This window comes from Pseudomonas sp. Yb2C2 (genome assembly GCF_052112325.1).
GTDB lineage: Bacteria > Pseudomonadota > Gammaproteobacteria > Pseudomonadales > Pseudomonadaceae > Aquipseudomonas > Aquipseudomonas marginalis.
The window spans coordinates 171,060-226,963 of sequence record NZ_JAVAJK010000010.1 but is presented as its reverse complement, the minus strand read 5'-3'; the positions used below and the strand labels follow the sequence as shown (position 1 = coordinate 226,963).

Here is a 55,904-nt window from a genome sequence, read left to right as displayed (position 1 = left end):
GCTTCGCCCAGGCTTTGCGAGAACGCCACACCGTCGGCGTGCACGACTACCCCGCCGTCGGCGCCGAACGAAAGCTGCGAGCTATCGCGGCTCTGGCCATATCCGGCGCGCAGGTGGGTGGCATCGGTGCGATAACCCGCATAGGTGTTGAACTGGCTGGAGCGTGTGCCTTCACTGGTCGCACGGTGGGCGGAAACACCGTAGTTGACCTCGGCGTTCTCGCCCAGGAAGCCGTTGATGCCCACCTGCTGCTGGCTGCCCCGTGTATCGCCGGTATCCCGGGACAGCGAAGTATTGATCGTCGGCGACCTCGACTCGCTCCCCAGGGGCATCGACAGTGTGAGCATGTAGCGGTTATCGATGCGCCCAGGTTGGCCGATACGCCCGAAGAACACATCGTCACTGAGCTCGCTTTGGGTCAGTTGCCGCGTGTCCTGGATCCTGGAACGTTGCGCCGAAAGGTTCCAGTTGAGCTTGTTCCAGGTCGAGCCGTAGCTGGCGGTGAATGAAACCTGGCGCCCCTCCTCACCGCCCCAATAGTCGACAGAGCTGCCGTACAGGCTCAAGGTGCCGATGCCCAGTTGCTGGCTGATGGTCAGGTCGAGCCGGCTTTTTTGCCGGGCATAGCCGTTGACATCACCGGAGCGGCTCGCGATCTCACGCACATTCAGGGCATCCGGAAGGTTCAGGTATCCCTCTGTGGAGAATCGATACGCGCCCAGCGCAAAATGCGTACCCGATGCCGGCAGGCTTTTGTTGTAGCCAAGCCCGAGGCTTTGCCCGGTCAGGCGTCCATGGTCAGGCACCGCGGTACGTGAGGTGGCGGTGTCCAGCGAAAACGCGCCGACGGGCGTATTCAACGCAACACCGACCTTTCCCTGCTCATAGCCTTTGGAAAGACTGCCGCCGCCATACACCGTCAGGTCATCGGTCAAGCCGTGTTGCAGAGTGCCTTGAAAGACGCTCGCCCCCTTGGCATCGATGCCCTTTTGCTGCACCTCACCCAGGGTGGCGCTGTATTTTGTCGTGTCGGCCCGCAGCAGTTGCGGGGCCACTGAGTACGGCACGACGAAGGTGTTCCGACGCCCGTCGACTTCGGTCACGCTGACGATCAAATCACCGCCGTAACCGGTGGCATGCAGGTCACTGATGACAAAGGGGCCAGGCGCCACCGTGGTCTCATAAATGGTGTAGCCGTTCTGGCTGACCGTGACCGTTGCATTACTGTCGGCGACACCCCGTACCTGCGGTGCATAGCCTTGCTGCGTCTGCGGGCGCATGCGGTCATCGGTGGCCAGGGTCACGCCCCGCAGGCGGACCCCGTCGACGATCTGTCCGTTGCTGAAGGTGTCTCCCAGGGTCAGTTGTGACTGCCAGGGGATGATACTGCGCTGCACATACGTGGACGTGTTCTGATAAGTCTCGAAGCCTGTGCGATTGCTCCAGGCCTGGGCGCCCTGGTGCCGCAAGCGCCAGGCGCCCAGATTGATCCCCGCATTGAGGCCCAGGTAAGTACGACCGTCACCTTCACCGGCGGTGACTGCGCTGGTGCTGAAGTTGTAATTGAGTAACCCTGCGGCAATCCCCTCATCCAGCGACTCGGGGTCAATGTAGCCACGCATGGAGCGCTTCATATAGGCCTGCGGCACGCTGGCGGCCAACTCGAGCGCACCCGGGTCGAAAGTGCTGGACGCCATCGGAATCCACTGCCCCAGGTCGCCGCAATACTGGCCGGCTGCGGCAGGGTTGCCGACCTCGCGCCCATGGGCCTCGGTATCGACTTTATCCATCGCGATACCGATCTTTTCCAACACTTCGCGACTCAAGCACGGCTGCGCACCGGCCTTTGCCTGGGCTGCGACGAACTCCACCTCCCTGCGGCCCAATGCCTGGCCGTTGACCACGATATCTACGCGGTACAGGCCGGGGCTCATCGGGTTGCCGGTGTTGAACCGTGACGTGTCGACCGACGACGCCAGGCCACTGGAGAATGCGTTCAGATCAAAGCTCAACTCAGACGCAAGCGCGGCATCGCTTGCCATCACGGCCGCACTCATCAAACCACCCAACATCATCGTGCGAGGCTGGAATGGCAAAATCGGGGCGCAACGATGCACCCTTACCTGGATGTGACTAGGCATAGTTATGACTTCAGTGGCCGCTGGGAAATGTACGTTTGCTTGCCATCGTCAACGTTCCGGGGACGCGTTCAGCGGTGCAACACAGCAGGCTGCACCGATGAAAAGCCACCGAAATCGTTGATGTAGGTGAAACTCACCCGCGCATCAGCAGGTATTGCCTTCGCGGCTTTCGGCACCGGTACCTTCAATGTGCCTCCTGGTTCCACCATTCCTTCCGGCAGGATCAGTTTTTTCGCGTCGGGATCAGCGCCCATGAGCAGGGCAATGTCGTTGAAGGTGACGTGATACGCCGATGGGTTATGCACCTGTATCTCGTTGCCCTGGGCGACCCGCGCCAGGGACCAGCGCAACAGCCCGGGCGCCTCCTCGGGTGTTCCGGATAATTGCGCCGGACGAAAAAACACTTTGGTGCGGATACGGAACGCGAACTTGAAGTGGTTCCGCTGGTCGTCTTCAAGCGTGGGATCAAACTCACTGGTCGCACCAGGGACCTCAAGTACATTCAACCAGAACAGCGACTCTCTATCCGCAGGCAGCGGTGCCTTGGTGTAGGACAGGCGCATGGACTGGCTTTTGCCTGAGTCCAGGCGAAATACCGGCGGAGACAGGACGAAAGGCACATCGCTCAGCGACGGCGCTGCCTCTGGGTCACCGGCGTCCAGCCATGCCTGGACCAGGCGGGGTGCATGTTTGTCATCATTGGTCACTCGTAGGGTGACCTCGCGTCGCTGCTCGGGGTAAATCTGTCGCGTACCGTCGATAACCACGCCCGCGTGCGCCATGTGCGAGGCCATCCCCAAGGACAGGCTCATCGCCACGCACATCGCTCGACGACTTAAGATCATCAGTAAATCCTGCATCGGGTAATCCTTGATAACAGTTGTCCTGCGCCCGACCGCCGGGTCGAGCGAGGATCTCAGGCGATGGTCATCTGCGTGGCTGCATCAAGGAAAGGTGACCGAGTACTGCACACTGCTGGTGACATTACCCGCGCCCGCCGCGCCACCGTTGGCGATATAGCGTGCGTAGAACGGCAAGGTCGCCAGGCCATTGGTAACGGTGGCAACGGTCGAGTTGTTGCCGGTGCGCAAGTCCATTGGCGTGGAGGTCGCACCATCGAGGATTTGTACCTCCACCCGCGAGGCCGGCGTTGCCGTGGCCGTGTTACGCAAGTTGCCGGTTGCCGGGTTGATGCCAGGGCTGGTCGGCTCATAACGTACGGCGACCTTGGTACCGTCCGGGCACCCACCCGAGCCGCCAACATAGACAAAGTAGCGCTTGGCGCCGGCCGTATCGCCTGCGGCCTTGAGGGCCGAGGTTTGCACTCGGTCAAGCACTACCGGGAAGTTGGCGCCCGAACCTGGCGAGGCCCCGGTACCGCCACTGATGGTGCAGGTGGTGCCACTGACCGAGCCTGTGATGGTGATGGTACCGTCTGCCGCATAAGCGGAGCTGGCGGCAAAGCCGCAAAAGGCCAGCACTGCAGCCGCCAGAGTTTGTTTTGTCATAGTCAGTCTTTCCTTAAAGTTGGGTTCGCGGAATGCACGGTTGCGACACAGGAGAACATCAGCTCTTGCGCCCCCCATGTGTGGAAATCGCGATCAATCGGGTTCCCAGGCCTGGAAAAGGCGTTTGTTTCAAGCTGGTTCTGAATGGGCAGGCAAAAAAAATGCTCCGTACCTTGGGATACGGAGCATGTTCGTCAAGCACCTGGGCAGCCTGCCAGGCCCCACATGGATCAGTCGGCGGTCAACACGCCTCGGCGAACCTGATCGCGCTCGATCGACTCGAACAGCGCCTTGAAGTTGCCCTCGCCAAACCCGTCATCGCCCTTGCGCTGGATGAACTCGAAGAACACCGGGCCCATCAGGGTTTCCGAGAAGATCTGCAGCAACAGGCGCTTGTCGCCTTCGATGGACGAGCCGTCCAGCAGGATGCCCCGCGCCTGCAGTTGATCCACCGGTTCGCCGTGGTTCGGCAGGCGACCTTCGAGCATTTCGTAGTAGGTGTCCGGCGGTGCGGTCATGAAGCGCATGCCGATCTTCTTGAGTGCGTCCCAGGTCTTGACCAGGTCGTCGGTGAGGAACGCCACGTGCTGGATGCCCTCGCCATTGAACTGCATCAGGAACTCTTCGATCTGCCCGGCGCCCTTGGACGACTCTTCGTTCAGCGGGATGCGGATCATGCCGTCCGGGGCGCTCATGGCCTTGGAGGTCAGGCCGGTGTATTCGCCCTTGATATCGAAGTAGCGCGCTTCACGGAAGTTGAACAGTTTCTCGTAGAAGCCGGCCCAGTAGGCCATGCGCCCGCGATAGACGTTGTGGGTCAGGTGGTCGATGACCTTGAGGCCGGCACCTTGGGGGTTGCGCTCGACGCCGTCGAGGTAGACGAAGTCGATGTCATAGATCGAGCTGCCCTCACCAAAACGGTCGATCAGGTACAGCGGCGCGCCGCCGATGCCCTTGATGGCCGGCAGGTTCAGCTCCATCGGGCCGGTTTCGATATGGATGGGCTGGGCACCCAGCTCCAGGGCGCGGTTGTAGGCTTTTTGCGAGTCCTTGACGCGGAACGCCATGCCGCACACCGACGGGCCATGCTCGGCGGCGAAGTAGGAGGCGATGCTGTTGGGCTCGTTGTTGAGGATCAGGTTGATCTCGCCCTGGCGGAACAGCTGGACGTTCTTGGAGCGGTGATTCGCGACTTTGGTGAAGCCCATGATCTCGAAGATCGGCTCCAGGGTGCCCGGGGTCGGCGATGCGAATTCGATAAATTCAAAGCCCATCAGGCCCATTGGGTTTTCATAGTGGTCGGTCATGGCCGGCGCCTCATCATTCTTGTGGGTAGCAATTGGTTATTTGCGAGCAAGGATGAGGTCGGAGGGCGGCGCGCAGGAAAGGCCTCGCACACTGCGGGCGAGGAAGTCACCAAAGATGAGGGGGGAGCCGAGTAGCTTCATGGTTACATCAGTCTCTGACGGCCGAGGCTTGCGTGAGCGCAAGTCCATATTCTTGTATGCGTAAATCGATTCTACACAGCGTAACTGCGTTTGTCCGTACTCTTATCAAATCCCCATTGCCCTGGCCTGTGCAAGGGGTTTGTTGCACAGGTAGATGCCCAGCAGGATGATGGCCCCGCCCGCCAGCATGGGCGCCGTCAGTTGCTCCCCCAGCAGCAAGGCACCGCAGATCACCGCCGTCAGTGGGTTGAGTGCGATAAACACGCCGGAGCGCGTCGCGCCGATACGCCGGATGCCGTCGTAGTAACCGATATACGCCAGCGCCGAGCCCAACACGCCGAGGTAGGCCAGGCTGAGCCACTGGGTGAGTTGCAAGCGGCCGAGCGCTTCTACGCTGACGCTTGCGGTGACAAACGCGGTGCTGATCAACATCAACGTGCCCAGCAGCACCGACCAGGTGACCGTCTGCAATGGCCCCAGGCTTTGGTTGAGCCCACGGGCACACAACGAATAAACGCCCCACCCTGCCACGCAGCCAAGGATCAGCAGGTCGCCGATCCAGGCATCGGCGGTGGCCTGCAGCAACTGCGGGTTACGGCTGACAATGACCGTCCCGGCACCGACCAGGCACAACAGGATCCCCAGCAGCTTGATCCGACTCAGCCGCTCCTTGAATAACAGCCAGCTCGCCAGGCCGATCACCGCCGGGTTCAACGCCACGATCAACGAAGCCCGCGACGCATTGATGTACTGCAACCCATAGAAGAAGCACAGGTTGTAGAAAAAAATCCCGCAGAAGCCCAGCACCGCCAGCTGCGCAAACTGCCGAAGGTTCGGGCGTAACAGTCGAATACGCGCGCAGGCCATGAACAGCAACAACGCCAGGCTGGCGAGGATAAAACGCAGGCTGGCGGCCAGCAGCGGATTGAGGTGGTCGGCCAGGAAGCGCCCGGCGACAAAGGTACCGCCCCAGATCATGGTGACGGCGGCGAGTTTGCAATAAGTCAGGTAGTCGGAGGCGGGATGCATGGGGATGGCTCTAGGTACGGGGAGAATTGGCGTATTCTTCAGCTAATAACTAATCATCGTAAAATGAGCTTTCACTCATGCCCCTGACCCAATTGGAAATCTTCTCGCTGGTCGCCGAGCTGCAGGGTTTTACCAGTGCGGCCCACCGCCTGGGCATCAGCCAGTCGGCGGTGTCCCATGCCATCAAGGCCCTGGAGCAGGAACTGGGTGTGGAGCTGTTTCGGCGCCACCAGTCACTGGTAGAACCCAGCGACATCGGCCGGCAATTACTCGGACGTGCCCGTGCCATGCTCGGCCTGGCCAACACCCTGCAACAAGAAGCGGCCGATGCCCGGGGCATGCGGCGCGGTACCTTGCGCATCGGCTCGTTCGGGCCGACCGCGTCGATTCGCCTGCTGCCCACCATCCTCAGCGAGTTTCGCAGCGCCCATCCGGGGATTGAGGTGCATGTGGACGAAGGCCCCGACCGCCAGGTGCTGCAGTGGCTGGATGAGCGACGGATCGATGTGGGCTTTGTGGTGCTGGAACAGGAGCGCTACGACACCTTTACCGTGTTCGAGGACGAGCTGGTGGCGCTGCTGCCGGCAGATCATCCATTGGCTGCGCGGGACACGCTGGCCCTGCAGGACCTGTGCGACGATGCCTTTATCCTGACCGAAGCCGGCTCCTCGGAACTGGTCACCCGCCTGTTCGACGCCGGACAACTGCGACCAAGGATTCGTTACCGCTGTGCACAACTGCTGAGCACCCTGGAAGCGGTCAGCCGTGGCGATGGCCTGAGCATCGTCGCCGAAGCGTCGCTGCCCCAGGCACTTGATCCGCGCTATGTGAAGCGACCCCTTTCGCCCCGTGTGCCGCGCCAGATCGGCCTGGCGGTGCTGGATCGTCGGCAGTCGTCACCGGCCACCGTGGCCTTTATCGAGATTGCGCAAAGCCTTGTCAGGGCGAGCAAACTCCAAGCGGGCCATCTATCATCGGAACATTCCCCGCCGGCCTGCCGGTAAAGCCCTCCCCCTGCGCAACAGGCCTGAACCCATGCCCCTCACTGTCAAAGGCCCGCGAAGACTTCTCACCCGCTATGCGATCAGCCTGTTGGCGGGTGTGCTGCCGATCCTGCTCGGTGCGGCCATCCTGTATTGGCAAGCCGAACGCACCCTCGAACAAAGCACCGCGCAAACCGCCCAGGAAGCCGTACGTCAATTCGACCTGATGCTCGACAATACCGCCCTCGCCGCCCAGGCCTTGCTGCCCCTGGCCGGACAGCCGTGTGACAGTGGCGCGCAACTGGCGCTGCGTGAACAGGTCACGCGCCGGCCGTTTGTGCGGGCGACGACCTTGTCCTGGCAGAAAAACATTTATTGCAGCTCCCTGTTCGGCAGCAACTACGAGTCACCGGTAAACCCGGATGACTACGTCGATGGCCGCCTGTGGCTGATGAACGGCAACCCGGTTACGCCGGATACCGCGCTGCTGGTCTACCGCCTGGTCGACGGCGACAAAGCGGCGTTTGCCTCCATCGACGGCTATCACCTGACCAACGCCCTGCGCCTGATCAGCCGCTATGCGCAGCTTGTGCTGCAAGTCGGCCCTCACTGGCTCGGCGCCGATGGCAACGTGCACGACACTGCAGTCCCGGTATTTGCCGTGGCCCATCATCACCTGGCGTCCGAGCGTTATCGCTACAGCGTCGACGCCGGCATGCCGGCCGGTGAAGTGTGGCGCTATATGCAGGCACGTTACCCGGCGCTGTTCAGCCTGGTGGTGTTCTTTGGCGTCCTCGCGGGCCTGCTTGCGCACTGGCTGCAAAAGCGCTCCTCGGCGCCCACCCATGAGCTGCAACGGGCGTTGGGGGCCAATGAGTTCATCCCGTACTTCCAGCCGGTGGTGCGCGGTGACACCCGCGAATGGGCCGGCTGCGAAGTGCTGATGCGCTGGCAGCACCCCAAGGAAGGCCTGGTCCGGCCCGATCTGTTTATCCCGCTGGCCGAACATTCCGGCCTGATAGTGCCAATGACCCGTGCCCTGCTGCGCCAGACCGCCACCCAACTGGCGCCCCATGCGACGCAGTTCAGCCCGGGCTTCCATATCGGCGTGAATATCACCGCGCGCCATTGCCACGACCTTGCACTGGTGGAGGATTGCCGTGAATTTCTCGCCGCCTTTGCGCCGGGCCAGGTGACCTTGGTGCTGGAGCTGACCGAGCGCGAGTTGATCGAGCCCACGGATATTACCCGTCGACTGTTCGACGCCTTGCATCAACTGGGCGTGATGATTGCCATCGATGACTTTGGTACCGGTCACTCCAGCCTGGGTTATTTACGTAACTTCAATGTGGACTACTTGAAGATCGACCAGAGTTTTGTCGCCATGATCGGTGCCGATGCACTATCGCGGCATATTCTGGACAGCATCATCGAATTGTCCGGCAAGCTGGACCTGGGCATCGTTGCCGAGGGTGTAGAGACTGCCGAGCAGTGCGAATACCTGGCCGCTCATGGTGTGGATTTCCTGCAGGGTTACCTGTTTGGAAGGCCTTTACCCTGCGATGATTTCATTAAAAACCTGGCCAGCCATTCAATAGGCACGCACTAGCGGCGTTGAAATAATGTTAATACGACAAAAGACGTGATTTACTCGTGGCGGATTAACTACTACAATTTTTCTTGCCTGTGCAGAACTCGCAGGACGACTTCTTCTGTGAGTCGCCTTAACGCTATTGGCTTATAGCTTTGTCTGTAGTTGACATCAGCCAAATACACTATTGGAGTACAGATTTTGTCCAGACTCGCCGAATTTCGCGCAGCAGAAAAAGCCCTTCAAGAGCAGCTCGCCCAGCTGGAGTCCCTGAAGAACGACGCTGGCCTGAAGAAAGAAATCGAATTCGAAGAAAAGCTTCAAGGACTGATGAAAACCTACGGCAAAGGCCTGCGCGACATTATCCTGATCCTTGATCCAAACCCGGGCAAGACCAGCGCTGCCGCCGCCAGCGCACCCAAACAGCGCCGTGCGCGCGTGGTCAAGGTTTACCACAACCCGCACACTGGCGAACTGATCGAAACCAAGGGCGGTAACCACCGTGGCCTCAAGGCCTGGAAAGAACAGTATGGCGCGGCCACTGTAGACTCCTGGCTTCGCGGCTGATCGCAGCGCACTAACAAAGAGCCCCGCACATGCGGGGCTTTTTTATTCAAGGGTTCGAAACCGAACTTAAATAACATTTCACCTTGTTGAGAATCGACGGGCGAAACCCACTTAAAGTTTGAGGCTGGCGCGCACCGAACTGACTTCATCCTTGCTGGCTTCGTAGGCATCGGCTTGACCCGCGTATGAAAAAACATACGCTTTATCGGTATCTACAGCCCCCACCAATGTTTGCGAAAGGACGTGCCGTCCATTCTCGGTAATCACACAGGTAGTTTCCACGGCCTCAAGGCGACTCAGTGTTGTCGAGTGCATCTTGCTGCATACACTTTGATAACCGCCCTGGGCAAAATCTTTCTGGATGGACTTGCGCATCTCCAGCAATACGCCCTGGAGATTAACGTTATGCCCGGCCTCGATCGGCGTCCCCGTCAACTCCATCACCATCAATGTGTTGCCATTTTCGTCGTTCTTGATCGCACGCTGCCGCGAGACCGGCTGCCGCGTGGCCGGCGCGTCGCCGTCGGGCACCACCTCTTCTACCTGCCAGCCGCTGGGCCAGTGAATTTCCGGGTCGCCCGCCCACACCCAGGGGCTGGCCAACAGCAAACACAGAGCGCTCAACAGCGGTATACGACATTCGATCATTGCAAAAGACACCCAACGTTCAAGCGACAAAGTGTGAGCCCCGCCACCGGCCGGTCGCAAGACCTGCGCGCGCTTTTTCATTTGGCGCAGCAAGCGGGCCTTGCGTATCATGGCCCGGCTGCACGGACGCCAGCCGCAAGCCAAGGGAACGCTCCTCTTACCTGGAGCCGCGTTTGCCCCATTTTTTTCTGGAGGGCCCATGAGCCTGCACGAACTGAACACCTTCCCGGGCGTCACCGCCCAACCTGACACCGCCACCTCGAACTTCGTGTTCAACCACACCATGCTGCGGGTCAAGGACATCACCAAGTCCCTGGATTTCTACACCCGCGTCCTGGGTTTTTCCCTGGTTGAAAAGCGCGACTTCCCGGAAGCCGAATTCAGCCTGTACTTCCTGGCCCTGGTGGACAAATCCCAGATCCCGGCCGACGCCGCCGCGCGTACCCAATGGATGAAGTCGATCCCGGGCATCCTGGAACTGACCCACAACCACGGCACCGAAAACGATGCCGACTTCGCCTACCACAACGGCAACACCGATCCACGGGGCTTCGGCCATATCTGCATCTCGGTGCCCGATATTGTCGCCGCATGCGAACGCTTCGAAGCATTGGGCTGCGATTTCCAGAAACGCCTGACCGATGGCCGCATGAAAAGCCTGGCGTTCATCAAGGACCCGGATGCGTACTGGGTCGAGATCATCCAGCCAGCGCCGCTGTAAGTTTCAACACACAACAAAAAACCCCATGATCACTCATGGGGTTTTTCGTTTCCGGACCTGGACTTACGCCGGAGCGGAGGTACGGATCAGGTGATCGAAAGCACTCAGGGAAGCCTTGGCGCCCTCGCCTACCGCAATCACGATCTGCTTGTACGGTACGGTCGTCACGTCACCGGCGGCGAACACACCTGGCAGTGAAGTTTCGCCACGGGCATCGACAATGATCTCGCCACGGGGGGTCAGTTCCACAGTGCCTTTAAGCCAGTCGGTGTTGGGCAGCAAGCCGATCTGTACAAAGATGCCTTCCAGGTCGAGGGTCTTGAACTCACCGGTATCGCGGTCCTTATACGCCAGGCCTGTCACTTTCTGGCCATCGCCTTTGACTTCACTGGTCAGCGCGCTGGTGATCACGTCAACGTTAGGCAGGCTGTACAGCTTGCGCTGCAATACCGCATCGGCGCGCAACTTGCTGTCGAACTCCAGCAAGGTCACATGGCTGACGATACCGGCCAGGTCGATGGCCGCTTCAACGCCGGAGTTACCGCCGCCGATCACCGCCACACGCTTGCCCTTGAATAGCGGACCATCGCAGTGCGGGCAGAAGCACACGCCCTTGGCCTTGTATTCCTGCTCGCCCGGTACACCCATTTCGCGCCAGCGGGCGCCGGTGGCCAGGATCACGGTCTTGGACTTGAGGGTCGCACCGCTTTCAAAGCGAATTTCGTGCAGATCACCGGCATTCTTCGCCGGCACCAGGCTGCTGGCGCGCTGCAGGTTCATGATGTCCACGTCGTACTGACGCACGTGGGCTTCCAGGGCGCTGGCCAGTTTCGGCCCTTCGGTTTCCTGTACCGAGATAAAGTTCTCGATGGACATGGTGTCCAGCACCTGGCCACCAAAGCGTTCGGCGGCAACACCGGTGCGGATGCCTTTACGTGCGGCGTAGATGGCGGCTGCGGAACCGGCTGGGCCACCGCCGACGACCAGCACATCAAAGGCCTCCTTGGCGCTGATTTTCTCGGCGGCTTTTTCAATGCCGCTGGTGTCGAGCTTGGCGAGGATTTCTTCCAGGCCCATGCGGCCCTGGCCGAAGTTCACGCCATTCAAGTAGACGCTCGGCACCGCCATGATCTGACGCTCGTCGACTTCAGCCTGGAACAGCGCGCCGTCGATGGCGACGTGGCGGATATTCGGGTTGAGCACGGCCATCAGGTTCAATGCCTGGACCACGTCCGGGCAGTTCTGGCAGGACAGCGAGAAGTAAGTCTCGAAGCTGAACTCGCCCTTAAGGGCGCGGATCTGTTCGATGACTTCGACACTGGCCTTCGACGGGTGGCCACCGACTTGCAGCAGGGCCAGCACCAACGAAGTGAATTCATGGCCCATGGGGATGCCGGCGAAACGCAGGCTGATATCGGCACCCGGGCGGTTGATGGAGAACGATGGCTTACGCGCATCATCGCCATCGGTCTTCAGGGTAATCAGCGTGGTGAGGCTGGTTACGTCCTGCAGAAGGGCGAGCATTTCCTGGGATTTCGCGCCGTCGTCGAGGGAGGCGACGATCTCGATCGGCTGGGTGACCCGTTCCAGGTATGACTTCAACTGAGCTTTAAGATTGGCGTCCAACATACGGGCGATTTCCTATTAATTCGGTTTATTGCAGACAAAAAAACGCCCGAGCGACTCTCGCCCGGGCGTTTTGAGGGCGGATGCAGCTTACTTAAGTGCGGAGTTCCGCCCTTGATACGTCTTCACAGACTTAGATCTTGCCGACCAGGTCCAGGGACGGAGCCAGAGTAGCCTCGCCTTCTTTCCACTTGGCTGGGCACACTTCGCCTGGGTGGGCAGCAACGTATTGAGCGGCCTTGATTTTGCGCAGCAGCTCGGAAGCGTCACGGCCAACACCGCCGTCGTTCAGTTCAACGATCTTGATCTGACCTTCCGGGTTGATCACGAAGGTACCGCGGTCAGCCAGGCCAGCTTCTTCGATCAGGACGTCGAAGTTGCGGGAGATGGTCAGGGTCGGGTCGCCGATCATGGTGTACTGGATTTTGCCGATGGCTGGCGAAGTGTTGTGCCAGGCAGCGTGGGCAAAGTGGGTGTCGGTCGAAACGCTGTAGATTTCCACGCCCAATTTCTGGAATTCGGCGTAGTTGTCGGCCAGGTCTTCCAGCTCGGTTGGGCAAACGAAGGTGAAGTCGGCTGGGTAGAAGAACACTACCGACCATTTGCCTTTCAGGTCAGCGTCGGTCACATCTACGAAGTTGCCGTTTTTGTATGCGGTTGCTTTGAACGGTTTTACTTGGCTGTTGATGATAGGCATCGTTGACTCTCCGTCAGGGGTTAAGAAGTTGATGAAGTGAATCCTACCCACTCTCTCGGCAGATGGCTCATTGGCAAACCTGATGCTGACGATTGGTTTTCCCTATCAGGTGACGGTATTAATAGAAGAAATCTCAAAGCAGCGGTTGAGTGGCCAATGTCATGCCGAGAAAGGGCGTCGCTTCAACATAGCGCATGGCGGATTTCATGTCGCTCCAGCCGACGTAACTCATCAACGACTTCAAGTCCCACCCGCTGGAATGGGCCCAGGTGGCAAAGCCCCGACGCAGCGAGTGACTGGTGTACTGCTCGGCGGCGATGCCCGCACGCTCAAGCGCCTGGCGCAGCAGCGGTATCACGCTGTTGGGGTGCAAGCCCTCCTCCCCCAGGTTTCCCCAGCGATCGATACCGCGAAATACCGGACCGCGCACCAGGGCCGAGGCGCTGAGCCATTCGCTGTAGGCCTGCACCGGACAGAGGCGCAGCAGCGCCGGGGTGTGATAGGTCTTGCCGAGGTTGTCGCGGTCACTTTTGCTGCGCGGCAGGTACAGACTGATGCCTGCACCGGGTGTTGCCTGCACGTGTTCGATACTTAATCGGCACAACTCATCGCTACGGAAACCGCGCCAGAAGCCCAGCAGGATGAGCGCAGTGTCACGTTTGGCGCGCAGCAACCGCGGTGGGTCATGCGCCTCACTGGCCTCTCGCGCTTCAGCCTCAAGGGAGGCCGCGACCTGCTCCAGATGCCTGAGTTGCAACGGCTCGGCCTGCTTCTCCTGCGCCGGGTGCACGGCGCGAATCCCCTTGAGCACCTTGCGCACCACCGGCGCTTTCGTCGGATCGGGAAAGCCCTGGCTGGTATGCCATTGCGCCAATGCCGAGAGCCGCAACTTCAAGGTGTTGACTGCCAACACGCCGGCATGCGCCACCAGGTAACGCGCCACGCTGTCGCTGGTGGCCGGCAGAAATCCGCCCCAACTGACTTCGAAGTGTTCGATCGCCGCACGATAGCTGCGGCGCGTGTTATCGCGGGTGGCGGCGTTGAGGTAACGGTCCAGATCGCTCATGGGAGGCCTATTCGTACTGCTGGCAGAGGTATAAGCGCTCCAGTCGCTCATGACACGGGATAATACGCCAATATCCCATCTGTTAAATCATGAATTTTAACGAGTTTTTATTCGTGTTAGAGTATGTATCTACATAATACATACCACAGTACTAAATCGACGGAGACCCCATGGCTCGCGGCGGCATTAATAAAGCAGTAGTTCAAACGGCACGCCTGGCGATCCTTGCCCGTGGCGAGAACCCCAGCATCGACGCGGTACGCATCGAGATGGGCAATACCGGCTCGAAAACCACGATCCACCGCTATTTGAAGGAGCTGGACGACAGCGAAGCCCGCCTGACTATCACCGAAGCGCCGATCGACGACGAGCTGGGTGAGCTGGTTGCACGGTTGGCGCAGCGTTTGAAGGACAAGGCTCAAGAGCCGATTGACCTGGCCCTTGCGCAGTTCGAACAGCAAAAATCCGCCCTGCTCGCCCAGATCGAGGCGCTTGAAGAAGCTCACGGCGAACTCAAGCAACAATTCGATATTCAGGCGGCTGCACTGGCAGAAGAAAGCGCTGCCCTGCAAACCACCAGTACCAGCCTGCAAACCGAGCAAACGCGCAACGCCGGGCTCAGCCAAGCCTGCAGCGATTACGAGCTAAGGATCAACGACAAGGACGAACAGATTCGCTCGCTGGAAGAAAAGCACCTGCACGCCCGCGAGGCGCTTGAGCACTACCGCAATGCGATCAAGGAGCAGCGCGAGCAGGAACAGCGGCGCCACGAAGGCCAACTGCAGCAAGTACAGGCAGAGCTGCGCCAAGCCCAGCAAAGCGCAATGGTTCGCCAGGACGAAATCACCCAGCTGCACCGTGACAACGAGCGCCTGCTGATCGAGCACCGAGTGACGGCAAAGGAACTGGCTGCGCTGCAGGAGCAAACCCGCAAAGACCAGGCCCAGCAACTGAAGCTGAGCGAACACGTGAGCCAGATCGACAGCGAGCGCACTCTCCTTCAGGAGCGCCTGCGGGTGGCCTTGCTTGAAAGTGAGTCACGCCAACAAGCGCTGGCTGAGCACGGGCACACCAACAAGCGCCTGGAACTGGAGCTTATGAAGGCCCACGCCACTATCGAAGCCTTGCGCCTGGCCGCCGCCGTTGCAACGGCGCCAGAGGCAACACCGCCAGCCTGATCAGTCGGACACAGGCGTGCGCATGGTGACAAACTCTTCTGCCGCCGTGGGATGCACACCGATGGTTTCATCGAAGTGCTGCTTGGTCGCGCCGGCCTTGAGCGCGATCGCCAGGCCCTGGACGATCTCGCCCGCATCCGGACCGACCATGTGGCAGCCCAATACCTTATCGGTGTCCGCGTCGACCACCAGTTTCATCAAGGTTTTTTCCTGGCACTCGGTCAAGGTCAGCTTCATCGGGCGGAAACGGCTTTCGAAGATCTGCACCCTGTGCCCGCTCTTCTTCGCCTCCTCCTCCGTCAGGCCGACCGTACCGATATTCGGCAGGCTGAATACCGCTGTCGGGATCATTGCGTAATCCACCGGGCGGTAGTGCTCGGGCTTGAACAAGCGACGCGCTACGGCCATGCCTTCGGCGAGAGCCACCGGCGTCAGCTGCACACGGCCGATCACATCACCGATCGCCAGGATCGACGCTTCGGTGGTCTCGTACTGGTCGTTCACCTGGACGAAACCGCGTTCATCCAGTTTGACGCTGGTATTTTCCAACCCCAGGTTATCCAGCATCGGACGTCGGCCAGTGGCATAGAACACGCAATCGGCCTCCAGCACGCGACCGTCTTTCAAGGTGGCCTTGAGGCTGCCATCGGCTTGCTTTTCAATGCGCTCGATATCGGCATTGAACTGCAGGTCGAGGCCGCGCTTGGTCAATTCTTCCTTCAGATGCGTGCGCACCGAACCATCAAAGCCGCGCAGGAACAGATCGCCGCGATAGAGCAACGAGGTCTGCGCGCCCAGGCCATGGAAAATCCCGGCGAACTCAACCGCGATATAACCACCGCCCACCACCAGCACACGCTTGGGCAACGCCTTGAGGAAGAACGCCTCATTGGAGCCAATCGCATGCTCACGCCCCGGAATATCCGGAATCTGCGGCCAGCCCCCGGTAGCGATCAGGATGTGCCTGGCCGTAAAGCGCTCGCCATTGATTTCCACCTGGTGCGGGTCAACCAGGCGCGCATGCCCCTCATGCAGGGTCACGCCGCTGTTGACCAGCAGGTTGCGGTAGATGCCATTGAGGCGGTTGATCTCGCGATCCTTGTTGGCGATCAGGGTCGGCCAATCAAAATTCGCTTCACCCAGGGACCAGCCAAAGCCACTGGCTTGCTCGAAGTCCTCGGCAAAATGCGCACCGTACACCAGCAGTTTCTTCGGCACGCAGCCAACGTTCACGCAGGTGCCGCCCAGGTAGCGACTTTCCGCCACGGCCACCTTGGCCCCAAAGCCCGCAGCAAAGCGCGCCGCGCGAACACCGCCGGAACCGGCGCCAATTACATACAGGTCAAAATCGTAGGCCATTTCATTCTCCTCGGCAGGACATCAGCATACCGACTTACATGGGGCTGAAAAACGAAAAAGCCACCCGAAGGTGGCTTTTTCAAAGGCAGGCCTGCGTGAATCAGTAAGCCTTGCCAGTCTTGTAGAAGTGCTCGTAGCAGAAGTTGGTGGCTTCGATGTAGCCTTCGGCGCCACCGCAGTCAAAACGACGCCCCTTGAACTTGTAGGCGATCACACAACCGTCTTTGGCCTGCTTCAACAGGGCGTCGGTGATCTGGATCTCGCCACCCTTGCCTGGCTCGGTTTCTTCGATCAGCTTGAAGATGTCCGGGGTTAGAATGTAACGACCGATGATCGCCAGGTTCGACGGTGCATCTTCAGGCGCCGGCTTCTCGACCATGTCGCGTACGCGGATCAGGCCATCACCAATGTCGTCACCGGCAATCACGCCGTACTTGTTGGTCTCTTGAGGATCGACCTCTTGAACCGCAACGATGGTGCAACGGTATTTCTGATACAGCTTGACCATCTGGGTCAGTACGCCGTCGCCTTCCAGGTTTACACACAGGTCATCCGCGAGTACTACGGCGAACGGCTCGTCACCGATCAATGGGCGACCGGTCAGGATGGCGTGGCCGAGGCCTTTCATCTGAGTCTGGCGGGTGTAGGAGAAAGAGCACTCGTCCAGCAGCTTGCGGATACCGACCAGATATTTTTCCTTGTCGGTGCCCTTGATTTGGTTTTCCAACTCGTAGCTGATGTCGAAATGGTCTTCCAGTGCGCGTTTACCGCGACCGGTGACGATAGAGATTTCGTTCAGACCGGCATCCAATGCCTCTTCGACGCCGTACTGAATCAGTGGCTTGTTTACCACCGGCAGCATCTCTTTGGGCATGGCCTTGGTCGCTGGCAAGAAGCGAGTGCCGTAACCGGCTGCTGGGAACAAGCATTTCTTGATCATATAAGTCCTTACAAAGGGCTGTGCGTACGGAATTCGGCGCAGTCTAATCAGGCCGCAGTCACCTTACAATGGGTCCTGCTGGCGTTGCGATGTCATCTAGAGAAAAAATGTCGGCGTAAGTTCCGCTGATCTTACAAAGAGCGGCTCTGCCGGCACGCTAAAAAAAGCCGCCTGCTCATGCTTAAAGGGGCTGCAACCCTTTTAGCACGCTTTTCAGGCTGGAACACTGACCTGGAATAACTTGCGCGGTCCTGGAACATTTGGCGCTATCATTGCACCCTTGAATCAGACCATGAGATTGTTAATAGATGTCAGAACCAAAAGGCGTGAACGGTTACCTGATCACCAAGCGAGCAGACGGCTGGCACCTGATCAATTTCCACGGAGACAGCGTCGCGGGCGTTTTCGAGACCGAAAGCATGGCAATCGCAGTCGCCGAAGTGTTTGTGGATGAAGCGGGCCACGCGTCGAGCAAAAGGCCGAAGGGCAAGTAAGCCTCCAGGCCTATGCAAAAAGCCCCGACTTACGGGGCTTTTTTGGTTTTGCCTGTACCTAGATGGCAGTTCGCTATAATCTTCCAAAAACGCCCCACGACAGTGTCAGCGCCCCTCCCACACCCTCGACGACGAACACACATGAACAAATTTCTGGCACTGACTGCGGTACTGGCACTCGCCGGCTGCACCACCACATCCGATGTCTACCTCAAGAACGGCGAGCAAGGCCTGACCATCGACTGTTCAGGCGAAGCCAACTCCTGGGCCAGTTGCTACGAAAAAGCCGATGCCTCCTGCGCAGGCACCGGCTACCGCATCATCGGCACCGAGGGCACACCCGCGCTGAGCGAAGATGACAAGACTCTGGGCAAGGATGTGGGTAACTACAAAAGTCGCAGTGTGGTGGTGGTCTGCAAGTAACCCCGAGGGTTACAGGTGGATCTCGGCAAATTTAATGCCCAACTCCCGAAGGATCTCGCTCAACTCGTCAAGACTGGCAAAGGACTCGACTTCATCCTGATCATCCACCAGAAAAAAGCTGCGACCTCCGCTTTTCTTGAAGAAGACGATCCACTCACCCAGGTCGGCTGGGTTCTGGATGACATGGGTGGCCGAGATTTCACCCTCGGCATGACGGGCCTTAACGTGTTCACGCTTCATATCGGCCTTCCCCAGCAGCATCAACCGGAAATGCACTCTTCCCCGGCTTTTTTCACATCACCCGGGCGAATCGGCACGTTGGACATGCTCTCGTAGAGCTTGATGCTGCTACCGCTGGAGCGCTCTTCAATTTCGAAAATAGCCGAAGGATCGGCGGAAAATTTCTGCGGCACGATAACCTGCACACCATCTTTATGCGGTTCAATCTGCGGCGGCCGACGAGTAGCCGACAGTTTCCTTACCACACACGCGGCATACTCCTGGGGTTTTTTCCCGGAAATGACGGCCAACGTCGGCGGGGTCTGCTTGATATCTGCAACCGAAGCACACCCACCTATCGCCAAGGCCAGAACCAACACACTCCACTTCATACAAAACCTCCAATAAAGACCCTACGACAGCGGAGATGGTAATTTTCTCCCGCCCACGTAGGATTTATCCCTGATAACTCGGTAAATAACTGTTTTAAATTGTCGACGCCGTTGAAGACGGGCCGATAATAAACGCGCTGGGGCTGATAAACTCTATCTTAACCTACGTATCATTCTGATTTTGCAGAAAAAGCCCTTCTGGAGACACCCTCATGAAATTTATCCACCAGCGCGAGCACCTCAACGAGGGAGACATTGTCGTCATCGAATGCTCGCAGACTTGCAATATTCGCCTGATGAGCGACGCGAACTTTCGCAGCTTCAAGAATGGCGGTCGCCACACATACCACGGCGGCGCCTTCGACAAGTTCCCCGCCAAGATCACCGCACCCAGCACCGGGTTCTGGAACATCACCCTGGACGTGGTGACGCGTCGCGCGATCAGCGTCACCCGCAAGCCGGCGCTGTCCCACAAGATTCGCATCGTACGTCGCACCAGCACCAAGCTGAGCTGACTCGAAGACGCCAGAGGAAATCACCGTGACTGCTACCACCAAATACGTGATCAAGTACAAGCTCAACGGCGAACGCCGCTTTGAGTTCGCCCAACTGACGAACAATAGCGTGGAAGAGGCCTTGCAGGCCTTGGCGAAAATCCACGATGCCAGCGATGTCATCAGCGACATCAACGTGAGCAAGGCGCTGTAAGGCAATGCCCGGCCCCACTGATGACCTGTTCGCCGATGACGCCCTGCAACAACCCGCAGCACGTGAGCAGATCGGCGAACAGTCCTACGTGTTAAGGGGCTATGCCCTGCCCTGGATTGAGCGCCTTCTGCCAGAACTGCGCCGTGTGCTGGCGCAATCGCCATTTCGGCAAATGGTTACGCCCGGTGGCTTTACCATGTCGGCGGCCTTGAGCAGTTGCGGCGCGCTGGGCTGGACCAGCGACGCCAGCGGCTACCGCTACACGCCCCTGGACCCTCGCACCCGGCAACCCTGGCCAGCGCTGCCGGACACCTTGCGCCAACTGGCCATAGAAGCCGCGGCAGACGCCGGGTTTGTCGACTTTGCCCCCGACGCCTGCCTGATCAACCGTTATGTTCCGGGCGCGAAAATGTCCTTGCACCAGGACAGGAATGAACGTCGCTACAGCGAGCCCGTCGTGTCGATATCCCTTGGACTGCCGGCAGTTTTCCTGTTCGGTGGCCACGCCCGCAGTGACAAGACCCGCAAGGTCTCGCTGTTCCATGGTGATGTGGTGGTCTGGGGCGGCGTCGATCGGCTGCGCTTTCATGGGGTGATGCCGATCAAGGAAGGCGTGCACCCGATCATGGGCCCGCAACGTATCAACCTCACTTTTCGCACCGCCGGCTGATTTGACCGCAAGCTTCGGAGTGCCAGGCCACTGCAGCACGGCTAATCTGGCCAGGATCCGTCAAGAGTGCCAACCATGACTACCGAACAAGATCCGCGCTGGGCTGCGATTCTTGCCCGCGATCCGAAAGCCGATGGGCTGTTCGTCTACGGCGTGAAAACCACCGGTGTGTATTGCCGCCCGAGCAGCGCCTCGCGATTGCCCCGCCCGGAAAATATCGAGTTTTTCGACACCCCGGCACAGGCCGAGGCCGCCGGTTATCGCGCCAGCAAACGCGCAGCCGGTGACCAGACACAACTGGCTGCGCAGCATGCGCAATTGGTGGCTGACGCGTGCCGGCAGATCGAACACGCCGACACCGCGCCCAGCCTCAGCACGCTGGCGAGCCGGGCCGGCCTGAGCCCGTTCCATTTCCACCGGGTGTTCAAAGGCGTGACCGGCTTGACCCCCAAGGGTTACGCCAGCGCCCATCGCTCACGCAAGGTCCGCGAGGGGCTCAAGGGCCCGCATTCGGTAACCGACGCGCTGTATGAAGCCGGTTTTAATTCCAACAGCCGCTTTTATGAGTCGGCCAACCAACGGCTCGGCATGACGCCCAGCGACTACAAGGCCGGCGGCACCAACAACGATATTCTGTTCGCCGTCGGGCAATGCTCGCTGGGTGCAATCCTGGTGGCGCAGAGCGCCCGTGGCGTGTGTGCGATTCTGCTCGGGGATGACCCGGACAAACTGGTGCGCGACCTGCAGGATCAATTCCCCAGGGCCAACCTGGTGGGGGCCGACCGCCGTTTCGAACAACTGATCGCGCAGGTGGTGGGCTTTATCGAGGCGCCGGCCCTGGGCCTGGACTTGCCACTGGACTTGCGTGGCACCGCGTTCCAGGAACGGGTGTGGCAGGCCCTGCGCGAGATTCCGGTGGGCAGCACGGCCAGCTATGGGCAGATCGCCCAACGCATCGGCGCGCCCAAGGCCTTTCGCGCGGTGGCCCAAGCCTGCGGGGCGAACAGCCTGGCGGTAGCGATCCCCTGTCATCGGGTGGTGCGCAGCAATGGCGATCTATCCGGCTATCGCTGGGGGGTTGAACGCAAGCGGCAGCTGCTGGAGCGGGAAAGAGACCACTGACGTGCACGAAAAACGTCCCTCGTCCAGTGAATAAAACAGACTGGCCGGGTGCCAAGGGCCCTGTTAAAACAGCGACAAGCCTCACTGATACTGGAGACACGTCCCATGAGCACCTGGCCAGACACCCGTATTCTCGACCTGCTGGGCATCGACGTGCCCATCATCCAGGCACCGATGGCCGGTGCGACCAGCGCCGCCATGGTGATTGCCGCCAACCAGGCCGGTGCGCTGGGTTCGATCCCCGCGGCGATGCTGAGCATCGAGCAACTGCATGAAACCCTGGCCACCGTGCGCCATGCCAGTACCGGGCCTATCAACGTCAATTTCTTCTGCCATCAGCCGCCGGAGCCGGATGAGGAGTGCAATCGCCACTGGAAGGCCTTGCTGGAACCCTACTACCGCGAACTGGGCGCCGATTTTGATGCGCCGACTCCGGTCTCCAATCGCGCCCCGTTCAACGTCGCCAGTTGCGAAGTGGTGGAGCAACACCGCCCCGAGGTCGTGAGCTTTCATTTCGGCCTGCCGGAAAAAAACCTGCTGGAACGTGTCAAGGCGACCGGGGCCAAGGTGCTGTCCTCGGCCACCACGGTCGAGGAAGCGATCTGGTTGGAGCGGCACGGTTGCGACGCGATTATCGCCATGGGGTATGAGGCCGGCGGGCATCGGGGAATGTTCCTGGCTTCGGACCTGAGCAGCCAGATCGGCACGCTGGCCCTGGTCCCGCAAGTGGTGGACGCAGTGAGCGTCCCGGTAATCGCCGCCGGCGGAATCGGCGATGCGCGCGGTATTGCTGCGGCCTTCGTCCTCGGAGCCTCGGCGGTGCAGATCGGCACCGCGTACCTGTTCACCCCGGAGGCGACGCTCAGCCGGGCCCACCATCTGGCCTTGCTGACGGCCCAGGCCAGTGGCACAGCGCTGACCAACCTGTTCACCGGACGCCCTGCCCGTGGCCTCTTGAATCGCCTGATGCGTGAGTTGGGACCGGTGAACCCGGCGGCGCCGGCCTTCCCCCTGGCAGGCGGCGCGCTGATGCCATTGAAGGCCAGGGAGGAAGCCGGTTTTGGCTCTCAGTGGGCCGGGCAGGCCGTCGGGCTCAAGCACGCACTGTCGACGCGCGAACTGACCACGCTGCTCGCCGCGCAAGCCCTCAAGACGCTTACCCGCACGCCGGACTAGAGCGGTACAGGTTCCGCAGGTCGTAGCCCGCTCAGGCGGTTTTCGTGGGCCTGGGTCAGTACCATGAAGCGCTTTTGCCGCAGGGCGTGGATACCGTAGATGATGCGGGCGAAGTGCTCGTTACTGTTCTCGTAGGGCTGGCAGGTCATGATCAAGGCGAAGAAGCAATCGGACTGCCGATGGGTGGCCATGGCGTTGATCAACTTCAGCCCGATAGCAAACAGCGCCTGGCCGGTGCTCATGGAGAGTCGTTCGTAGCTGGCCCCCAGTACGTGGTGTATCTGCACTTCGCGATGGGCGGCCAGCGTCTGGTGCAGGTAGTCGAGTTGCGCCCTTGTACACAGGTCCGCACTGGCGCGATCCCCCTTGACATAGCGTTCGATTTCGCTGCGCAGCAAACTGCGCCAGTCGTCGTCTTCCTGGCCGGCCCGCAGTGCGATCCAGTCGACGCAATCGACCAGGGCGTTCTCCGCCGTGGCAATCGGGCTGGCGAGGCCCGATTGCAACTGGTCCAGGTGAGCCAATGCTCCGCGCACCAACTCCGCCTCTTCTGCGATAACGCTGTCCATCAGCTCCACATACTCTTCCAGCGACTCGTGGCGCCAGCTCCGGAAAGCCCCCAGCAGTTGCGCCCTGAGGTTGCCAACCACAGGCACCCCAACGGTACGGCGCAACATATCCTCGGATTCATCGATCAAGCCCCGCAGGTTACTGACCTGCAGCAACAGGCCGGCGTGATCGAACGGCTGCGGCGTATTTTGCAACGCCGTCGTCAGTTGCGACGCGCCCCCTGGCAGCTCCCGGGAAAGCACATCCCATAACCTGGGCAGTTGGCGTTGGATGGCGGTGATAAATCGCTGCGGACACGCGAGGACCGAATAGCTGCCGGTATTGAAGAAACGCCCCCAACTCACTCCCAGCCGGAACACCGTGTTGAGCTCATGGCTGGCCTCGATGACGTTGGCGTAGAGCTTGTAGACCACCAATTTGCCGCTCGACGCCGGTGCTTGCTGCACGCGCTGCTCCCAACCGGCGATGGAATCAAAATAGGCCAGTTGCTGCGCCGAAGGGTCCAGGCGCCCCAACCCCGTGTCCAGCACCGCCGCATCACTTTCATTGCGAACCGACAGGGCGAAATGGCACTGGGGACGCGGGTCGTCCGGTTCGGCGAACAGCAAGACGCCGATAGCCTGTACGTCCCAGGACTGGCTTGACAGGTAGTCCGCACAGCGCTTGGACTCAACGAAGCCGCCTGTACTCGAAGCCTCGGAGTCGCCCGCCAATTCGGCCAGCTTATTGGCGTCGCGATAAAGCTTTTCCAGACGACCGCGCATGCCCAGCAGGTCCGCTGATGTGGGCAGGAATAACGTGGAGGCGCTCGCCTGTTCCAGGGAAACAGGGGGGTCCGGGCGCTCACGGGATCTCAAGGCCGGCAACAGCAACTTCCCGGTCTGGGCCGACCGTTTCAACAGCGTGCGCAGTTGCCCCCTGGCCAGGGTAACGTCGGCAACCAGCTCCACCACGCCCAGCAAGACGCCCAACTTGCACTCATACACATAGGCGGCGTAATCCTCGGGTCGGTCCATGCTGCGGGCCAGTTGGTAGGAGAAGCTTGCGTCCGCGACATTGGCGATCAGGCCGACACCGCCGGACAACAGCAAAGCCCCGACGCCCGAAGCGGGACCGACCGCCGCTATCACCAGGCTGGACACCGCGCGGGTAGCGACCTTGAACAGGCCCCATTTCGCCAGGCGCCGCTCTTCATCGGAGGAAAATACCGCGTAATTCATCATGTGCTTGAGTTCGCCGATACCGATCTCATACAGCGCATCGTTGATGTTCGTCACCTCCCGGAAAGCCACCGGCTGCGGTGGCACGCGGCGGTAGTGATAGCCGTAGCGCTTTTTCTGCGGATAGAAATCCGAGCGCTCCACACTGAGTTTTTCCGGAAATGGCAGGTGGTGCGTGATAAACCGCATCAAGTCGTCACTGGGGTGCCCCGCCACACCGCTGGGCTGCCACACCGCCCAAGTGAGCTCTGCCATGTTCAGTGAGATGAGGAGCGCCTTCTGTGAACTGAGCTTGAGCACCAACGCATTGGGCACCACTTTTTCCCGGAACAGCAGCAGGCGCGGCTTGACTTCCCCTTTGAGAAAACGATGGGCGAGTTCACGCAGGGACACATCCTGCTCAGCATCATCGACCAGGAACTGTGCCGCGCGGACCTTGGCCAAGGCCTCGCAGGTTTCGCCAAACAGTTGTTTGTAGTCGGTGTTGCGCGCCAGTTCGTCGATATCGGCGACAAAGGTTTCATACAGGATGTCGCGCAAGCGGCCCAGGGTGCGCACTTCCACGCTCGACAGCGGTTCCCCGCTGACATGGATGTTGGCGATGGTTTCCTGGAAATACGCCGTGCGCTGCGGCTCGCCCGTCAGCACCTGCAAGAAAGAAAAATGCTTGTAGCGCGGTGGCGCATAGGCGGTCATGCCCGCCGAATAGACCGGGTAGCCCACCTGGTATTTATAGCGAAACCGTTTTTCGTCCCTGAACCGATCCTGCGTCCGTTGCGGCAGCCCGGACTTGTTCAGGCAGCGCTCGATAAGGTTCTGGATATAGTCCTTGGAGAGTTCGGCGTTCCACACACTGCTCAGCAGGTTGTCCCATTTTTGCCAGGCCTTGGGGGGCGTAACCGGCTGTATCGACGTCGGCACGCCCTCCAGCCACTGCGCCAGGTCCCCAGGCAATATCTGTATCGAAAAAGACGCCTGGGAGGCGTCGCTGCGCACGAACCAGACATTCTGCTGGTCACTTTGTGCGCGGATCACGCCCTCTTCATCCATCACCCCGCAGTTCACCCAAGGACAACGGTGATTCAAATAGACCGCAAGATAATATTGCCAGCGTCCTGACGCTCGATATTCCTGGGCGACGGTGATCGAGTATTCCAGCGCTGGCGCACCGCCTGGAAGATTGCCAAGGGTCACCTTGAGCAATTGATTGGGCTCTATGTGAGTGTCTGGCAGCTGCACGTCCTTGAGTGTCCACCGCGCAAGGATACTCAAGATCGCAACCCCCACCGGCTCTTCGAAGGGTTTGAGCCACAGCCGGTTCTGGCTCGTATCGGCTGAATACTCGAAGCGGCTGCCCGACTGCACACCCATGCGCATGCCCGGCCACTCCAGGCTGATCGCCTTGGGCCATTGGTTGGCCCCCCGGGATGTGGGAGGCAGGTCGAACCAGATTTCCGCCATCATTTCGGCGTGGGTGTTCCACACCGATAGCACCACCACCTCGGTCTTGAGTACCGCCTGGTAAGGCATCATCAACTCATGCTGCACCCAAAAGCCCGCGTGGATCTGCCCACCGACGCGGATGCGACCGAGGAAAAATCGCGTGAAATTCAGCTCCCGTGCCACCTCACCGTAGAAATACGGCATCAGGACTTTGGTTTGTACGCTGTCGGTGTTTTGCTGCTTGCCGGCATATGCCTGCCAGGGAAACCGATCGTTGAGGATGTGCCACAGCGGCAACGACTCGTTCTCGACAATGATCGGCTGTCGCTGGCTGTCATCGGTATCGAATACCGAGAATTCGACGGGGATCAGGGCGTCCGCCCGGATCAGTGCCTTGGCCTGAGGTTCCAGCGTGGATTGAGCCAATACCCGCTCTATCCATGCTTGCGTGTAAGCCTCGCTGCTCTCGGTGTTTGTCGCGCCCACGTCGATGTAAGCGTATTCCTTGCCCATGATGTGCTTCCGTTTCAGATCAATACGCCGCTCACTATCGCGTTGCGACCAGCGCCCGGCTGTCAGCCATGGGGGTGTCGACGGGAGGAAATCTCGACCGCACGCCGACATCGATTCCAAGGATGGATTTCCCTTGCCATTTTTACGCTATATACCTATACATACAGCGCCTGGCAGCGCCCGTCCCTTATAATCGGCACCAGGTTCTGCACCTTCTCAAACGGAGCCGTTCATGACTTTCAATACCCCTCGCTTTGTACCCACGTGCCTGGCGGCATTGGTTGCGTTGCTCGCGACCGCAGCGGCCCACGCCGATGAAGTCCAGGTGGCCGTAGCGGCCAACTTCACCGCACCGATCCAGGCGATTGCCGCCGACTTCGAAAAAGACACCGGCCACAAACTGGTCGCAGCCTACGGCGCCACCGGGCAGTTCTACACGCAGATCAAGAACGGCGCGCCGTTCGAAGTGTTCCTGAGTGCCGACGACACCACCCCGCAAAAGCTCGAAAGCGAAGGCGACACGGTCAAGGGCTCGCGCTTCACCTACGCCGTGGGCACCCTGGCGCTGTGGTCGGCCAAGGAAGGTTATGTAGACGCCAAGGGCGAGGTGTTGAAGAGGAATGAATTCAAGCACCTGTCCATCGCCAACCCGAAAGCCGCGCCTTACGGCCTCGCCGCCACCCAGGTATTGGCCAAGGTAGGGTTGACCGAGCAGGTCAAGGACAAGCTCGTCGAAGGCCAGAACATCACCCAGGCCTTTCAGTTCGTTTCCACCGGCAACGCCGAGTTGGGTTTTGTGGCCTTGTCGCAGATCTATAAAGACGGCAAAGTCAACAGCGGCTCGGCCTGGATCGTCCCCGCCGCCCTGCACGACCCGATCAAACAGGACGCGGTGATCCTCAACAAGGGCAAGGACAGCGCTGCTGCCAAGGCACTGGTCGACTACCTCAAAGGGCCGAAAGCCGCCGCCGTCATCCAGTCCTACGGTTATGAACTGAGCAAGTAAATGCCCCTGTCGAGTGCCGATTTTTCCGCAATCTGGTTGACCCTCAAACTGGCGTCACTGACCACCGTGATCCTGCTGGTCATCGGCACTCCGATTGCCCTGTGGCTGTCGCGCACCCGTTCATGGTGGCGCGGTCCCATTGGCGCGGTGGTGGCCTTGCCATTGGTGCTGCCACCCACCGTCATCGGTTTCTACCTGCTGTTGACCATGGGCCCCCACGGCTACTTCGGCCAGTTCACCCAATGGCTGGGCCTGGGCACCCTCACCTTCAGCTTCGCCGGGTTGGTGATCGGTTCGGTGATCTATTCCATGCCGTTCGTGGTGCAGCCGTTGCAGAACGCCTTTTCCGCCATCGGCACACGCCCATTGGAGGTGGCCGCGACCCTGCGCGCCAATCCGTGGGATACCTTCTTCACGGTGATCCTGCCCCTGGCGCGCCCGGGGTTTATCACCGCGTCCATCCTGGGTTTTGCCCATACCGTCGGAGAATTCGGCGTAGTGCTGATGATCGGCGGCAATATCCCCGACAAGACCCGCGTGGTCTCGGTGCAGATCTACGATCATGTCGAAGCCATGGAGTATGCCCAGGCCCATTGGCTGGCCGGCGCCATGGTGGTGTTCGCGTTCCTCGTGTTGCTGGCGCTCTACTCCAGCCGTAAAACCAGGATGGGCTGGAGTTGATGCCGATGATCAATGTGCGCCTGAACTTGAAGTACACAGGCTTTGCCCTGGACGTGGACCTGCATGTGCCCGGCCGTGGAGTCACCGCGCTGTACGGGCATTCCGGCTCCGGCAAGACCACCTGCCTGCGCTGCATTGCCGGGCTGGAGCGGGCCGAGGATGGGTTTATCCAGATCAACGATGAAGTCTGGCAAGACAGCCGCAACGGTCTGTTCGTGCCCCCGCACAAGCGCGCGCTCGGCTACGTGTTCCAGGAGCCCAGCCTGTTCCCCCATCTGTCGGTGCGGGCCAACCTGGAGTTCGGTCTCAAACGCATCCCGCGCCCGCAACGCCGCGTCGACATGGCTCAGGCCACAGAGTTACTGGGGATCGGCCATCTGCTGGAGCGTCACCCCCAACACTTGTCCGGCGGTGAACGCCAGCGCATCGGTATCGCCCGTGCCCTGCTCACCAGCCCAAGACTCCTGTTGATGGATGAACCCCTGGCCGCCCTCGACAGCGAGCGTAAAAGCGAAATCCTGCCCTACCTGGAACGCCTGCACGACGAACTGGACATCCCCGTGCTGTACGTCAGCCATGCCCAGGATGAGGTGGCGCGCCTGGCCGATCACATCGTCTTGCTCAGCGACGGCAAGGCCCTGGCCAGTGGTCCCATCGGCGAAACCCTGGCGCGGCTCGACCTGCCCCTGGCGTTGGGGGACGACGCGGGCGTGGTGATCAACGGCAGCGTCAGCGCCTACGACGATCACTACCATCTGCTCACGCTGCAACTGCCCGACAGTGCCCAGCACCTGCGCGTAGCCCATGCGCCGCTGGCGTTGGGCAAGGCGTTGCGGGTCAAGGTACAGGCGCGCGACGTCAGCCTCAGCCTGCAAGCCGGAGAGCACAGCAGCATCCTCAACCGCCTGCCGGTGACGGTTACCCAGGAGATCGCGGCGGATAACAGCGCCCATGTGCTGGTGCGCCTGGACGCGGACGGCACGCCGTTGCTGGCGCGGATCACGCGGTTCTCCCGCGACCAGTTGCAATTGCGGCCCGGCCAGGCGCTGTGGGCGCAGATCAAGGCGGTGGCCGTGTTGGCATAAGAAACCTTTTGGCACGACCGCACACGGCTGCGGTCAATCAGGAATACCGGCCTGATCCGTTGCCAAAGGAACCCGCACCATGCCCGACTCCGCGCTGCCCGCCGACCTGCCCCGCGACCTGCATTACGTTGACGACACCCAGCCCGGCATCCGCCGCAAGCGAGTGCGCGGCAAGTTCCAGTACTTCGACGCCAAGGGCGAGCGCATCCGGGATGCCGATGAGATCAAGCGCCTGAACGCCCTCGCCGTCCCTCCGGCGTATACCGATGTGTGGATCTGCGCCGACCCGCGCGGGCATCTGCAAGCCACCGGCCGCGATGCCCGTGGACGCAAGCAATACCGCTATCACGCGCGCTGGCGTGAGGTGCGTGACAGCGACAAGTACGCGCGGCTGCAAGAGTTTGGCAACGCCCTGCCGAAACTGCGCAAACAGCTCGAAGCGCAAATCGCCGAACCCGGCTTCACGCGCGAAAAAGTCCTGGCCACGGTGGTGATGCTGCTGGACGCCACGCTGATCCGCGTCGGCAATACCCAATATGCGCGAGACAACAAATCCTACGGGCTGACTACCCTGCGCAACCGCCATGTGGATGTCAAAGGCAGCGAGATCCAGTTCCAGTTTCGCGGCAAGAGTGGCGTGGAGCACCAGGTCAGTGTCAAGGACCGGCGCCTGGCCACGGTGGTCAAGCGCTGCCTGGAGTTACCGGGGCAGAACCTGTTCCAGTATCTGGACGAAGACGGCGAGCGGCACACCGTCAGCTCCCATGACGTCAACGCCTACTTGCACGACCTTACCGGTGCCGACTTCACCGCCAAGGATTACCGCACCTGGGCCGGCACCGCCATGGCGCTGGCGGTGCTGCGGGAGTTGGAATGGCAACCGGAATCCGACGCCAAGCGGCATGTGGTGGCGATGGTCAAGGATGTCGCCAGGCAACTGGGCAACACGCCTGCGGTGTGCCGCAAGTGTTATATCCACCCGGCCGTACTGGAGCATTTCAGCCTGGGGGAATTGTCCAGGTTGCCCAAGCCGCGGGTGCGCAAAGGCCTGAAGGCCGAGGAAGTCGCCTTGGCGATGTTCCTTGAACAACTGGCCGCCGACTTGCCCGGCAATGCCAAGGCGGGTTAGGCTCTTGGCCCCCCTCTGACTTCCGGGACGACCGCCGACGTGAATCACTAAGCCTTCCAGAATGTACCTGCAACGAGCCGCCTGGCGCGCTTGTTGGCCTGTCCGACATTTTTTGGAGGTGCTGATGACTGACGTCAACCGGCTACCCGTATTGGTTTCCCTGCAACACCTGTGCTTCCAGTTCGCCAATGGCGAGACCTTGCTGGACGACCTGAACCTGTCCATCGACCACACGCCCACCGGGATTGTGGGACGTAATGGACGGGGCAAAAGTATCCTCGCCCAATTGATCGCCGGCGTGTTGTCCCCCTCCTCCGGCTCGCTCAAGCGCTCGGCCAGCGTGGCCTATGTCCCCCAGGACATGGCGGTTGCAGCGGGAGACACCCTCTCTGACCTGACGGGCACCACGCCCGTGCTCGCGGCACTGGCACGCATGGCGGCAGGGACGGCGCAGGTCGATGACCTTGAGTTGATCGACAATCGCTGGGACCTTGCCGAACGCTTGCGCGCCGCACTCGATACGGCAGGCCTTGCGCAGCTGGGTGTCGATACGCCGGCCGATCAACTCAGTGGAGGACAACTGGCGCGGCTCAGGCTGATCGGCGCCGTGCTGGCCGCACCGCAACTGCTGGTGCTCGATGAGCCTACCAACCACCTCGACAGCGCCGGCCGCCGGTGGCTGCTGCACCTGTTGCAGGAATGGCGTGGCGGCCTGGTGGTGGTGAGCCACGACCGACAAATACTCAACACCCTCGGGCGCATCATTGAACTGTCCCCACTCGGCCCTCACGTCTACGGCGGCAACTATGATGCCTATCGCCTGCAGCGCGACACCGAACAACACGCCGCCGTCGCGGCGCTGGAGCACGCACGCCTTGAACGCAACCGCGAACGCCGGCGCGTGCAGAAAGACCATGACAGCCTGCAACGCCAGGCGGCGCGCTCCCGCAAGCACGCAGAGACAGCCAATGTGGACCGGTTTACCAAGGCGCGCTGGAAAAGCGCCGCCACCGAAGTCGTCGCCACGGTGCGCAGTGCCCATCACGCCTACAAACACGCGCTGGATGAACAGGTGCGCCAAGCCTACGAGCGCGTGGTGGATGAAACGCCGACCCTGTTGGCCTTGCCGGGGTCGGTCGTGCCCAATGGCCGACAGGTCGTGGCCTTGACGGAGGTCCGGTTGCCCTGGCTGGAGCATCCCGCCCTCACACTCAACCTCACAGGGCCGGTGCGCGTGGCTGTGCAAGGACCGAATGGTTGCGGCAAATCCACCCTGCTCAAGGTACTGGCCGGCCACTGCCAGCCCGCCAGCGGTGAGTGCTCGGTGCCGGTGCCCTGCGCGTATATCGACCAGCACCAGGCGCTGCTGGATGACCGACGCTCCCTCGTCGAACAGCTCAACCTGCTCGACACACCGCTGCCCGAAGCCGAACTGCGTACGCGCCTGGCCTTGCTGCAACTGGATGCCCGGCGGGTCACCCAACCGACCGTGCACCTCAGCGGCGGCGAGCGGTTGAAAGCCGCGATGGCGATTGCCCTGTGGGGTGAAACACCCGCGCAACTGCTGTTGCTTGATGAGCCCACCAACCACCTGGACCTGGAATCGGTGATCGCCTTTGAACAGGCGCTGCAGGGCTTCAGCGGGGCAATGATGGTTGTATCCCATGATGAGGCGTTCATCCAGGCGCTCGGGCCAACCCACCGCTTGCTCTGGCAACCTGAGGGTTGGCGCCTGGAGTGTGTCTGAGGTCATTGCGCGCGCAATCAAAGCGTCCTAGGGTAGTGGCCGGATAATCTCACCGAGGAACCCGGCCCTATGCTGCCTTCGCCCAAAAAGCCTTATGCCAATGCCGCACTGGCCCATCAAAAGCGCTGGCGCGGCCGCGTCGGCCTGATGCTGGTGGCCAGCCTTTCGGTATTGGCGGGCATGACTGACGCCATCGGCTTCATGGCCAGCGGCGACTTTGTTTCGTTCATGAGCGGCAACACCACGCGCCTGGCCGTGGCCATCAGTGTGGGGGATCTCGGCTTGACCGCACGCCTGCTGTTGCTGGTCGCCACATTTGTCGCCGGTAACGCCTTGGGCGTAGTGGTCGGCCGTCTCAGCCGGCGCCATGCCCTGCCCCTATTGCTGTGTATCGCCACCTTGCTCTGCGGCGCAGCCTTGCTGCCCTTCGCCGACACCTTGCCGGCGCTGCTGGCGGCGATCATTGCGATGGGCATGCTCAACGCAGCCGTGGAAGAGGTCAACGGCTTGCCGGTGGGGCTGACCTACGTGACCGGGGCACTGTCACGCTTTGGGCGCGGGCTGGGACGCTGGATGCTGGGGGAACGCCGCAACGGCTGGCGGGTGCAACTGATTCCGTGGGCGGGGATGTTTGTCGGCGCGGTGATTGGCGCGCTGCTGGAGCAGCACATGGGGCTGAGGGCGCTGGTGGTCAGCGGTGTATTGGCGGGCGTGTTGGGGCTGGTGTCGCTGAAGATTCCCCGGCGCTGGCATTTGGGTTTTATGCCGCGATAAAGACTAAAGGTGCCCGCCCGACGGTAAGGCCTCGACGTCCGTGTACTGGTAAAGAGCCATTATGTCGGGCGGGCGGATTGAATCATAAGCGAATGTCCGGCGGCTGTCCCGCCGGGCGTTTCCTGAAATGACTAAGGCAACGTATTACAGACAGGTCGCGAGTGCCGCCAAGCGACGCTTGGCCGGCATCGTGTCTTCAACGGCGTAGTACTTGACGGACGAACCGGCACCGGCGCTTTGCACGTCGACGAAGTAATCGCCACCGGTGGTGTAGACGGTGAAACCACCGGCCCCGTTCGGCTCTTTGAAGCCACCGGCGTCGACGCCAAACACGCTTTCATCCTGCCAGCCAAACTGGATGCACTCGGCAACCACCAGCGTGGCCTTGTCCGATGCCATGGCCTTGTAGGGAGCCCCCAGGCGCGCCTCGTTCATCTTCGAGCCCGCGCAACCGGCCAGTGCCGTCAATACCAATGCGCCCATTACCACCTTGTGCATGCCATTGCCTCGTTGGAAAAAACGCGACTGTACCATTGCCGCAAGGCTGACTGACGCCCCCATGAATTTTGTTTCACTGTGGAGGGAGAATATGCCGCCTATAGTGGCCTGGCTCATTTTTAGAAGTGTCCTTCTGCCCGCCCTCCCGCGGGCTTTTTTTCGCCTGCGCTTCAGAGCCACCCGCGAAACAGGTAGAACAACCCCATGCTCAGCAGCACGGTCATCAATACGTTACGCGTCCAGAACATCAGCGCCACGGCGCAGATACCGGCCAGCAAATACGGATTGGCCGGGCTCAGGTTGAGCTGGTGATCAGCCAGGAAAATAATCGGCCCGCAGATCGCCGTGAGCATGCCCGGCACCGCAAACCCGAGAAACTCCCGTGCCCCACGGTTGAGGCGCACCGGCAGGCGCGGCTCGATAAACAGATAACGGTTGAAAAAAACCACCAGGCCCATGGCCACAATCATCAGGTAAATCATCGCTGCCCAACCCCCAGGCGTTTACAGAAAAACCCTGCGCTCATGCCGAGCACACCCGACACCACCACGGCCGACTCCCAGTGCAGGAAGCTCAACCATACGGAAAACAACAACGACACCGCCACGCAGACCACCGTCGGCACATCGCGCACCACCGGGGTGATCAGCGCGATAAAGGTGGCGGCGATGGAGAACTCCAGGCCCAACTGATCAAGGCCTGGGATGCTTTTGCCAAGCACGATGCCGGCCAGGGTGAACAGGTTCCAGGCGATGTAAAACGTCAGGCCAACGCCCAGGGCGTACCAGCGATTGAAGGTTTCACGGTCATAGTGGTTGACCAGAGCAAAGAACTCATCGGTCAGCAGAAAGCCCAGGCTCATGCGCCAGCGGGTCTTGAGCGGCGAAAGAATCGGGCGCAGGTGCATGCCATACAGCAGGTGCTGGGAGGTCAGCAGCAAGGTGGTCAACACGATGGAAATCAGGCTGGCACCGCTCTTGACCATGCCAATGGCGACCAACTGCGCAGCGCCGGCAAACACAATGGCGGACAAGCCCTGGGCTTGCAGTGGCGTGAATTGCGCATCGATGGCCATGGAACCGGCCAGCAGCCCCCAGGGTGCACAGGCCAGGGACAGGGGAATGACGGCGATTGCACCGCGAGCGAAGGCGTAATGAGGTAAGGCAGCAGGCATGGAAACGGCTCATCGACAGACAGTCCACAAGCATGCCAGCGCAAGATGGAGCTTGTCTTGAACGATCTTGCTCAGGCGAGCCTGACCGACACCTGCTCCACCGAGTCCCGCGCTTCACGCAGTTCGTGAGCGTCCTGGTTGAGCCGGTGAATGGTGTTGAGTAAGCGCTGGCGCAGCACTTCATCGCCGAGTTTTTCAACAGCACGCATCAGGTCGAATGCCGCGGTTTCGTTATTTTCCGCGACGGAATCCAGGGTTTTGCGCAGGTTGCGAGTGGCACGGGTCACGCGGGTCTTCCTTCATCAGCAATGGGGAGGCACTTTAGGACATTCGTGTTTCATTTTAATTTCAATCACTTGTGGCAGTTTTCCCGAGGTTTGATCCATATCAATTGAAACAGGATTTGACCGAAACATATGGACATACGTATATTCGAATTTCCATATGTATATAGGCAATGGTCATGTCGGATCCCCTTACACCGCCCACCCTGTTCAAATGCCTGGCCGACGCCACTCGGGCGCGCCTGACGCTATTGATTCAGCGTGAAGGCGAACTTTGCGTCTGCGAACTGATCCATGCCTTGGACGACAGCCAGCCAAAAATCTCCCGCCACCTGGCGCAACTGCGCAGTTGCGGTGTGCTGCTGGATCGTCGCCAGGGCCAATGGATCTACTACCGCGTCAACCCGGCACTGCCCGATTGGGTGAACCAGGTGCTGGACATCACCCTGCAAGCCAACCAGCCATGGTTGCACAGCGACGCACAGCGTCTGGGTGCAATGGGCGACAGACCACAACGAGCCAGCACCTGCTGCTGAGCCACCGGAGCGTTAATTCATGCTTGTCGCAGTCGCCATTTTTATTTTCACCATCGTCTTGGTCATCTGGCAGCCCAAGGGGCTCGGAGTGGGCTGGAGCGCCACGATGGGCGCGATCCTGGCCCTGGCCTGTGGCGTGATCAGCCTGGCGGATATCCCGGCGGTCTGGCACATCATCTGGAATGCCACCGGGACGTTTGTCGCACTGATCATCATCAGCCTGCTGCTGGACGAAGCCGGGTTCTTTGCCTGGACGGCACTGCATGTGGCGCGCTGGGGGCGCGGGCGTGGCCGGCGCTTGTTTGCCTATATGGTGCTGCTCGGCGCCCTGGTGTCGGCGCTGTTTGCCAACGACGGCGCGGCGCTGATCCTCACCCCCATCGTGATGTCGATGCTGCTGGCACTGCGCTTTTCGCCGGCGGCGACCCTGGCGTTTGTGATGGGCGCGGGATTTATCGCCGACACAGCGAGCCTGCCCCTGGTGGTGTCGAACCTGGTGAATATCGTCTCGGCGGACTATTTCAAGATCGGCTTCAACGAATATGCCGCGGTCATGGTGCCGGTCAACGTCGTCAGTGTCGCCGCCACCCTGGCGGTGCTGCTGTGGTTCTTCCGCCGCGATATTCCCCAGGCCTACGACCCCGCCGACCTGGCAGACCCCGCCAGCGCGATCCACGACCGCGCCACCTTCCGCGCCGGCTGGTGGGTGCTCGGCATCCTGTTGATCGGTTGCTTTGCCCTGGAACCCCTGGGCATTCCCATCAGCGCGATTTCCGCAGTGTGCGCCGTGCTCCTGCTGGTGATCGCCGCCAAGGGCCACAAGATCTCCACGCGCAAGGTGCTGAAGGAAGCCCCGTGGCAGATCGTGATCTTTTCCCTGGGGATGTACCTGGTGGTCTACGGCTTGCGTAACGCCGGCCTCACCACCTACCTGGCGACCTGGCTCGATACCTTTGCCACTTACGGCGTATGGGGTGCGGCCATGGGCACCGGCGTGCTGACGGCCTTGTTGTCCTCGGCGATGAACAACCTGCCGACGGTATTGATCGGTGCGCTGTCCATCGAATCCAGCCATGCCGTGGGCGTGGTCAAGGACGCGATGATCTACGCCAACGTGATCGGCAGCGACCTGGGCCCGAAAATCACCCCCATCGGCAGCCTGGCCACCCTGTTGTGGCTGCATATCCTGGCGCGCAAAGGCATCACCATCACCTGGGGCTACTACTTCAAGGTCGGGATTGTGCTGACCTTGCCGGTGCTGCTGATCACCCTCGCCGCCCTCGCGTTGCGCCTGAGCATCTAATGGAGAAACCGCAATGAAAGTCCTGTTCATGTGCACCGCCAACAGCTGTCGCAGCATCTTGTCCGAAGCGATGTTCAACCACCTGGCCCCGCAGGGTTTTGCCGCGGTCAGCTCCGGCAGTTTCCCTAAGGGCCAGGTCCTGCCGCGCAGCCTGAGCACCTTGCAGGCGGCGGGTATCCGCACCGAAGGCTTGTACAGCAAGGGCAATGACGCATTTGAAGACAGCCCGCCGGATGTGGTCATCACCGTCTGCGACAAGGCGGCGGGCGAAGCCTGCCCGGTGTATTTCGGGCCGGCGGTGAAGGCGCATTGGGGCTTGGCAGATCCCTCGGAGGTTCAAGGTGACCAGGCCAGCATCCAGGCGGCATTCGATGCCACGCTGGAGACCATCGCCAGCCGTTGCCGGGCGTTTTTCGCCCTGCCCTTTGCCCGCCTCAGCCCTGGCGAGCTCAAGGTCGAACTCGAGCGCATAGCGCTGCTGGAAATGGCCACCTCCTGACGGCTGGATGAATCCGCTGCGGCGATATGGATTCCCAGCCCTCTGCCAGCGTATGCTCTCGCACTTTCCTGAAAGGACGCGGGCATGCTGACGATCTTTTTTTACGCACTGGTATTCGGCTTTGTGTTTTGCCTCTCCCCCGGTGCGGTGCTGGCGGAGACGTTGCGCCGTGGCTTGCTCCACGGTTTCACACCCGCCTTGCTGGTGCAGTTTGGCTCGCTGGTAGGCGATGCCGTGTGGGCAGTGATCGGCCTCACCGGCATCGCACTGCTGATCCAGCATGACGCCGTGCGCGTGCCGCTGACGATCATCTGCGCGCTGTACCTGGCGTGGCTGGGCGTACGCAGCCTGATCGACGCCTGGCACTTGCCCGAAGCCGATGATGCACCGGCCAGCACCCGACAAAATGCGCTGGCCGTGGGCGCGGCGATTTCCCTGGCCAACCCGAAAAACATCGTCTACTGGGGGGCGCTGGGCAGCGCGCTGTCAGGCATCGTCGGCGCTACGCCCAGCCATGGGCAGACGCTGATGTTTTTCGCCGGCTTCATGCTGGCTTCGGTGCTGTCATGCTTTCTGATCGCCGCACTGGTGAACCTGCTGCGCAAGAATGCATCGCCCATGTGGCAACGCATCAGTTATGGCGCCTGCGGTTTAGTGCTGATCTATCTGGCCGTTCTCGCCGCACAGGGCGTATGAAGTTATATATCGGGTAACTTTCGAGTGCCTCTTGTCTGAATGAACTCTGAACACCGGGCTATTTAATTAATCATGCGTTGACATTTTGTAAATGCCTGAGTAGATTGCCCCTGCCCGCAACTGGGGCCTTTTTTAACCCTCACAAAAGAAGCCAATGGACACAGTATCCAGTCGCTGTCCGAGCACCGCCCTGGCGGGCGTCGGGCGCCCAATCCAGAACATGACAGGACTCGCCTCCCCGGTCCGGTAAGCTGCGCTGGAGCTTGATGCTCCGCCGTAACTGCCTCGCCGGTCGCCCGTCCGGTCCCGAGGTGTGTTATGACCTTCCCAACCCTTGCTTTGCCCGATGTACCCACACTGGCCGCAGCCTTGCGAGCCAAGCGTTGCCATGCCCGCGTGTTTTTTCTGCCACGACGCACGCCCTGCGTTGCCCCCTCCCCCAAAGACCCGCAGAGACCGCCGCTTTTCAGCCTGGGATAGTGCTGAGCGCCCGCGCCGTTCAATCCCGCTGAAACAATAACTTCCTGATTAAGTCCCTGGAGTTCTTTATGAAACTTTCCAGTTGTAGTTCGCTGCGCGCCTTATAACTAACGCGCCTGTAGAAGTTATCCAAGCACCTTATTTAAACCGATCGCGAAGTCAGCGACTCGGCATGCTTTCGCTCGCCTGTATTCAGGTAAGTACCAGGTATGTTTTGTCGAGAATTGGCGACAGGAGCACAGACAATGAGCGCCGTAAAAAACACGCCACTGCAGAAGAAAACCGGCACCGCCAGCGACACCAAACTGTCGATGCGTGCCGCCCGCGAAGCCCACAACGGCCTGTCGGCCACCCTGGCCAACGTACGCGCCACCCAGGATGGCCTGACCGAACTGGACGCCACTGCCCGACTGCAACGGGAAGGCCACAACGAAGTGGCCCATGACAAACCGCCTCACGCCATCGTGCAATTCCTGCAGGCCCTGAACAACCCGTTCATCTACGTGTTGCTGACCCTGGGCGGCATCAGCTTTTTCACCGACTGCTGGCTGCCGATGCAGGACGGTGAAGAAGCCGATCCCACCAAGGTCGTCATCATCATGACCATGGTCCTGCTCAGCAGCCTGCTGCGCTTCTGGCAGGAGCACCGTTCGACCAAGTCCGCCGAAGCCTTGAAAGCCATGGTCCGCACCACTGCCACGGTGCTGCGCCGTGAGCAAGTGGGCAGCCAGCCCACCCTGCGCGAAGTGCCGATGCGCGAGTTGGTGGCCGGCGATATCGTGCAGTTGTCGGCCGGTGACATGATCCCTGCCGACATCCGCCTGATCGAGTCCCGGGACCTGTTTATCAGCCAGGCGGTGCTCACCGGCGAAGCCTTGCCGGTGGAGAAGTACGACACCCTCGGCGACGTCACGCAAAAATCCGCCGGGCCGGTCGCCGCCGACCAGGGCAACCTGCTGGACCTGCCGAACATCTGCTTCATGGGCACCAATGTGGTCAGCGGCCGCGCCAAAGCCGTGGTGGTGGCGACCGGGCCGCGCACCTACTTTGGCTCCCTGGCCAAGGCGATTGTCGGCTCCCGGGTACAGACCGCATTCGATCGCGGGGTGAACAGCGTCAGCTGGCTGCTGATCCGCTTCATGCTGGTGATGGTACCGATCGTGTTCTTCCTCAACGGCTTCTCCAAGGGTGACTGGGGCGATGCGTTCCTGTTCGCCCTGGCGGTTGCCGTGGGCCTGACCCCGGAAATGCTGCCGATGATCGTCAGCGCCAACCTGGCCAAGGGCGCCACGGCGATGGCCAAGCGCAAAGTAGTGGTCAAGCGCCTCAACGCGATCCAGAACTTCGGCTCGATGGACGTGCTGTGCACCGACAAGACCGGCACCCTGACCCAGGACAAGATCATCCTCGAGCATCACGTCAACGCCTTCGGCCAGCGCGATGATGCGGTGCTGTCCCTGGCCTGGCTCAACAGCTACCACCAGAGCGGCATGAAAAACCTGATGGACCAGGCCGTGGTGCAGTTCTCGGAGCAGAACCCGAGGTTCCAGCTGCCGTTTGCCTACAGCAAGGTCGATGAATTGCCGTTCGACTTTGTGCGCCGTCGCCTCTCCATCGTGGTCAAGGACGCTGTCCACGACCATCTGCTGGTGTGCAAAGGCGCCGTCGAGGAGATGCTGGACATTGCCACCCACGTGATGGAGGCCGGCAGTGCAGTGCCTCTGGATGAGCACCGCCGCGAGGAGTTGCTGGCGATCGCCAATGACTACAACGAAGACGGCTTCCGCGTGCTGGTGGTGGCCACGCGCAACATTCCAAAGGCCCTGGCCCGCCAGCAGTACACCACCGCCGATGAGCGCAACCTGGTGATCCAGGGCTTCCTGACCTTCCTCGATCCGCCCAAGGAAACCGCCGGCCCGGCGATTGCAGCCCTGCAGCAGATCGGCGTGACGGTCAAAGTCCTCACCGGCGACAACGCCGTGGTCACCAGCAAGATCTGCCGCCAGGTCGGCCTCGAACCAGGCCGGCCGCTGTTGGGGGTGGAGATCGAGCTTATGGACGACGCCACCCTGGCGCGCCATGTGGAGGAGCGCACGGTATTTGCCAAGCTCACGCCGCTGCAGAAATCCCGGGTGCTCAAGGCCCTGCAAGCCAACGGCCACACCGTCGGCTTCCTCGGCGACGGCATCAACGACGCACCGGCATTGCGGGATGCCGACGTGGGTATCTCGGTGGACAGCGGCACGGACATCGCCAAGGAATCGGCCGACATCATCCTGCTCGAAAAGAGCCTGATGGTGCTGGAAGAAGGCGTGCTCAAAGGCCGCGAAACCTTCGGCAATATCATGAAGTACCTGAACATGACCGCCAGTTCCAACTTCGGCAACGTGTTTTCGGTGCTGGTGGCCAGTGCATTCATCCCGTTCCTGCCGATGCTGTCGATTCACCTGCTGCTGCAGAACCTGATGTACGACATCTCCCAGCTGGCCCTGCCGTGGGACAAGATGGACAAGGAGTACCTGGCCAAACCGCGCAAGTGGGACGCCAGGAACATCGGTCGCTTCATGATCTGGATCGGGCCGACCTCGTCGATCTTCGACATCACCACCTTTGCCCTGATGTGGTACGTGTTCGCCGCCAACAGCGTGGAAATGCAGACCCTGTTCCAGTCCGGCTGGTTTATCGAGGGCCTGCTCTCGCAAACCCTGGTGGTGCACATGCTGCGCACCCGCAAGATTCCGTTCTTCCAGAGCACGGCGGCATGGCCGGTGCTGATGATGACCGGCGTGGTGATTGCGCTGGGCATCTACGTACCGTTCTCGCCCCTGGGCACCCTGGTGGGCCTGCAACCGCTACCGCTGGCGTACTTCCCGTGGCTGGTCGGCACGCTGCTCAGCTATTGCTGCGTGGCCCAACTGATGAAAACCCTCTACATCCGCCGCTTCAAGCAGTGGTACTGAGTTCCCCCGCCGTTTAAACGGTGGCGGTCGCCCGGCCGCCACCGTGCATTACAAGGAATAGGATCATGCGCGTCTTGATCTGTGCCGGTCGTCATTACGCCGACTGCAAAAAGTCCCGCCAAGTGCTGGACGCTTACCACCGCCTGCGCCCCGTGCAGGTGCTGATTCACGGCGGCAACCAGTTCCTCGGCAGCGCCATCGAGGACTGGGCGCGGGAACTCGGCATCGACGTGGTGCGCTACCCGCCCAACTGGCAACGCCACGGCAAGCAGGCGGAGCGCCAGCGCAACCATTTCATGCTGACCGACAGCCGCGCGGACGTGGTCATCGCGCTGCCAGGTGGTGACGACACGTTGGAGCTGGTCTGCCAGGCCAAGGCCAGCGGCATTTCGGTGCTGACCGTAGAGAACTGACATTCAAGCGAGGTGCATCATGCACAACAAACACACCCCGAAGCGCCCGGACGGGTTTGCCAAATACCGTGCGCGGCACTATCGCGGCGCACGCCAGACCCTGCTGCTGTTGCCGCCGGCAAAACAGCGGGCGCTGCGGCGCAACCTGCTGTTTATCGGTATCACCCTGGGTTCGATCCTGTTAATTGCCCTGGTGTCCAAGGCCCATGCCGCCGGTGGCGCCTATGTGGTCGATGACGGCGCAATCAACGCACCGGGTGCCTGCAATCTCGACGCCTGGTACAGCGCCGACCGGCACGCCGGCAACACGCACACGGCAACGCTGTCTCCCGCGTGCACGTTCAGCGTACTGCCTTCGGTGCAGTGGGGCGCGGCGCTGTCACGGGCCGACAGCGCAGGCCGGGGCGAGACCCAGGTGAGTCCGCAACTCAAGGCGCAGGTGCTGTCACGGCAAGACCTGGGGCTGGAAATGGCGATCTCCGCCGGGGCGCATCTTGCCCTTGATCGACGACACGGGTTCGACGGCGCCGACTTCACCCTCCCCTTGACCTGGCAACCGCTGGCGCCCCTGCGCTTGAACCTGAATGCCGGCTGGGCCCATGCCTACAACGACGGCGAGCAAACCCAGCGCCTGAGCTGGGGCACCGGCGTCGAGTATCAACTGATGGATGCCCTCACGTTGATCGCTGAACGTTACGGCCAGGAAGGCGGTGACCAGGCCTGGCAAGCAGGGCCGCGCCTGCACTTCGGGGAGTTTGTCGACGTCGACCTGGTGCTCGGGCGCTACCTGGGCGGTGAACGCAATCAATGGCTGACCACCGGTGCGACGCTCAGGTTTTAGGCCTGGCCTGCTGCTCCCGGTGCAGTTGCCGTGGCGGGTCGTCCAGGTAATTACCTTATGATGGCGGCACCATTGCCAACGAGGGGTAAAGCACGTGGACCGTATCGAACAAATGACGCTGCTGGCGACCTACAACCAGTGGATGAACCGCAAGGTCTATGACGCGGCTGCCAGGCTTACGGACGATGAGTTGCGCGTGGACCGCCAAGCGTTTTTCGGCTCGGTCTTCGGCACGCTCAACCATCTCACGTTGGGCGACACCGTCTGGCTCAAACGCTTTGCCCTGCACCCCGCCGGCTACGCGACGCTGGCGCCGCTGAACAGCATCGCCGCGCCGTCGGACCTCAAGCAACTGGCGTTCGCCGACCTGGGTGAACTCGCCGCCCGGCGGCGTTGGCTGGACCAATTGATCATCGATTGGGTGCACACCCTGCGCGAACCCGACCTCGACCATCGCCTGCACTACCACAACATGCGCGGCGCGGCGGCCAGCAAGACGTTCGGCGCCCTGCTGGTGCATTTTTTCAATCACCAGACCCACCATCGAGGCCAGGTCACCACGCTGCTGACCCAGGCCGGGCAGGACGTGGGCGATACGGACCTGCTCGCCTTGATTGACTGAACTCAGCGAGCGCTGAATTCGGCATAGGCCTGCAGCAACCGTGCAAAGTCCTCGGGTTGCGGCAACTGCTCGAAGCTTTCGACTGCCGGCGTGGTAGCCCAGGCCAGTTTTTCGCGGGTCCAGGTTTCCATAAAGGGCACGTACTCCGCAGCATTATCCAACAGCGTCGCACGCACGTTGACGAACTCATCGATGCCATGGGGGCGGGTAAACAGCCAGCTCATGCAGTGCGGGCAGCAATAGTGACGATCGACCCCGTGCAGGCCGCCGACCACCGGGCAGCCCTGGGTCACCGTGAACGCGCTGGCGGGAATCAGTGCACTGAGGGAGAACGCACTGGCGGTCATCTTCTGGCAGCCGGTGCAGTGGCACGCCATGGTAATCACCGGCGCCTGGCTCACGCTGAAGCGCACCCGGTTACAACGGCAACTGCCTTCCAGGGGCAGGGTCTCGACGCTCATCACACACTCCTTTTCATGATCAGTGGCATGGCAGGGTAGCGCCGAGGCGGGGGTGTTGAACAGGTCCAGGGGCAAAACCGAACGCTGCTGCGCCCATGGGGTCGTAACCTCAGGTGCCGGGATTTCTTACCCCCGCCCTCCCCGCGTGCATTGTGGGTTTACCGATGTGCGTACCCTATAAGAAGGAGACGCTTACATGGTCATTCACTTCAAGGTTGCCGGGCATCTGGCCTGCGGCCATCACGGCAATAACCTGCCCTCCAGCACCGAGCTGAATCGGGTCAAGTGCCGCACCTGCCGCAACACCGATGCCTACAAGGAAGCGCGCCGCAACCAGCGCAACGCCGCACGCCGTGCTTCGCGCCAGGCCAAGACCCACACCAGCACCGACTGGCGCAGTGCCTGGACGCAGCGCCTGACCGATCTGCCAGGGCGACAGCGCCTGCCCCGCGGCTTCGGCGCACAGCCTTTCGTATAAGCAGAAACGCAGAAGCCCCGGACAAACCGGGGCTTCGTTTTCAATCATCATTGGACACCGGCCTGTTGCGTGCCTGGTAACCCGGCAACGTGGCGGCATACGCCAGTGCCTGTTCACGGGAATTGAAGGACGCCAGCCGATCCTGGGGCGTACACACCCGCCATGGCCCGAAATTGACCTGCACGATGTCGTACCCATTCAGATGCAGCTTCTTCAGCAGTGGAGCGCTCATAGTCACCTCGCTTTCCTGAGATTTCCCAGCGTTGCACGCCCTACCTTACACCCGCATCCAGGCTCATGACCGACCGCATGTCGCATGCGGCCAGGCTACTTGACCTTGCTGCTCAAGGTATCCACGCTGCGCTTGAGATCATCCAGGCTGCGCTTCAAACCTTCGATATCGCTTTTCTGCCGTTCGATCGTGCTGTTCTGATCCTCGACCGTGCGCTTGAGGCTCGCCAACTGGCTGTCACTGGAACTGGCGCTCGAACCGTCCCTGCGCTTGAACTCATCGAACGCGCGGTCCTGCCCCTCCAGCTTGCCTTTCAGGCCTTGCACCTCACTCTCGGTACGTTTCTGCGCAGCCTGCAGCTGTTCAATATCCCCCACCGAAATGCTCGACGCCTTCAACACATACTGATTGCCCGCCTCCAGCGAAGTCCCCGTCAACCGATCACCGCCTGACGCGCTGAAATCCCCCCACTTCACCGCACTCCCAGCCTGTGCCGTACCGGCCAACAGTCCCACGACACCTGCAATAACCATCCAATAGCGCCTGCGAACACTGAGCATCAACCGATTCCTTTCCAGACTGCCGAGATGGCATATTGCTATGACTGTCATTTATACCGCTTGTTCCCGTACTGTAGGAATCCTCCGGTTCGCCTGTTAAAGCCGATGTAGATCACTGATCTGCCAAGCTTTTTCAGGCGCCGTCCATTCAAGAAAGCGGCAGACCGACCTTGCGTCGAAGCGCCTGGATCTATATATTCCCAACCCTGTAACAACGCGCTACCGCCCGAATGGCGAAACTGGTAGACGCATGGGACTTAAAATCCCCCGCTCGTAAGGGCGTCCCGGTTCGATTCCGGGTTCGGGCACCATCATTACGTTCCACGACCTCCCAAGAAGTCGCTGAAACCCACATAGAACCTGCCTTGTGCAGGTTTTTTGTTGCCAACATTTGTCCCTCACACTCACTTCACCCCAACATTTTTCTAGTACATCCTGAGTTCGATTTTGGGTGATGTACTAGGGTTTGTCTGAAAAGTCAGCCCGCAAGCATCTCTCGATGCAGGCAAGTGTGGCCATGGCTTTAAAGCTGCTGACCAGTTTGTCGTAACGCGTACAGATCCGACGTTTTTCTTTGGGCCATCTGAACAGCCGCTCAATAATGTTCTCGCCGGGCGAGAGGATGATGGCCAACGGGAAGCCATGGGTGTCGCAGGCGAGGTGTATTTTGGTGGTCAGTCCACTGGGTGATCGCGATGACTCTCCCCCTACCGTCCAGTGAATCCATCCATAGGCCGATACGCTCGCACAGCGCCTGGACCGATTCACCCCCGTGAGGCGCCGAACTTGGATCGGTCATCCAAAGGTGTACGAACTCAGGCTCCGATTGAATCAAGTCGTCAATCCTTTTGCCCATCCACCGGCATTATCCCAGTCTCTCAAGTGGACATCGACCGCCGATCTTGCTGACAGCATCGCCGCGGTCTGCGCGGTTCGACGCTCCGATACATGGAGATAGCTGGTGGTACGGCCTACGGTTTGGTAAAGCGTAATCTGTTTAGACTGCCCATCCATTTCGAGGGGCTCGTCACTAGAAAAGCTGCACGAGCATGAGCCAACAAGGTGAGTCGCAGGGCCACGATGTTGCTCCGGCAATGGATTTTAACGCTCGAATACTGGATACCTTGAGGCACCAATCAGGAGGGCTATCCCCATACCCTGCGGTTTCAGCTGGCTGAAGGATAAGCCATTCCTACCGCCTTCTCGATAGTGGCGAATAGGCAGTGCATACTGTCTGCCCCACAACTGCCACACCGGCCTTCAGCAGAAGCTCATTGCGTTTTCCAGCAATCAGTCCAGCTCAGGCAACGCCTGTAATTCCCGGTTGCGGTTAGAGTCCACAGGGTCGTTGAAGGTGGCAGGGGTAATCCGGCGCCGGTCTATCGTCAAGTCAAATACGTCGAAGCGATTGTAATAACCGGCGATGTCATGAAACTGCTTGGGCTCCACGCATTCGTTCAAATCGAAAGTGGCGTAAGCCAGGCCTTCCTCGTTCTGCAACAGGTCGCCAATGGAGGCCCCCGCCGGGTCGAGAAATTGCGTAGCGGCACGTGGACTGTTGCGCAGCACTTCGATGGCTTGCTCATCACCGCTGGCAGAGAGCATGTCGAGCATCGAGTCATCCATGAAGCCTGCATTCAAGATGCCGAATACCTTGGCTTCAAAGCACTGCGCCCCTGCGCGAATTCTGTTGGCCGCGAGGTTGTCGAAATTCTGGCCGCCGGGTTTGCGCGTCGGCCAGATCGCCGGCCAAGCGGAGATGTGGATCTGCTCGCCTTGCGCCGCCAAGCTGTACTTGGCCAGGGGGTTGGTGTTTTCGCCACAGATCAGGGTGCCTATTTTGCCGATGCGGGTATCGGACACACGCAGGCCGTGACCATCGCCGGGCGCCCACACCATCTTTTCATAGAAGGTAGGCACCAGTTTGCGATGGTGGTTGAGCACGGTACCTTGTTCGCTGATCAGTACGTTCGAGTTCCAGATGCAGCCGACACTGGCCGGCGTCGCTTCACTGAACCCCAAGGAAACGAGGATGCCATGGCGCCGTGCGGCGGAGCGGATTGCGGTGATCTCCGGGCCGTCAATCATCACGCTGTTCTCGACCATCAGCTTGAACCAATCATGGTTATAGATGGGCGCCCACAGCGCCGCCCAGACCGGAAAACCTGGGATGAAGGACTCGGGAAACACCACCAGTTCGGCGCCATTGGCGGCCGCTTCGGCAATGAAGGAACAGGCCTTGTCTACGCAGGCGGCCTTGTTCATATACACGGACGCGGCGTGGGTGGCGGCGACTTTTACAGTAGGCAGGGACATGATGGAAACCTTGATAAATTTAGTGTTGAGCCGCTTGTGCGACGCCCAGGCCGGTCTCGCGGCGCACGGAAAACTCCACCCAGCGTGACTGCGACAGCTGGCTGGGGAACAGCAGCGAAAACAGAATGACCAGGGCAAAGCCGAGCGGGATAGAGATCAACCCCGGGTTGCGCAGCTGCACCCATGGCTCACGTAGGCCGATGAGGCTGGTGGCGGAGTCCGGGATCAGGCTGGCGGTTGCCTGTTGCTTGGTCACATCGCTGAGTAATTGCTCGCGCTCCGTGGCGGTGGCAACCAATGCGCCCTTGTCGATCAATTCGATTTTGGCTTGGGATTTAGCGGCTGCGGCCAGTGCCACCTGTTTTTGCTGCAGCGGGTAGCTCATATTCGGCGACACCAGCACCAGGCCAATGGACAGCACCGTGCCGCCCAGCAAGCCCGCGACCACGCCAGCGGTGCTGCAGCGACGCCAGTACAGGGTCAGCAGCAGTGCTGGAAGGTTGGCCGACGCGGCGACCGCATAGCCCAGCCCGACCAGTTGCGCGACGTTCTGGCCCTTGGCCGAAATGCCCACGCAGATGGCGATGACGGCGATCGCCAATGTCGCCAGGCGGGCTGCGGTGGCCTGCTCGCCCTCGGTGGCCTTGCCCTGGCGCACAGCGCCTACATACACGTCATGGGCGAGTGTGGAGGCTGCTGCCAGCGTCAGACCGGCGACCACTGCGACGATGGTTGCGAAGGACACGGCTGCGACGAACGCGAGCATCAGGTTGCCGAGCAGGCTATCGGCGCCACCGCCCAAGAACTGGGCCAGCATCGGGGCGGCGAGGTTGCCACCCTTGTCCATGGCGGTAATCTCGAAGGGCCCCAGATGGAGCGCGGCGGAGAAACCGATGACGATGATGAACAGATGGCACAGGCCGATCAGCAGCATGGCGGTCAGCGCCGAAGTACGGGCACTTTGTGCGTCGCGCACGGTAAAGAAGCGCATCAGGATATGGGGCATGGCCGCCGTGCCGAGCACCAGCGCCAGGCTCAGGGAGATCTGTTCCAGCGGATTCTTCAGGTACAGCCCAGGCTCCATGAAGCGTTGCCCGGCTTGTTCCGCCGAGAGTTGGGACACGCCGTTGAGCAAGGTGCCGAGCACGTGTTTCTGCACGGCCGAGCTGCCTGCCAGGTCGCTGAAAAAGGCACTGATGTTGAAGCCATAAGGGGCCCAGCTCAGTACCACCAACAGGAAGCAGAAGGCAATCAGCAAGGTGGCCTTGAGGATCTGCACTGAGGTGGTGGCACGCATGCCTCCAAACAGCACGTAGACCAGCATCAGCACGCCCACCGACACCACTGATATTTCGAATGGGATACCGATAAGTGCAGCGATGATCACGGCGCCGCCAACGATCTGCGGCACCATATAAAAGAGCGCGACCAATACACTGGAAATCGCTACGGCGAACTTCGAGGCGCGGAAGTTATTACGAAACGCCAACACATCGCCCAAGGTATATTTACCCAAGTTGCGGCAAGGCTCGGCGATCAGTAGTAGCACCGGTATGAAAGATACAAAGAAGCCGATGACGTAGGTTATACCGTCCAACCCATAGATGGCGATAAGGCCGGAGACCCCTAGAAATGCGGCTGCTGACAGGTAATCACCGGCAATGGCGAGGCCGTTGATCCGGCCGGACAATGCACCGCCCGCGGTATAGAAATCCTTCACCGAACTGTTCTTGCGCGCGGCCCAGAAGGTAATCCCAAGGGTGATCAAGAACAGCACGGCAAACACGCCGAAGGTCAGTGGCCGGTTGGCTTCGGAGACCAGCGTGGCGGCGTTGCCTTGGCTCGCCGTGAGCAAGGCGGCCAGCCCCATGCAGGCTTTGAATGCTGTCGAGCCGCGCAGGGTGGCCAAGCGGTTAGTGCGGTTGGTTCGGGTCATGATTGACGCTCACGGAAGCTTCGGAAACCAGGGCGACGGACATCGCGTCGATGTTCTTCAAGCGGCAGGCATAAAAAATGGCAATCGCAGCACCGAAGAAATATTGCCCGACCAGATACACCAGGCCAACATTGATGGCGCCATAAATCTTATAAGAAAGAAATTCGGGGAAGTATGCAGAGAACAATGGAATGGCGAAGTACACCGCCATGCTGATCAGCATCAACGCGGAGACCAGCCGGCGCCGTCGTTTAACCAGTATTGCAAAGTTTGGGTGCTCGAATATGGCACTCCAGATGGAGTCTTGTTTCATTGAGTGCGCCTCGGTCGGGTAGGTGGCGAACTCAGTTTAAAGTACGGGCCCAGACTGCCAAGCCGTAATGCAACAACGTCTATTGCAAAGCTGCATCGCCGAAACGGTGCTTGAAATGAAGAAGTGCTGCGATATGGTGCAAAAGTGCGCAATTATCAATTTTGGATGTCGCGTGGTACTAGTTGATGGTGAATAGCTCGTCGTTACGAAACAGCCGCGACAGGTGCTCCAGCATGGTCTTGATTCGCGGCACATAACGCAGGTCCTGATGGACGCTCAGCCATAGATCACGGGTGACCTTGGGCCCATTCAGCAGGATTTTCCGCAGACCAAAGCGTTCGGCATGGGCAAAGGAGGGCAGCATTACCAGCCCTGCGCCGGCGCTGGCGGCAAACATCTGCGCGAGCATGCTGTTGGAATGGAATACCAGTTTAGGCGTTGAAATCAGTTCATCGAGCCATTTGACCGCCTCGATCTGCACCAACTCTTCGATGTAGCCGACGAACAAGTGGTTCTCCAATGTCTGCAGCGAAGGGGTGCCGTGAGATAGCAAGTAGTCGTCGCTACCGTACAGGTTCAATTCGAACTGCCCGACTCGTTCGGTGTGAAAGCCCTGGCCCGAGGGCTCGAAGAAGCCCAGGAAGATATCTGCCTCGCGCCGGGTCACCTGCAATTGGTGGGTCGAAGTGACCAACTCCAGGGTGACGTTGGGGTGCAGCAATTGCAGCTTTGGCACCTGCTGGGTCAGGTAGAGCGAGGCCAGGCCTTCCATGGTACCGACCCGGACCCTGCCGGAAACCGTGTTGGTGCCCGAGGACAACTGCTCAAGCAGCCCGGAAAAACCGTTGCCCATCACTTCCACCTGCGCCAGCAAGCGAGCGCCTTGGTCATTCAACTGCAAGCCGGAACTGCTGCGCTCGAATACGCTAAAGCCAAGGGCGTATTCCAGCTGGTTGATCCGGCGGCTTACCGTCGACTGGTCGATCTTCAGCTGTTTTCCCGCTCGGGAGAGGTTCTGGCACCTGGCGACGTGCATGAAGATCCGCAGATCATCCCAACTCAGATTGTCCGGCTTCATGGCGTGCTCGTTGGCTGATGGAAGGGCTCATTCTAAGCGGTAACGTAGCCAGCCTTAGCCATCCGCACACGTACGGCGCTGCCGATTTGAAAGATTACTCTGCAGTTTTCGGAAATGAATATGGCACAAATGAGTGCAGGCGACCTAGGGCTTGTATGAAAAGTCAGCCCGCAAACATCTCTCGATGCAGGCCAGTGTGACCATGGCTTTAAAGCTGCTGGCAAGTTTGTCGTAACGCGTACAGAGCCGACGTTTTTCCTTGAGCCAGCTGAACAACCGCTCAATGACGTGGCGTTTTTTGTACTGAGGCCCGTCAAACAACCGCAGCAGGCCGGGTCGAGGCTTGCGATGCATCTTGCGCAGAGGAATCACCGGCTGCATGCCGTAGCGGTCGCAGTACTGACGTAGAACCTGGCTGTCATAACCCTTGTCAGCAAGCACATAACGGCAACGCTTGCGCGGGCGACCCTTGCTGCCAGGAAGGCTGATCTGATCCAGCAACGGCATGAAGTAGCGCGAGTCAGCTTGCTCGCCGGGCGAGAGCATGATGGCCAGCGGGACGCTATGGCTGTCGCAGGCAAGGTGTATTTTGGTGGTCAGTCCGCCCCGGCTTCGGCGGAGACAGTGGTGTTGCGGTTCCTGCAGGCCCCTTTTTTGCAGCACCGCTGGCAGCTCGGGTTGCTCGGATTGACGTGGAATCGACCATCCAGGTATCCAGATCGATGACACCGTCTTCCCTCAATCGAAGATGAAGGTGACGCAGAACCTGCTCGAACGTGCCGTTGTCACGCCATTGTCTGAAACGTCCAACGCTCAGATGAAATTTCATAACGGCCTGTCATGACGACGCTCCTGGCAACCAGAGGGCATCGTTTTAGCCAAAGCGACTTTTCAGACAAACCCTAGATGGCACTCCCTGATACCGCCGCCAGGCAAGCAAAACCCAAAGCTTGCGCCTACACCCTGTGAGATCGAATACATAAAAGACAGGACATGACCATTTGTGGATGAAGGCTTGGCAAACAGGTGAGACCATTTACGTATTTGCGAGTACCCATCCAATCTGGTCACCAGAACAGCATCCTCAATGCCAACGCGACCACGACTAGATTGAAAACTGCCTCCATCCACTGGTCGCCCTTCTTCAAGGCAAACTTCGCGCCGGCATTTGCACCCAATAGCGTGCCAATAATCAAACAACATCCGTACTGCCAGTCAATGATGCCGCTGACGCCGAAAATCAGTAATGATCCCGCGGAGAGAACCAGCCCACCGACTTTGCGGGTCCCCACCGATTCGCTGATGGTTTTTCTGAAAAAGATAATGAACAAATACGTCGAGAGTTTGGCTTGCCCACCAAATAGCCCGCCGATCATTCCTACGGGTATAAAGAGGATATAACCAAACAGACGTCTGATCGCTGAGGGAGGTGTTTCGCCGCTACTAGGTTTTTTTATAAAGGACAGTGCGACGAGCAGCAATGTCAGCCCGCCAATTACCTTGTGCAGCAGCGCGGGATCTATTTGAAGAAGCAGGCTCGCGCCTGCCAGAGCCCCAACCAACCCCAGTACCGCAGCTGGAAAGGCCAGCGCATAATCGACCTTTCCCTGGTTATGGAAGTGCCGCAGGCCGGCAAACATGGTGCCTACCGAGGCCAGGCGCGCAGTGGCGATCGACGACTGAGGTGCAATCCCCAGCCAGATCATCACCGGAACGGTCAAAAAAACACTCCCACCGGTGTTGGTCCCGACGAATCCCGTTATTATTCCGAGGAAAATCAGACCGACGCCTGTCAACCACTCATGACCCATCATGTTGAGGTGCTCGCATAAGATTCATGGCACGGCTTACTCGCTCAAGTAAACCGGGTCTATCCAGTGATAGCAGTTTCTATTTCGGGAGCTGGCGGTCACATGAAGCTTTGCGGTATGTACGAAGCTGTACTCGCCGATAATCGGGCGGCGTAGCGAACTTTCAGGCCCAGTGATTTTGCATACAGCACACGTCGTTTAATGAGATCTTGTATCTGTGCTTTTGATTTTCTAATTCGATATTTCTGTGACGTTTCATTGATACCAGCAAATATGCCTATCCAGTGTGCTCCTGTCGCCGCAACCGCATCAATATCATCTTGATACGCGCAGGCATAGGATGACTTCCTGTTGGTGAGCGTTGATACTGGAAATCAAATGAAATGTACTTGAAGGGTTGCAGCAATATCAAGCATCGCAAATCAGAGTTCCTCAGCCACCCATATGAATAAAACTTCATGACATCGCATATTGACTTTCTTAAATTACTGACTGCCTGTTCTCGCCAATTGAATCAAAAGAAATTTTATTTATGACACTTTTTCGCACAAGGCAGAGTACTTCCTGACATCTCAACCCTTTTATAACTTCCAACAGCTTTGCACTCGGCAAGCTATATATATTTAATCTAACAGAGGACCTGAGATAGATGGCACTGATTAAAAGCCGTCCAGTTGCAGCTTTTCGGGTGTTTGCTTGCTGGAGGGGGTCGGGGGAGGACGTCCCCCCCAGCGACTCGCCGTGCACCTTGGGCAATCGCAGAGAACTGGCGGACAAAGGTCGCGAAAACCACAGGCCGCAGATAGCGCGATAGAGGCCGGCGAAACCCGCTCGAAAGACTTAAACCATAGAATGAGTGATCGGAATGTACTTTTGCGCAGAATTAAGTCATTTAGGGACCTACCTGGCTCAGCCCTCAGCACTTTAAAGTACGCCAATCATTCAACTATCGGCGTCTGTATGAATCTCTGGTTTCGACTTCTCCTCATGCTGCTTCGTCGACCTTGGCGCAAACCGGCAAAAGCGCTGGATTCGACCGTTATCCGAATGCGCGTCTGGCCATTGGACCTCGACTTCAATCGACATGTCACCAACGGCCGATATTTCACCCTGGCCGATGTCGGACGCATGGATTTCGTTTTGCGCAGTGGCGCCTATCGAGTAGCTATTAGAGCAAAGGCGCTGCCCATCGTCGGAGATACTTGGGGTAAATTTCGTCGCGAGCTTAGACTGTTTGAAGCGTTTGAAATCCACACAAGGATGCTTGGCTGGGACGACAAGTGGAGCTTCATGGAGCATCGATTTGTGAGTAAAGGCAGAGTGATCGGCGTTGTCGTAATGCGAGGTCTATTCCGTTCAGCGAAAGGTATTGTTCCGCCAAGCGAGTTTGTTCGAGAACTGGGACTGCCCGAACGGTCGCCAGAGATGCCGGAATGGCTGACCTCGTGGTCGCAGAGCTGCGATGCCATGAGTCGGCAACTCAGGGATGAAGAAAGCACCAATGATTGACTTGACGTGCAGTCAGCCCATGACCAGTGCGCTATTGGGACCGTTGATTGCTCCGCCGTTGGCGTGTGCGGCGTAACTTCGCCAGCCCGTGTAATTCGTCAATAACGGGCTGTATGTGCTTTTCTCCGAGCAGGTGCTGGTATACCTCGAAGTGGCCCTATCGCCAAGCGCACTTGCTTCTTTATTTCCTCTATGGCCAGGCACGCCTCATGCACGAAGCGTTCGTCGAATACGCCATGCAACTCAAGCTCCATCCCACTTTTGTCATGGTGTATTTGCACATGGCAGTATCGACCACCATATTGGCCGCTGCTGCAAAATAACACCAGATTAAAACCATGACCGAGGAGCTTACGTAATTGATCCTGAAGACTGTCTTGGTGCAAGCCAGATATTTCCAGCTGCCGAGACGCACACGGGCCATTGGCGAATTGTTTACTCAACATAACCTTCTCCACTTTTATCGGTTACGCAGTGCCAGCACTACTGCGCACTATCACGAACAAGCTTACGACGTAGCCAGCCTGAAAAATGTCAGAAGTCGGTAAGGTAATGGTAAATACCACGAGCACTCCGAGTTACTTCCCACTCTGTTATTTACCCACCTTAACCATAAATTAACGCTACCAAACAGAGCAACCTATTAAGCTTGGCTGATGCGCCTCTCCTGCCCCCGGCCACTCATGAGGTGATGGCGCACCATCAAGCCTGCCGGCCCAGTCGAAAACGACGCACGACCGATATATCATTCTGGAGTGTTTGACTAATGCCTGACGACAACGCTCATTCGGCAAAACATGCCTCGTACAGTATCGCCCTGGTTAATTATAAAACGCTGCACATGACACGCCTTTGCTTAGGATTGCTACGCGACTACGCTATATACCATCAAGTTCCGGTCTGGGTAGTGGATAACGGTTCCGCCGATGAAAGCACCCACTACCTGCGGACACTTGACTGGATCAACTTGGTAGAGCGGATTCCCCACCCTCGAGAGGCCGGATACATCGCGCATGGTAAAGCCCTTGATCTGATTTTGGGATACGTTGAAACTCCGTACTTATTCCTGCTTCATACGGACACATTTGTATTTGATACCGATGTGTTCAGCATGATGATGAGCCAAAGTACTGCAACGCCGCGTACAGTGGCAGTCGGTTGTACAGAACAGATCAATCGCGGTTTTTTAAGAACTGCCTGGCGGTTCGGTACTCGACTGATGAAGTACCACTACCGAACGCTCATGCGTTACGTGGGGCTACCCTCTAAAAACCCCAAGCCTTTCAGAGAAACCCACTTGAAAAGTTTTTGCACCTTATGGAACTGCGATGTAATTAAACAACATAACTTGCGCTTCATGATGGATAACCGGGTACCGGGATACGCTCTACAAGACAAGATGGTCAAGCTGGGTTATGCGATCAGCTTTCTGTCAGCACGAAGATTGTTCAGTTATCTGGACCATATTCAAGCCGGCACTGTCGCCGCTAACGGCGGCTATGACACGGACCATCGTCGAAGAAAAACGTATCACGATACCCTGCTGCGCTTTCAAAAAGAGGCGTCAAATGACGCGAAAACGACCAGCACGGAAAAATGACGGTTGCTGATAAGACCGGCCCCCGAGATTCGAACTGAGTGGGAGTGCACAGCTGGCTTGAAAATCGAACCTGATAGGGCTTTATCCACGGCCCAGCCCATAGGGCGCTTGTTCGATACTCATCGCTTACTCTGCTGCGCATCAAGAGGGATCTCGAGGATGAAGGTTGCGCCCTGCCCTTCCCCGTCGCTGTGCACGGTCAAGCTGCCACCCATTTCCTGTGCAGCGAGCGCGCAGCTGTGCAGGCCGAAACCGTGACCGTCTTTGCGAGTCGTGAAGCCATGGGAAAAGATACGCGTCAGGTGCTCTGGCGTAATCCCGTTGCCATTGTCGGCCACCGTGATACGCAAGACTGCTCCGTCACCGATAAGGGAGGCGCTGAACGTGATGCACGGGCTGCGATCGACCACGCCGTCCAACGCCTGCCTGG

The 55,904-nt window shown here is 59.7% G+C and carries 56 protein-coding genes, 1 tRNA gene and 3 pseudogenes (2 of these 60 cut by a window edge); 30 read left to right on the top strand and 30 right to left on the bottom strand.

Annotated features, from left to right (window positions below):
- The 5 genes from Q8X51_RS16495 to Q8X51_RS16475 all read right to left on the bottom strand — a co-directional run.
- Positions 1–2,042: the 5' portion of a fimbria/pilus outer membrane usher protein gene (locus tag Q8X51_RS16495; protein ID WP_256097782.1), read on the bottom strand. Its footprint begins 532 nt before the window's first position; only the first 2,042 of its 2,574 coding nucleotides appear in the window; its start codon is at positions 2,040–2,042; its stop codon lies off the left edge, out of view.
- A 167-nt stretch (positions 2,043–2,209) separates the two neighbouring features.
- Complete coding sequence (locus Q8X51_RS16490; protein ID WP_235865589.1) at positions 2,210–3,001, bottom strand: fimbrial biogenesis chaperone; 792 nt, start codon at positions 2,999–3,001, stop codon at positions 2,210–2,212.
- An 84-nt stretch (positions 3,002–3,085) separates the two neighbouring features.
- Positions 3,086–3,649, bottom strand: a complete 564-nt coding sequence (locus Q8X51_RS16485; RefSeq protein WP_065927492.1) for a fimbrial protein — start codon at positions 3,647–3,649, stop codon at positions 3,086–3,088.
- Positions 3,650–3,879: 230 nt separating this feature from the next.
- Positions 3,880–4,956 (bottom strand): 4-hydroxyphenylpyruvate dioxygenase, encoded by a 1,077-nt coding sequence (gene hppD, locus Q8X51_RS16480; protein ID WP_027606579.1) that lies wholly within the window; start codon positions 4,954–4,956, stop codon positions 3,880–3,882.
- Between the two features lie 246 nt (positions 4,957–5,202).
- Complete coding sequence (locus Q8X51_RS16475; RefSeq protein ID WP_074846823.1) at positions 5,203–6,126, bottom strand: DMT family transporter; 924 nt, start codon at positions 6,124–6,126, stop codon at positions 5,203–5,205.
- A 77-nt stretch (positions 6,127–6,203) separates the two neighbouring features.
- Between Q8X51_RS16475 and Q8X51_RS16470 the strand changes: the two genes are divergently transcribed.
- The 3 genes from Q8X51_RS16470 to Q8X51_RS16460 all read left to right on the top strand — a co-directional run bounded on the left by Q8X51_RS16470 (position 6,204) and on the right by Q8X51_RS16460 (position 9,267).
- Entirely contained in the window at positions 6,204–7,130 is a 927-nt protein-coding gene (locus tag Q8X51_RS16470; RefSeq protein WP_407694407.1) for a LysR family transcriptional regulator, read from the top strand.
- 31 nt (positions 7,131–7,161) lie between these two features.
- Complete coding sequence (locus tag Q8X51_RS16465) at positions 7,162–8,718, top strand: EAL domain-containing protein (protein ID WP_065927489.1); 1,557 nt, start codon at positions 7,162–7,164, stop codon at positions 8,716–8,718.
- Between the two features lie 183 nt (positions 8,719–8,901).
- Complete coding sequence (locus Q8X51_RS16460; RefSeq protein ID WP_027606583.1) at positions 8,902–9,267, top strand: histone-like nucleoid-structuring protein, MvaT/MvaU family; 366 nt, start codon at positions 8,902–8,904, stop codon at positions 9,265–9,267.
- 111 nt (positions 9,268–9,378) lie between these two features.
- Here the strand turns inward: Q8X51_RS16460 and Q8X51_RS16455 are convergent, their stop codons facing one another.
- Positions 9,379–9,915 (bottom strand): DUF4946 domain-containing protein, encoded by a 537-nt coding sequence (locus Q8X51_RS16455; protein ID WP_065927786.1) that lies wholly within the window; start codon positions 9,913–9,915, stop codon positions 9,379–9,381.
- A gap of 199 nt (positions 9,916–10,114) precedes the next feature.
- Between Q8X51_RS16455 and gloA the strand changes: the two genes are divergently transcribed.
- Positions 10,115–10,636 carry a lactoylglutathione lyase gene (gene gloA / locus Q8X51_RS16450; RefSeq protein WP_053129696.1) on the top strand — a complete coding sequence of 174 codons (522 nt, stop codon included), beginning with the start codon at positions 10,115–10,117 and terminating at the stop codon, positions 10,634–10,636.
- Between the two features lie 63 nt (positions 10,637–10,699).
- Here the strand turns inward: gloA and ahpF are convergent, their stop codons facing one another.
- The 3 genes from ahpF to Q8X51_RS16435 all read right to left on the bottom strand — a co-directional run bounded on the left by ahpF (position 10,700) and on the right by Q8X51_RS16435 (position 14,025).
- Entirely contained in the window at positions 10,700–12,265 is a 1,566-nt protein-coding gene (gene ahpF / locus Q8X51_RS16445) for an alkyl hydroperoxide reductase subunit F (RefSeq protein ID WP_407694408.1), read from the bottom strand.
- 130 nt (positions 12,266–12,395) lie between these two features.
- Complete coding sequence (ahpC, locus tag Q8X51_RS16440; RefSeq protein WP_003173835.1) at positions 12,396–12,959, bottom strand: alkyl hydroperoxide reductase subunit C; 564 nt, start codon at positions 12,957–12,959, stop codon at positions 12,396–12,398.
- 133 nt (positions 12,960–13,092) lie between these two features.
- A complete protein-coding gene (locus tag Q8X51_RS16435) occupies positions 13,093–14,025 on the bottom strand; it encodes a site-specific integrase (protein WP_065927486.1) in 933 nt (310 codons plus the stop codon).
- 170 nt (positions 14,026–14,195) lie between these two features.
- Here Q8X51_RS16435 and Q8X51_RS16430 point away from each other — a divergent pair, with 170 nt between their 5' ends.
- Positions 14,196–15,203: a DNA-binding protein gene (locus tag Q8X51_RS16430; RefSeq protein WP_065946966.1), complete on the top strand. Its 1,008-nt coding sequence runs from the start codon at positions 14,196–14,198 to the stop codon at positions 15,201–15,203.
- Here Q8X51_RS16430 and gorA read toward each other — a convergent pair whose 3' ends face one another.
- Complete coding sequence (gorA, locus tag Q8X51_RS16425; protein WP_407694409.1) at positions 15,204–16,562, bottom strand: glutathione-disulfide reductase; 1,359 nt, start codon at positions 16,560–16,562, stop codon at positions 15,204–15,206.
- 100 nt (positions 16,563–16,662) lie between these two features.
- Entirely contained in the window at positions 16,663–17,502 is an 840-nt protein-coding gene (galU, locus tag Q8X51_RS16420) for a UTP--glucose-1-phosphate uridylyltransferase GalU (protein ID WP_003212579.1), read from the bottom strand.
- 308 nt (positions 17,503–17,810) lie between these two features.
- On the opposite strand from galU, the gene Q8X51_RS16415 reads away from it, so the two are divergent.
- On the top strand, positions 17,811–17,996 hold the full coding sequence (locus tag Q8X51_RS16415) for a hypothetical protein (protein WP_017528082.1): 186 nt from the start codon (positions 17,811–17,813) through the stop codon (positions 17,994–17,996).
- Between the two features lie 141 nt (positions 17,997–18,137).
- Positions 18,138–18,419, top strand: a complete 282-nt coding sequence (locus Q8X51_RS16410; protein WP_065927483.1) for a hypothetical protein — start codon at positions 18,138–18,140, stop codon at positions 18,417–18,419.
- 9 nt (positions 18,420–18,428) lie between these two features.
- Here the strand turns inward: Q8X51_RS16410 and Q8X51_RS16405 are convergent, their stop codons facing one another.
- Both Q8X51_RS16405 and Q8X51_RS16400 read right to left on the bottom strand, forming a co-directional pair.
- Entirely contained in the window at positions 18,429–18,659 is a 231-nt protein-coding gene (locus tag Q8X51_RS16405) for a hypothetical protein (protein ID WP_027606591.1), read from the bottom strand.
- Between the two features lie 20 nt (positions 18,660–18,679).
- Complete coding sequence (locus Q8X51_RS16400; RefSeq protein ID WP_027606592.1) at positions 18,680–19,030, bottom strand: hypothetical protein; 351 nt, start codon at positions 19,028–19,030, stop codon at positions 18,680–18,682.
- Between the two features lie 212 nt (positions 19,031–19,242).
- On the opposite strand from Q8X51_RS16400, the gene Q8X51_RS16395 reads away from it, so the two are divergent.
- From Q8X51_RS16395 to Q8X51_RS16375, 5 genes are all read left to right on the top strand, one after another.
- Positions 19,243–19,545, top strand: coding sequence for a DUF1883 domain-containing protein (locus Q8X51_RS16395; RefSeq protein ID WP_003173824.1), 303 nt, complete (start codon positions 19,243–19,245; stop codon positions 19,543–19,545).
- Positions 19,546–19,570: 25 nt separating this feature from the next.
- Positions 19,571–19,738 (top strand): hypothetical protein, encoded by a 168-nt coding sequence (locus Q8X51_RS16390; protein ID WP_162844264.1) that lies wholly within the window; start codon positions 19,571–19,573, stop codon positions 19,736–19,738.
- A gap of 4 nt (positions 19,739–19,742) precedes the next feature.
- Entirely contained in the window at positions 19,743–20,408 is a 666-nt protein-coding gene (gene alkB / locus Q8X51_RS16385) for a DNA oxidative demethylase AlkB (protein WP_074846828.1), read from the top strand.
- Between the two features lie 75 nt (positions 20,409–20,483).
- Positions 20,484–21,530 (top strand): bifunctional DNA-binding transcriptional regulator/O6-methylguanine-DNA methyltransferase Ada, encoded by a 1,047-nt coding sequence (ada, locus tag Q8X51_RS16380; protein WP_065927481.1) that lies wholly within the window; start codon positions 20,484–20,486, stop codon positions 21,528–21,530.
- A gap of 105 nt (positions 21,531–21,635) precedes the next feature.
- Positions 21,636–22,706, top strand: coding sequence for an NAD(P)H-dependent flavin oxidoreductase (locus Q8X51_RS16375; RefSeq protein WP_137212296.1), 1,071 nt, complete (start codon positions 21,636–21,638; stop codon positions 22,704–22,706).
- Here Q8X51_RS16375 and Q8X51_RS16370 read toward each other — a convergent pair.
- Positions 22,703–26,452, bottom strand: a complete 3,750-nt coding sequence (locus Q8X51_RS16370; protein ID WP_407694410.1) for a hypothetical protein — start codon at positions 26,450–26,452, stop codon at positions 22,703–22,705. The two genes, Q8X51_RS16375 and Q8X51_RS16370, sit on opposite strands and share 4 nt — an antisense overlap.
- Before the next feature lie 232 nt (positions 26,453–26,684).
- On the opposite strand from Q8X51_RS16370, the gene modA reads away from it, so the two are divergent.
- The 6 genes from modA to Q8X51_RS16340 all read left to right on the top strand — a co-directional run bounded on the left by modA (position 26,685) and on the right by Q8X51_RS16340 (position 32,874).
- Complete coding sequence (gene modA, locus Q8X51_RS16365) at positions 26,685–27,458, top strand: molybdate ABC transporter substrate-binding protein (RefSeq protein ID WP_407694411.1); 774 nt, start codon at positions 26,685–26,687, stop codon at positions 27,456–27,458.
- The gene (gene modB, locus Q8X51_RS16360) at positions 27,459–28,139 is read left to right on the top strand and encodes a molybdate ABC transporter permease subunit (protein WP_065927477.1); all 681 of its coding nucleotides are present in this window, start codon (positions 27,459–27,461) and stop codon (positions 28,137–28,139) included.
- A gap of 5 nt (positions 28,140–28,144) precedes the next feature.
- The gene (gene modC, locus Q8X51_RS16355) at positions 28,145–29,224 is read left to right on the top strand and encodes a molybdenum ABC transporter ATP-binding protein (protein ID WP_141157901.1); all 1,080 of its coding nucleotides are present in this window, start codon (positions 28,145–28,147) and stop codon (positions 29,222–29,224) included.
- A gap of 79 nt (positions 29,225–29,303) precedes the next feature.
- Positions 29,304–30,353, top strand: coding sequence for a DNA topoisomerase IB (locus Q8X51_RS16350; RefSeq protein WP_141157803.1), 1,050 nt, complete (start codon positions 29,304–29,306; stop codon positions 30,351–30,353).
- 124 nt (positions 30,354–30,477) lie between these two features.
- Complete coding sequence (locus Q8X51_RS16345) at positions 30,478–32,100, top strand: ABC-F family ATP-binding cassette domain-containing protein (protein ID WP_323159162.1); 1,623 nt, start codon at positions 30,478–30,480, stop codon at positions 32,098–32,100.
- Between the two features lie 69 nt (positions 32,101–32,169).
- On the top strand, positions 32,170–32,874 hold the full coding sequence (locus Q8X51_RS16340) for a YoaK family protein (RefSeq protein WP_065946959.1): 705 nt from the start codon (positions 32,170–32,172) through the stop codon (positions 32,872–32,874).
- A gap of 144 nt (positions 32,875–33,018) precedes the next feature.
- Here Q8X51_RS16340 and Q8X51_RS16335 read toward each other — a convergent pair whose 3' ends face one another.
- The 4 genes from Q8X51_RS16335 to Q8X51_RS16320 all read right to left on the bottom strand — a co-directional run bounded on the left by Q8X51_RS16335 (position 33,019) and on the right by Q8X51_RS16320 (position 34,833).
- Positions 33,019–33,372, bottom strand: a complete 354-nt coding sequence (locus Q8X51_RS16335; RefSeq protein ID WP_027606604.1) for a hypothetical protein — start codon at positions 33,370–33,372, stop codon at positions 33,019–33,021.
- Positions 33,373–33,542: 170 nt separating this feature from the next.
- Complete coding sequence (locus Q8X51_RS16330; protein ID WP_065927473.1) at positions 33,543–33,854, bottom strand: AzlD domain-containing protein; 312 nt, start codon at positions 33,852–33,854, stop codon at positions 33,543–33,545.
- Positions 33,851–34,546 (bottom strand): AzlC family ABC transporter permease, encoded by a 696-nt coding sequence (locus tag Q8X51_RS16325; RefSeq protein ID WP_027606606.1) that lies wholly within the window; start codon positions 34,544–34,546, stop codon positions 33,851–33,853. The genes Q8X51_RS16330 and Q8X51_RS16325 overlap by 4 nt, the downstream gene beginning before the upstream one ends.
- Before the next feature lie 71 nt (positions 34,547–34,617).
- Complete coding sequence (locus Q8X51_RS16320; protein WP_025856028.1) at positions 34,618–34,833, bottom strand: hypothetical protein; 216 nt, start codon at positions 34,831–34,833, stop codon at positions 34,618–34,620.
- Positions 34,834–35,009: 176 nt separating this feature from the next.
- Between Q8X51_RS16320 and Q8X51_RS16315 the strand changes: the two genes are divergently transcribed.
- From Q8X51_RS16315 to Q8X51_RS16280, 8 genes are all read left to right on the top strand, one after another.
- Positions 35,010–35,366 (top strand): metalloregulator ArsR/SmtB family transcription factor, encoded by a 357-nt coding sequence (locus tag Q8X51_RS16315; protein WP_407694412.1) that lies wholly within the window; start codon positions 35,010–35,012, stop codon positions 35,364–35,366.
- Positions 35,367–35,385: 19 nt separating this feature from the next.
- A complete protein-coding gene (locus Q8X51_RS16310; protein ID WP_065927471.1) occupies positions 35,386–36,669 on the top strand; it encodes an arsenic transporter in 1,284 nt (427 codons plus the stop codon).
- Positions 36,670–36,682: 13 nt separating this feature from the next.
- Positions 36,683–37,168, top strand: coding sequence for an arsenate reductase ArsC (locus Q8X51_RS16305; protein WP_065946958.1), 486 nt, complete (start codon positions 36,683–36,685; stop codon positions 37,166–37,168).
- 84 nt (positions 37,169–37,252) lie between these two features.
- Positions 37,253–37,864 carry a LysE family transporter gene (locus Q8X51_RS16300; RefSeq protein WP_027606610.1) on the top strand — a complete coding sequence of 204 codons (612 nt, stop codon included), beginning with the start codon at positions 37,253–37,255 and terminating at the stop codon, positions 37,862–37,864.
- Positions 37,865–38,589: 725 nt separating this feature from the next.
- Positions 38,590–41,304 carry a magnesium-translocating P-type ATPase gene (gene mgtA, locus Q8X51_RS16295; RefSeq protein WP_407694413.1) on the top strand — a complete coding sequence of 905 codons (2,715 nt, stop codon included), beginning with the start codon at positions 38,590–38,592 and terminating at the stop codon, positions 41,302–41,304.
- A gap of 65 nt (positions 41,305–41,369) precedes the next feature.
- A complete protein-coding gene (locus Q8X51_RS16290; RefSeq protein WP_407694414.1) occupies positions 41,370–41,717 on the top strand; it encodes a DUF2493 domain-containing protein in 348 nt (115 codons plus the stop codon).
- A 19-nt stretch (positions 41,718–41,736) separates the two neighbouring features.
- Complete coding sequence (locus Q8X51_RS16285) at positions 41,737–42,558, top strand: hypothetical protein (protein WP_137212291.1); 822 nt, start codon at positions 41,737–41,739, stop codon at positions 42,556–42,558.
- Positions 42,559–42,652: 94 nt separating this feature from the next.
- The gene (locus tag Q8X51_RS16280; RefSeq protein WP_065927466.1) at positions 42,653–43,180 is read left to right on the top strand and encodes a DinB family protein; all 528 of its coding nucleotides are present in this window, start codon (positions 42,653–42,655) and stop codon (positions 43,178–43,180) included.
- Positions 43,181–43,182: 2 nt separating this feature from the next.
- Here the strand turns inward: Q8X51_RS16280 and Q8X51_RS16275 are convergent, their stop codons facing one another.
- Entirely contained in the window at positions 43,183–43,641 is a 459-nt protein-coding gene (locus Q8X51_RS16275) for a GFA family protein (protein WP_065927465.1), read from the bottom strand.
- Between the two features lie 196 nt (positions 43,642–43,837).
- On the opposite strand from Q8X51_RS16275, the gene Q8X51_RS16270 reads away from it, so the two are divergent.
- Positions 43,838–44,119: a hypothetical protein gene (locus tag Q8X51_RS16270; protein WP_146476314.1), complete on the top strand. Its 282-nt coding sequence runs from the start codon at positions 43,838–43,840 to the stop codon at positions 44,117–44,119.
- Positions 44,120–44,159: 40 nt separating this feature from the next.
- Here the strand turns inward: Q8X51_RS16270 and Q8X51_RS16265 are convergent, their stop codons facing one another.
- A complete protein-coding gene (locus Q8X51_RS16265; protein ID WP_027606617.1) occupies positions 44,160–44,351 on the bottom strand; it encodes a hypothetical protein in 192 nt (63 codons plus the stop codon).
- Between the two features lie 95 nt (positions 44,352–44,446).
- Positions 44,447–44,884, bottom strand: a complete 438-nt coding sequence (locus Q8X51_RS16260; RefSeq protein WP_235865590.1) for a hypothetical protein — start codon at positions 44,882–44,884, stop codon at positions 44,447–44,449.
- A 251-nt stretch (positions 44,885–45,135) separates the two neighbouring features.
- Between Q8X51_RS16260 and Q8X51_RS16255 the strand changes: the two genes are divergently transcribed.
- A tRNA-Leu gene (locus Q8X51_RS16255) sits at positions 45,136–45,222 on the top strand.
- A gap of 298 nt (positions 45,223–45,520) precedes the next feature.
- On the opposite strand, the pseudogene Q8X51_RS16250 reads toward Q8X51_RS16255, so the two are convergent.
- From Q8X51_RS16250 to Q8X51_RS16220, 7 genes and pseudogenes are all read right to left on the bottom strand, one after another.
- Positions 45,521–45,619 (bottom strand): annotated as a pseudogene (locus Q8X51_RS16250) (IS5/IS1182 family transposase); the annotation flags it as partial.
- A 582-nt stretch (positions 45,620–46,201) separates the two neighbouring features.
- Complete coding sequence (locus Q8X51_RS16245; RefSeq protein WP_330216433.1) at positions 46,202–47,227, bottom strand: carbon-nitrogen hydrolase family protein; 1,026 nt, start codon at positions 47,225–47,227, stop codon at positions 46,202–46,204.
- A gap of 19 nt (positions 47,228–47,246) precedes the next feature.
- A complete protein-coding gene (locus Q8X51_RS16240; RefSeq protein WP_407694415.1) occupies positions 47,247–49,163 on the bottom strand; it encodes a solute symporter family protein in 1,917 nt (638 codons plus the stop codon).
- A complete protein-coding gene (locus Q8X51_RS16235; protein WP_281112954.1) occupies positions 49,141–49,476 on the bottom strand; it encodes a DUF485 domain-containing protein in 336 nt (111 codons plus the stop codon). The genes Q8X51_RS16240 and Q8X51_RS16235 overlap by 23 nt, the downstream gene beginning before the upstream one ends.
- Before the next feature lie 178 nt (positions 49,477–49,654).
- Positions 49,655–50,554, bottom strand: a complete 900-nt coding sequence (locus Q8X51_RS16230; RefSeq protein ID WP_407694416.1) for a LysR family transcriptional regulator — start codon at positions 50,552–50,554, stop codon at positions 49,655–49,657.
- A 144-nt stretch (positions 50,555–50,698) separates the two neighbouring features.
- Positions 50,699–51,359: pseudogene (locus Q8X51_RS16225) on the bottom strand (IS5 family transposase); the annotation flags it as partial.
- 262 nt (positions 51,360–51,621) lie between these two features.
- Positions 51,622–52,368 carry a sulfite exporter TauE/SafE family protein gene (locus tag Q8X51_RS16220; RefSeq protein ID WP_065927463.1) on the bottom strand — a complete coding sequence of 249 codons (747 nt, stop codon included), beginning with the start codon at positions 52,366–52,368 and terminating at the stop codon, positions 51,622–51,624.
- Between the two features lie 957 nt (positions 52,369–53,325).
- Between Q8X51_RS16220 and Q8X51_RS16215 the strand changes: the two genes are divergently transcribed.
- On the top strand, positions 53,326–53,874 hold the full coding sequence (locus Q8X51_RS16215) for a thioesterase family protein (RefSeq protein ID WP_065946955.1): 549 nt from the start codon (positions 53,326–53,328) through the stop codon (positions 53,872–53,874).
- A gap of 98 nt (positions 53,875–53,972) precedes the next feature.
- On the opposite strand, the gene Q8X51_RS16210 is transcribed toward Q8X51_RS16215, so the two are convergent.
- Positions 53,973–54,320: a hypothetical protein gene (locus Q8X51_RS16210; protein WP_137212286.1), complete on the bottom strand. Its 348-nt coding sequence runs from the start codon at positions 54,318–54,320 to the stop codon at positions 53,973–53,975.
- Between the two features lie 320 nt (positions 54,321–54,640).
- Between Q8X51_RS16210 and Q8X51_RS16205 the strand changes: the two genes are divergently transcribed.
- The gene (locus Q8X51_RS16205; RefSeq protein WP_065927461.1) at positions 54,641–55,474 is read left to right on the top strand and encodes a glycosyltransferase family 2 protein; all 834 of its coding nucleotides are present in this window, start codon (positions 54,641–54,643) and stop codon (positions 55,472–55,474) included.
- Between the two features lie 119 nt (positions 55,475–55,593).
- On the opposite strand, the pseudogene Q8X51_RS16200 reads toward Q8X51_RS16205, so the two are convergent.
- Positions 55,594–55,904: pseudogene (locus Q8X51_RS16200) on the bottom strand (ATP-binding protein) (its annotated part continues 34 nt past the right edge of the window); the annotation flags it as partial.

Bases quoted from the DNA above. Each gene is read 5' to 3' on its own strand.
- Q8X51_RS16490 (WP_235865589.1), bottom strand. From the start codon at position 3,001: ATGCAGGATTTACTGATGATCTTAAGTCGTCGAGCGATGTGCGTGGCG.
- Q8X51_RS16485 (WP_065927492.1), bottom strand. From the start codon at position 3,649: ATGACAAAACAAACTCTGGCGGCTGCAGTGCTGGCCTTTTGCGGCTTT.
- hppD (WP_027606579.1), bottom strand. From the start codon at position 4,956: ATGACCGACCACTATGAAAACCCAATGGGCCTGATGGGCTTTGAATTT.
- Q8X51_RS16475 (WP_074846823.1), bottom strand. From the start codon at position 6,126: ATGCATCCCGCCTCCGACTACCTGACTTATTGCAAACTCGCCGCCGTC.
- Q8X51_RS16470 (WP_407694407.1), top strand. From the start codon at position 6,204: ATGCCCCTGACCCAATTGGAAATCTTCTCGCTGGTCGCCGAGCTGCAG.
- Q8X51_RS16465 (WP_065927489.1), top strand. From the start codon at position 7,162: ATGCCCCTCACTGTCAAAGGCCCGCGAAGACTTCTCACCCGCTATGCG.
- Q8X51_RS16455 (WP_065927786.1), bottom strand. From the start codon at position 9,915: ATGATCGAATGTCGTATACCGCTGTTGAGCGCTCTGTGTTTGCTGTTG.
- gloA (WP_053129696.1), top strand. From the start codon at position 10,115: ATGAGCCTGCACGAACTGAACACCTTCCCGGGCGTCACCGCCCAACCT.
- ahpF (WP_407694408.1), bottom strand. From the start codon at position 12,265: ATGTTGGACGCCAATCTTAAAGCTCAGTTGAAGTCATACCTGGAACGG.
- ahpC (WP_003173835.1), bottom strand. From the start codon at position 12,959: ATGCCTATCATCAACAGCCAAGTAAAACCGTTCAAAGCAACCGCATAC.
- Q8X51_RS16435 (WP_065927486.1), bottom strand. From the start codon at position 14,025: ATGAGCGATCTGGACCGTTACCTCAACGCCGCCACCCGCGATAACACG.
- Q8X51_RS16430 (WP_065946966.1), top strand. From the start codon at position 14,196: ATGGCTCGCGGCGGCATTAATAAAGCAGTAGTTCAAACGGCACGCCTG.
- gorA (WP_407694409.1), bottom strand. From the start codon at position 16,562: ATGGCCTACGATTTTGACCTGTATGTAATTGGCGCCGGTTCCGGCGGT.
- galU (WP_003212579.1), bottom strand. From the start codon at position 17,502: ATGATCAAGAAATGCTTGTTCCCAGCAGCCGGTTACGGCACTCGCTTC.
- Q8X51_RS16415 (WP_017528082.1), top strand. From the start codon at position 17,811: ATGTCAGAACCAAAAGGCGTGAACGGTTACCTGATCACCAAGCGAGCA.
- Q8X51_RS16410 (WP_065927483.1), top strand. From the start codon at position 18,138: ATGAACAAATTTCTGGCACTGACTGCGGTACTGGCACTCGCCGGCTGC.
- Q8X51_RS16405 (WP_027606591.1), bottom strand. From the start codon at position 18,659: ATGAAGCGTGAACACGTTAAGGCCCGTCATGCCGAGGGTGAAATCTCG.
- Q8X51_RS16400 (WP_027606592.1), bottom strand. From the start codon at position 19,030: ATGAAGTGGAGTGTGTTGGTTCTGGCCTTGGCGATAGGTGGGTGTGCT.
- Q8X51_RS16395 (WP_003173824.1), top strand. From the start codon at position 19,243: ATGAAATTTATCCACCAGCGCGAGCACCTCAACGAGGGAGACATTGTC.
- alkB (WP_074846828.1), top strand. From the start codon at position 19,743: ATGCCCGGCCCCACTGATGACCTGTTCGCCGATGACGCCCTGCAACAA.
- ada (WP_065927481.1), top strand. From the start codon at position 20,484: ATGACTACCGAACAAGATCCGCGCTGGGCTGCGATTCTTGCCCGCGAT.
- Q8X51_RS16375 (WP_137212296.1), top strand. From the start codon at position 21,636: ATGAGCACCTGGCCAGACACCCGTATTCTCGACCTGCTGGGCATCGAC.
- Q8X51_RS16370 (WP_407694410.1), bottom strand. From the start codon at position 26,452: ATGGGCAAGGAATACGCTTACATCGACGTGGGCGCGACAAACACCGAG.
- modA (WP_407694411.1), top strand. From the start codon at position 26,685: ATGACTTTCAATACCCCTCGCTTTGTACCCACGTGCCTGGCGGCATTG.
- modB (WP_065927477.1), top strand. From the start codon at position 27,459: ATGCCCCTGTCGAGTGCCGATTTTTCCGCAATCTGGTTGACCCTCAAA.
- modC (WP_141157901.1), top strand. From the start codon at position 28,145: ATGATCAATGTGCGCCTGAACTTGAAGTACACAGGCTTTGCCCTGGAC.
- Q8X51_RS16350 (WP_141157803.1), top strand. From the start codon at position 29,304: ATGCCCGACTCCGCGCTGCCCGCCGACCTGCCCCGCGACCTGCATTAC.
- Q8X51_RS16345 (WP_323159162.1), top strand. From the start codon at position 30,478: ATGACTGACGTCAACCGGCTACCCGTATTGGTTTCCCTGCAACACCTG.
- Q8X51_RS16340 (WP_065946959.1), top strand. From the start codon at position 32,170: ATGCTGCCTTCGCCCAAAAAGCCTTATGCCAATGCCGCACTGGCCCAT.
- Q8X51_RS16335 (WP_027606604.1), bottom strand. From the start codon at position 33,372: ATGCACAAGGTGGTAATGGGCGCATTGGTATTGACGGCACTGGCCGGT.
- Q8X51_RS16330 (WP_065927473.1), bottom strand. From the start codon at position 33,854: ATGATTTACCTGATGATTGTGGCCATGGGCCTGGTGGTTTTTTTCAAC.
- Q8X51_RS16325 (WP_027606606.1), bottom strand. From the start codon at position 34,546: ATGCCTGCTGCCTTACCTCATTACGCCTTCGCTCGCGGTGCAATCGCC.
- Q8X51_RS16315 (WP_407694412.1), top strand. From the start codon at position 35,010: ATGTCGGATCCCCTTACACCGCCCACCCTGTTCAAATGCCTGGCCGAC.
- Q8X51_RS16310 (WP_065927471.1), top strand. From the start codon at position 35,386: ATGCTTGTCGCAGTCGCCATTTTTATTTTCACCATCGTCTTGGTCATC.
- Q8X51_RS16305 (WP_065946958.1), top strand. From the start codon at position 36,683: ATGAAAGTCCTGTTCATGTGCACCGCCAACAGCTGTCGCAGCATCTTG.
- Q8X51_RS16300 (WP_027606610.1), top strand. From the start codon at position 37,253: ATGCTGACGATCTTTTTTTACGCACTGGTATTCGGCTTTGTGTTTTGC.
- mgtA (WP_407694413.1), top strand. From the start codon at position 38,590: ATGAGCGCCGTAAAAAACACGCCACTGCAGAAGAAAACCGGCACCGCC.
- Q8X51_RS16290 (WP_407694414.1), top strand. From the start codon at position 41,370: ATGCGCGTCTTGATCTGTGCCGGTCGTCATTACGCCGACTGCAAAAAG.
- Q8X51_RS16285 (WP_137212291.1), top strand. From the start codon at position 41,737: ATGCACAACAAACACACCCCGAAGCGCCCGGACGGGTTTGCCAAATAC.
- Q8X51_RS16275 (WP_065927465.1), bottom strand. From the start codon at position 43,641: ATGAGCGTCGAGACCCTGCCCCTGGAAGGCAGTTGCCGTTGTAACCGG.
- Q8X51_RS16270 (WP_146476314.1), top strand. From the start codon at position 43,838: ATGGTCATTCACTTCAAGGTTGCCGGGCATCTGGCCTGCGGCCATCAC.
- Q8X51_RS16265 (WP_027606617.1), bottom strand. From the start codon at position 44,351: ATGAGCGCTCCACTGCTGAAGAAGCTGCATCTGAATGGGTACGACATC.
- Q8X51_RS16260 (WP_235865590.1), bottom strand. From the start codon at position 44,884: ATGGTTATTGCAGGTGTCGTGGGACTGTTGGCCGGTACGGCACAGGCT.
- Q8X51_RS16245 (WP_330216433.1), bottom strand. From the start codon at position 47,227: ATGTCCCTGCCTACTGTAAAAGTCGCCGCCACCCACGCCGCGTCCGTG.
- Q8X51_RS16240 (WP_407694415.1), bottom strand. From the start codon at position 49,163: ATGACCCGAACCAACCGCACTAACCGCTTGGCCACCCTGCGCGGCTCG.
- Q8X51_RS16235 (WP_281112954.1), bottom strand. From the start codon at position 49,476: ATGAAACAAGACTCCATCTGGAGTGCCATATTCGAGCACCCAAACTTT.
- Q8X51_RS16230 (WP_407694416.1), bottom strand. From the start codon at position 50,554: ATGAAGCCGGACAATCTGAGTTGGGATGATCTGCGGATCTTCATGCAC.
- Q8X51_RS16220 (WP_065927463.1), bottom strand. From the start codon at position 52,368: ATGATGGGTCATGAGTGGTTGACAGGCGTCGGTCTGATTTTCCTCGGA.
- Q8X51_RS16215 (WP_065946955.1), top strand. From the start codon at position 53,326: ATGAATCTCTGGTTTCGACTTCTCCTCATGCTGCTTCGTCGACCTTGG.
- Q8X51_RS16210 (WP_137212286.1), bottom strand. From the start codon at position 54,320: ATGTTGAGTAAACAATTCGCCAATGGCCCGTGTGCGTCTCGGCAGCTG.
- Q8X51_RS16205 (WP_065927461.1), top strand. From the start codon at position 54,641: ATGCCTGACGACAACGCTCATTCGGCAAAACATGCCTCGTACAGTATC.